Raw genomic sequence first — 55,010 nt, 5'->3', positions numbered from 1 at the left:
CCGCATCGTCAGCCACCAAGCCATGGCCGCGGGAAATCAGCTCCAGGCCCAGCTCGCTCTTGCCCAGACCTGATTCGCCGGTCAGCAGCACCCCCATGCCCAGGATGTCCATGAAGACGCCGTGGCGGGTGGTGCGGTCCGCCAGAGCCTGCCCCAGAAAAGACCGTACCAAGTCGATCACATGGCCCGCAGAGTACGTGGTGGCAAAAAGCGGGATTTCGGCACGATCACACATCGCCACCAGCTTGTCGGGGGCCTTCTCACCATCGGCCACGATGATCACGGGTGGCTCCAGCGTCACGATGCGCTGGATTCGGCTAGCTTGGATTTCTGACGGACAGTCCGCCAAGTACGCGACTTCGCGCCTACCGACGATTTGAACTCGATACGGATGAATGTAATTTAGGTAGCCCACTAAGTCAGCGGCTGAACGAGCTTCTCGAATCGCGGCATCGTCAAAGCGTCGCTCTGGGTGCGCATGCCCCGCAATCCACTCCCAGTGCAAGGTGGACTGGTGTTCTTCGAACAGCGCCTCAGCGCTGATGGAGATGGCCTTCACGCGCTATCGCCTTGGTGTGGGCGGTCAGGCCACAGACTTCAGCGGCTCCCAGCCGGCGATCAGGCTGTGAACCGTCGCCGCGTCGGGGGCGGTCTTGAGCTTCTCGCGCAGTTCGCGGTCAGACAGCAGCTCGGCGATCTCAGAGAGGATTTCCAGGTGCCGCTGCGTCGCCGCCTCCGGCACCAGCAAAAAGATCAACAGGCTCACGGCCTCGTCATCGGGCGCATCAAAAGGGATGGGTTGTTGCACACGCAGCACGGCGGCCAGCGGGTTCTTCAGCCCTTTGACGCGCCCGTGGGGCACGGCCACCCCGTGGCCCAGGCCCGTGGAGCCCAATCGTTCTCGGGCAAACAAGTTGTCGGTGACTGTCGCGCGGGCAATGGCGTGCTGGTTTTCAAACAGCATACCGGCGTGCTCGAACGCGCGCTTCTTGCTGGTGGCTTCCACACTGACCAACACATTGTCGGCAGGCAGGATGGCGGCGAGGCGGTTCATGGCGGGCTCTTTCGACGACGGGGTCACTGGGGTACTGCGGCAGGACGACCTTGATGCGTCACTTCTGATGCTGCATTATAAAAATCGGCAGTGGCGGGGTGAACTTGAATTTGCGAACATTTTGTTGCAACCCCGAACTTGCTGCATTGCAACAACAAGCGCTCATGAAAAAGGCGATCCGAAGATCGCCTTTGGCGGGCAGGCCGAGTGCATTGGCTGCCGACTGTGAGTTGTCGCTCACATCACGCTGACGCTCTGGCGCTTGACGCTTGCGTGGTGATGATCTTGCACCTTGTCCTTGTGGCGGACCACTTGACGGTCTAGTTTGTCCATCAATTGGTCAATGGCGGCGTACAGATCCTCGTGAGATTGCTCTACAAAAATGTCCTTGCCCTTGATATGCAAGTTGACTTCTGCTTTCTGGCGGCGCTCCTTTTCTTTGAGCTTTTCAACGGTCAAGAGGACATTGACATCAACCACCTGGTCAAAGTGCCGCGTGATGCGGTCCAGCTTGGTCAACACATACTCTCTGAGGGCTGGGGTCACTTCCAGGTGATGTCCGCTGATCTTCAGATTCATCGAGGCCTCCTTACGGGCGCGCAAACGTATGGAACGAGCTGCGAATCAGGCCTGCCGGTGAAGGCAAAAGCGCCGATCCGTCTGGTCAACTATGCGCGCTTTAAATCGCTTTGCCAAGCATGTTCAGGTGCAAAAAATCGGTGTAGATTCCGGGCTGAAGCAGGCTTTGCCAAGTTCTGCACTGAGTGGGCAAAAACTCAGACTTGGGGCCTTTAGTCGCCTTGTTTTTCGCCGAGAGGCCAGGGGTTTTCCCGGGCGCGCGCCGGAGAAGCGGGGCGGTCTTGCTGAAAGCCCTTGATCTTCATCTGGTCTTTCGTCGGGGTCGCCACCAAGGGCAAACGCAGGTTCACCCTGCAACCCTGGCCCAGGGCGCTCTTGACGCTCACGCTGCCGCCCAGCAAGGTCACGATTTCCTGCACCAAGCTCATGCCCAAACCAGTCCCAGGGATCGGGCCTGAAGGGTCTGCACGGTAGAAGCGCTCAAAGATGCGGGCTTGTTGCTCGTTGCTCATGCCAATGCCGTGGTCGAGCACCACGATGTCTGCCATCTCGCTTGAGCCTTTGATGCGGCGTGCGTCGATCTCCACCGGCGTGCTGGAAGGCGAGTACTTCAAGGCATTGGACAGCACGTTGATCAACACCCGCAGGGTCTTGCTGCGATCCACCCACAGCAGCTCTGCACTTGCTGCGATGCGCACATGAATCCGCTGGGGATGAAGGCCGCTAGGCAGCGACTCACGGGCTTCCTGGATCAAGGCGCTCAACGACACCGCTTCGCGCTTGAAGTCTTGTCCACGCTTGGCATCCACGCGCGCCAAGTCCAGCAACTCTTCGACCAAGTGCGACAGAGAGTCCGCCTGTCGGCACAGGATCTCCGTCACCTCGGCAAAGCCTTCGGGCTTGAGCTTTCTGCTGCGCAGCAGTTGTGCAAAGCCAAAGAGACTGGCGACGGGGTTGCGCAACTCATGCGCCGCGACCGACAGAAACTCACTACGGCGCCGCTCTTGAGCCTGCATGGGCGCGAGATCGCTCAAGTACACATTGAACGTGCCCTGCGGCTCTGTGAGCCCACGCAATAACTGCTCCGTGCCATTGACGAAACGCAGGGTGATCGGCCTGCCTGCGGCAGCCGCCTGAAGGCATTGCGACAAAGGGCCAGGTGACCCCATGCCCTCGGTCAACAGGGGCCTCAAGCGTGCATCGAGGTCGGCCAAGGGCTTTCCCAGCAACTCCTCCACGGTGCTGCTCAGGGCCTTGGCAAAGGCCGGGTTCGCCCACAGCAGGCACTGCGCGGCGTCAAAGCGGGCCATGCCGTCTGGTGCATGCGCCAGCAGAGGCAACAGAGCATCGCAAAGGTCGGGCTGAGGCGGCGGCATGGGAGGAGCCTGGTCACTCGATCAGTCAGGCCCTGGGTGGAGAAGATGATGGGCTTTCGGCGCAGGAGGTTATGGCTTGAATTTTCAAAAATAAATGATAAATTTGAACAATGACCCGCCAAGACGACGATGTGCTCACCACCCGGCAAGCCGCTGACCTGCTGGGCGTGGCCTTGCGCACGGTGCAGTTGTGGGTAGAGGCGGGCGCGTTGCCGGCTTGGAAGACGGCGGGCGGTCATCGGCGCATTGCGCGCGAGGCGGTGGAGCGCCTGAGGCAGCGCCAAGTGCAAGACATGCAGGCCCCAGCGCTCGGAGGGCCACTTGCGGCGGATGCCCGCGTGCGCCTGCTGGTGGTAGAGGATGACGCCGACTTGCTGCGGCTCTATGCCTTGACCGTCGACTCTTGGGACTTGCCCATCGACCTGGACCTGGCCCGCAATGGCTTTGAGGGCTTGGTGCGATTGGGGGAGCAGCCGCCCGACATGCTGATCACCGACCTGATGATGCCGGGCATGGATGGCTTTCGCATGATGCGCGCGCTGCAGGCCATGAAGCCCCTGGCTCAGAGCATGGACATCTTGGTGGTCACCGCGCTCAGCCCGGCCGACATTGCCGACCGCGGGGGCTTGCCCGCAGGCATCGAGTCCTTCACCAAGCCGGTGCCTTTTTCGCATCTGGAGCAGCGCGCACGCCGCCTGCTGGCGCAAAAGGTGGCGGCAGGCGCCTTCAGTCGTTCTCATTCCGCCTGAAGCAGGCGATTTCCGCTGCTTATTCGGCTTTCGTGACAAATGTCCTCGTGTTAAAAATGATAAAAATGAACACTACTCTGGACACTGATCTTCAAGGAGGTGCGCCACATGCACGCCACACTCGATGAACTGCTGGAACACTCTCAACACGGCTTGCTGTGGGTGGGCCAGGACGGCACGATCCGTCACATCAACTCGCAGGGCGGCTTACGCACGGGCCTGGCCCTGGGCCGTAAGCTCTTCGACCCGGACGTCAAGCGCGCATTGGTGGAGGTCATCACCAGTCGCACGCCTAAGGTCGTGAAAGCCATTGGTGCCGCGCCGCGCCCTGGCGCCGCGCCGGCCGAACTGACCTGCCGGGTGCTGCCGGGCCTGGCCAAGGATGATGCTTTTGTGGTGGTTCAGGCTGAAGGGGCTGACAGTGGCGGTGCGGCCTTTGACAACCTGATGCAAGTCATTCGCACCGATTTGCGCGACCCGCTGCGCCTCGCCCAGCAAGCCGTACAAGGGGCACTGAAGACGGGCGTGGCTAACGACATGAAAGTGGCCGGCGAGCAGGTCGATACCCTGATGAAGGTGGTCGAAAAGCTGGTCGATCTTGCAGCGGTGTGGCGCTCTGATTCCTTGATGGCCGCGGATCGCATTGAGCTGTGGCCACTGCTGCAGCAATGCTGGGCCGAGGTCGAGCCCCTGGCGCAGCAGCGCAGCGTTACCGCCCGCTTGCAGGTGGAGGGCGAGCTGAGCGACTTGGCCGTCTTGTACGGCAGTGAGCAATGGCTCACACGCGTGTTCAAAGAGTGCCTGGAAATGGCGGTGCGTGGTGTGCCTGCGGGCGGTGGCTTGGAGATTGAGCACCGGCAAATGGGCGGGCGCGCCATCATCATGCTGCGCGATGTGGGTGTCTTTAGCCAAGAAGAAGTCAAGGGCGTGGAATTGACCGGTGGCCCGGCTAAAGCGACTGGGCCGGCTGCGCCCAAGCGCCCCGTCGGCGAAGCCATTGGCCTGCAACTGGCGCAACACATCATCTCGCTGCACGGCGGGCAGCTGCGTGAAGAAGACGAAGGCGGTCTGCACACCTTTGTGATCGACCTGCCCACCGGCGCGCCGCACCAGTTTGATTCCAGCCAACTCGATATTGCCCAGGCCCAGCAGTACGCCAAAGACCTTGCCGCCTTGATGGCTCGCGCCCGCGACCGCAAAGCCCAAGCCCAGAAGCCCGATTGAGTCACCAAGCCCCCAGGGAGTCACACCATGAAGCGCATATTGATTGTTGAAGACCAAACCGACATCCGCAAACTCATCCGCATGACGCTGGAGTTTGAGAACTACGAAATCCACGAAGCGGCTGACGGCTCCTTCGGCCTGCGCATGGCCGCGGCCATTCAGCCGGACCTGATGCTGCTGGACGTGATGATGCCCGGCGAGTTTGACGGCCTGCAGGTCTGCCAACGCATCAAGGCCGACCCGGCGACCCAGCACATCAAAGTGGTGTTGTTGACTGCGCGCGGCCAGCAACGTGACCGCGAGGCTGGCGAGCACGTGGGCGCCGATGAGTACCTCATCAAGCCCTTCAGCCCGCTGCAACTCATAGACACCATCGAACGCCTGATGGCACCGACGGCCTGAGCGCCTGAGAACGACCTGGCGCCACGCGCCGTGCCGCGCTACCCGTTGCGCATGACGGGTAGTCGGCGACAGCCTGGAGAACGCGTTGAGCACTTACTCACTCCAACGCTCGCAACTGGAGCGAGCACTGCCCCACCACCTTTGGCTGGACGCGGGCTTGACCATTTGCAGTACCGGTGCGGGCTGGGCCGCACAGCGGGCAGACCTGCTCGGGCGTCCGCTGAGTGAGGCCTTCCATGTCGTGAAGCCTCAAGGCTTGAGCACGCTGGCGGATTGGCGAGCCCTGGCTCCTCAGCAGGTCTGCGTGCTCCAGCGGTGCGGCGCTCCAGCCGTGAGCTTGCAAGGCCATGTTGAGGACTTGGGAGACGATGGCGTGCTGCTGGTTCTGTGTCCCACAGGCTCCAGCGAGCGACAGGCGCAGATCGAAACCATGCTGGAGTTGAACGACGCTGGCGTGGCCTATTTCGATGCCGACGAGCGCCTGCGCCACCACAACCAAATGCTCAATGGACTGATGTCCTTCATGCCCGGCGAGGCTTTGGGTCTGAGCTTGGAGCAGTTTGAGGAAAGGCTGCTCAAGCTCTTGGCACCGTCCGAGACCCAGCGCAACCCCATCACCGAATTGTTGGTGGCAGAGAGTGCGGGGCAGGACGATGCCACCATGGTGCTGCGCCGAGAGCGCCCGTTCTATGCGCTGATTGAGGTCTCGATACGCCGCAGCGATGACGGCGGCCACGTGGTTTTCGTGCGCGACACCACCCGCGAAACTGAGACCGAGCGCATGAAGAGCGAGTTTCTCTCCAGCGCCGCACATGAGCTGCGCACGCCCATGGCCAGCATCCTGGGCTACACCGAGTTGTTGCTGCACCGCGACCTGCCCGAAGAGCGTCGCGTCGAGGCGCTGACGACGGTGCACCGCCAAAGTCAGTTGCTGATGCGCATCGTGAATGAGCTGCTGGACTTGACGCGGATTGAATCTCGCCAAGGCCGCGACATGGACCGCAAGCCCACGGCCTTGAGCCGCTTGCTAGAGCAGATTGCCCAGTCTCAGCTCGAAGCCGGGGTCAGCCACCCTTTGAGCCTGCCGGTGGACTGTCCCGACACACTGCTGCTGATCGACGAGATCAAGGCCGTGCAGGCGGTCTCCGAAGTGCTGGACAACGCGCGCCTGTACTCTGAGCCCGGTCAGCCCGTGGCGCTCAGCATCGTGGCCGCCGATGAGCAGTGGTTGACGCTGGAGATCCGCGACCGCGGCATTGGCATGACCCCCGAAGAAGTCAGCCGCGTGTGCGAGCGCTTCTGGCGCGCCGACGCCTCTCGCCATGAGCCTGGCACGGGCCTGGGCATGAGCTTGGTCAAAGAGATCATCGACCTGCAAGGCGGCTGGATGGAGATCGACAGCGAGCCAGGCCAGGGCACGGGCGTGCGTATATCTCTGCCGGTTGTCACGGTGGCCTCGATCAGCGGCGCCCCCATGGACCATAATTCGGCCATCGCCACTACGAAGGTGCCCCCCTTGGACGCCCCTCACCCGCGGTGACCGTCCCCTCCAGCCCGGTGCGCTGAGGCTCAGAGCCCCTGAGCTTTGTCTCCGGATGCGGGGTGAGACGGTTCCCACTCCCCCGCCCAGGTGCTTTGAGCACCTGTTGAAAGCCCCGAATTGCGCCGCAGCCGCTGAGCTGCGCGCCATGCCGATGCTGGAACTGGACCCATGCTGAACGTATTCACGCTGGACAAAGGCCGCCTCAGTGGCCGATTGCTGCAAGAAGAAATTGACTCGGCCGCCGACCTGGCCGACGTGCAACCCGTCTGGGTTGATTTAGAAGCGCCCACGGCCGAAGAGATCGGCTGGATTGCCGCCCGCTTTGGCCTGCACATCCCCAACAACATCGTTGATGACGACCTGGAAGAGTCCGCCCGCTTCTACGAAGAAGACAACGGCGAGCTGCACATCCGCTCCGACTTCTTGATCGACGACGACATCACCCCGCGCAACGTGCGGGTGGCCTTCATCCTCTTTCACAACGTGCTGTTTTCGGTCCACGCCGAAGACTTGCCGGTGTTTCGCCTGCTGCGCCTGCGCGCCCGCCGCATTCCGGCCTTGATTGAAGACGCCAAGGATGTGCTGCTCAAGCTTTACGACGCCGACGCCGAGTACTCCGCCGACGCGCTGGAGGGCATCTACGACTCCCTCGAGAAGGTCAGCGCCCGAGTCTTGAAGCAAGACGTGGACGACCGCGCCGCCGGTGAAGCCCTGGCCGCCATCGCCCGCGAAGAAGACTTGAACGGCCGCATCCGCCGCAATGTCATGGACACCCGCCGCGCCGTCAGCTTCATGATGCGCAGCCGCATGCTCAATGCCGAGCAGTTTGAAGAGGCGCGGCAGATCATGCGCGACATCGACTCTCTGGACAGCCACACAGCCTTCTTGTTCGACAAGATCAACTTCTTGATGGACGCCACCGTCGGCTTCATCAACATCAACCAGAACAAGATCATCAAGATCTTCTCGGTGGCCAGCGTGGCCCTGCTGCCGCCCACGCTGATCGCCAGCGTCTACGGCATGAACTTTCAGCACATGCCTGAGCTCAGCCAAACCTGGGGCTACCCCTTCGCGCTGGGGCTGATGGTCTGCTCGGTGGCCGCGCCGCTGATCTACTTCCGTCGCAAAGGCTGGATGCGTTGAGCGAAGTCTTCAAAGCCCTCACGCTGGACTTGGACGACACGCTCTGGCCGGTCTGGCCCACCATCGCGCGGGCAGAGCAGCAGGTCCACCAGTGGCTGCAGGCGCATGCCCCGCGCACAGCGGCCCACTTTGATGTGGCGGCATTGCGCCAGGTGCGCCATGTCGTGGGCCAAGCCCACCCCGAGCAAGCGCACGACTTGGCGTGGTTGCGCCAAACCAGCTTGGTGTGGGCGCTGCGCGAGGCCGGGGACGATGAAGCGCTGGCGCCCGCGGCCTTCGAGGTGTTCATGGCCGAGCGCCAGCGCGTGGTCTTGTACCCCGACGCCTTGGCTGCGCTGCAAGCCCTGAGCGCCCGTTGGCCCTTGTTCGCACTGACCAACGGCAATGCCGATTTGGCGCGCATCGGCCTGGCCGACTACTTCGTCGGCGGCCTCAGCGCCAAGGTCTTTGGCCAGGGCAAGCCTGCGCCCGCCATCTTCCATGCCGCCTGTGAGCTGTTGCAGCTTGCCCCACACCAGGTGCTCCACGTGGGCGACGACTGGGCCTTGGACATCGAAGGTGCTTGTGGTGCCGGCTTGGCTGCCGCTTGGGTCTGCCGCCCAGGGCACCCCACCAAACCCGCGGATGCCTCGGCCCGGCCTTGGTTTGAGGGTGCAGACCTTGCTGACTTGGTGAGAGCGCTAGGGGCGGGTTGAAGCGCGCAGTCTGCTTGCGTACGCAGCGCCACAGCTTATCGCCGTCGCATCATCAGGGGTCACAGCATCGCGATGCTGATCGAGGGTTTAGACCCGTGCCTCCAAAACCAGCCGCTGCTCGCCGCTAGCATCACCCGCTTTCGCTGAGGAAGACGCCCATGGTGCTGGCGGCCAATATCGTGGTGGGCTTGATTGCTGCCCTGCATGTTTACATCCTGGTGCTGGAGATGTTTCTCTGGACCACACCGCGTGCGCGGCGCGCCTTTGGCACCACGCCTGAGTTTGCTGAGGCGACCAAGGTGCTGGCGGCCAACCAAGGCCTCTATAACGGCTTCTTGGCCGCAGGCCTGATCTGGGGCTTGGTGCTGGGTGAAGCGGGCTTTGGGGTGAAGGTTTTCTTCCTGGCCTGCGTGGCCGTGGCGGGCTTGTACGGCGGCGCCACGGCCAGCAAGCGCATCGTGTTCATCCAGACCTTGCCCGCCGTCATCGGCCTGCTGCTCTTGATGGGCCACTGAGCCCAGCTCAGCCCACCATCGGCCCCTCAATGCCGGCCAGCAGGCCGCGCAGCCAGCGCTGGGCGGGAAGGGCGTCTTTGCGCAGGTGCCACATCATCTCCACATGCACGCGGCCCAAGGGCAGCGGCAGAGGTTTGACGACCAAGGCAGCAGCTGCGCCGGTGGCCTCCACAAAAGATTGCGGCAGCACCGTCAGCAGGTCGGAGCCCGCTACCACGCGCCCGGCGGTGTAGAACTGATTCACCGTCAACACAATACGGCGCTGCTGGCCCACGGCCGCCAGGGCTTGGTCCACAAAGCCATGGGCACGGCCTGAAAAGCTCACCAGCAAATGGTGGGCGGCGCAGTAGGCCTCCAGCGTCAAAGGCTGGTCGGCCAGCGGGTGGCCGCGGCGCATCACGCACACATAGTGGGTGTCGTAGAGTCGCTGGTGGCGCAGTGCGGCGTCATCGCCTTGCGCCAGCAGGGCGGCCATGGCGTCGGGGAAGTAGCCCACCGCCACATCCACTTCGCCGCGCTCCAACATGGCGCGCGGGTCGCGCGTGGCCAGCGGCACCACGCGCAGATTGGCCAGGGCTTGTTGCGCTTCAATGGCCTGCACCAAGGCCGGCATCAGCAAGGCGGCGGTGGCATCGGCCATGGCTAGGCGGAAGGCCACGCGATCGCGCGCCGGGTCAAAGGCGCTGGGCGCAAAGGCCTGTTGCAGCGTGCCCAGGGCCGCACGCACTTGCGGCCAAAGGGTTTGCGCCAAGGGCGTGGGCCGCATGCCGTGCGCGGTGCGCTCAAACAGCGGCTCCCCCACCGACTCGTTCAGGCGCTTGAGCGCATGGCTGACGGCCGGCTGCGTCATGGCCAAGACCACGGCACTGCGCGTCAGGCTGCCCTCGGCCATCACCACGTCAAACACACGCAGGAGGTTCAGGTCCAGGGTGCGGAAATTGAGCTTGCTCACGATATTCGATTTATCAATATCACTTCTGCCAATTATTCAATAGACACACATTGGTGCAAACCCTTATGCTTCAGTCCATCTCATCACACCTCTGTTGACTGCCATGACCGCCGCCACTTTTTCGTTTGCCCCCACTTACCGTCCTGCCCGTGCCATGCGCGCGGTGTCGCTGCGGCAAGCCCTGCAAGCGCAAGTGGACCAAGCTTGGCAAGACCTGAGCCGCGCCCTGGTGCGTGCCGCCGAGTTGCGTGCCGCCCCGCACCTGCGCCATCTGGCCCAGCAGTACGAAATCGATCATCCCGCCTTGGCTGCCGAATTGCGCCGCTTGGGCACCCCGCACACCCGCGCCTGATCGGCCCGAGTGTCTTTATCGCCCTGAACCGCAGGAGACTTCTCATGTCCGCTATCACCTCCCAAACTTTTGGCCTCAGCCCCCGCATCACCGCCCCGCGTGGCGCACGTGTCGCCGCCGAGGTGTTTCTGTCTGGCGCCCGCCTGCTGGCTCGCCTGAGCAGTGCCCCCAAGATCCGCGCGGCCCGCCTGGCCCGTTCGCGTGACGCCGAAGCGGTGCGCGGCCTGGCCCGCAGCGTCGAGCGTTCGGACCCCGGCTTTGCGGCCGACCTGTACGCCGCCGCCGCCCGCCACGACGGCCTGAACGACTGAGTTCGGCTCAACCGTGGCGCAATGCCACGGTCTTGGTGCGCGAGAACCCATACAGGGCTTCAAAGCCCTTTTCGCGCCCGTGGCCTGAGGCCTTGACCCCGCCGAAGGGCAGCTCTACGCCGCCGCCCGCGCCATAGTTGTTGATGAACACCTGGCCGCAATGCAGCCGGTGTACCAAGCGCATGGCGCGGCTGATGTCGCGCGTCCACACCCCCGCCACCAAGCCATACGGCGTGCCATTGGCGATGCGCAGCGCCTCGGCTTCATCCTCAAAGGGCAGCAAGAGCTGCACCGGCCCGAAGATCTCTTCCTGGGCCAGCACATGCTCGGGCGACAAGCCCGCCAGCAGAGTAGGCGCCACATAAAAGCCACCCGCTGGCAAATCATTGGGAAAGGGGCTTTGGGCCAACACATGGGCTGGCCCCGCCACCTCAATGCAGCGCAACACTGCGGCTTGTTGCTCGGCCGACACCAAGGGGCCGACATCCGGCCGGCTCAGCGCCGGGCCCACCCGCAGGGCGCGATAGCCCTCAGCCATGCGCCGTGCCACCTCGTCAAACACGCCTGCTTGCACCAAGATGCGTGAAGAGGCTGAACAGGTCTGCCCTGCGTTTTGCAAACCGGCCTGCAACAGCACCGGCAAGGCAGCGTCCAGGTCGGCATCAGCAAACACGATCTGCGGGCTCTTGCCACCCAGCTCTAAAGTGACGGGAATGGTGTGCTCGGCCGCCGCCCGCTGCACCGCGCGGCCCACCGCCACCGAGCCCGTGAAGGACAGATGCGCCACACCAGGGTGGGCAGTGAGCGCCGCACCGGCCTCTTCACCCAAGCCGGTGACCACATTCAATGCGCCGGGCGGCAAACCAGCCGCCTGCGCCAAGTGCGCAAAGGCCAATGCCGTCAGGCACGCTTGCTCGGCGGGCTTGAGCACGCAGGCATTGCCCATGGCCAGGGCCGCACCCACCGAGCGGCCGATGATTTGCATGGGGTAGTTCCAGGGCACGATGTGGCCCGTCACGCCGTGGGGCTCGCGCAGCGTGAAGGCTGTCAAGTCGCGCGCCACGGGCAAGGTCTCGCCGCTGATCTTGTCGGCCGCGCCACCATAAAACTCCAGGTAGCGTGCCAGGGCTAGCGCATCGGCCAAGCCTTGTTGCAGCGGCTTGCCCACATCCAGGGCCTCCAAGTGCGCCAAGGTGCTTGCATGTTCCGCCACCGCGCGGCCGATGGCTTGCAGCACACGCCCCCGCTCGGCAGCGCTCCAGCGGCCCCAGGCCTCGGGCCGCTCGTCCGCCAATGCCGCCTGCGCGGCCTGCACCGCAGCGTCGATCTCGGCTGCGCCGCCACGCGCCACGGGGGTCAGCACCTGGCCGCTGGAGGGGTCAAGCAAGGTCAGTGTTTGGGCCGCCTCGCGCCACTGCCCGCCGATCAACAGGCTCGCGCGGGCGTCCAAGGCCGCAGGCTGCAAGTTCGGGGGAAAGGGAACAGACATAGTGCACTCCCGCAAAGCGTCGAGGTTTTACGGGCATCATAAGCAGCCCGCCCGTTCACGCCATCCACGCCAACCCCCTCCTCAAATGGGTGCACTTGCCCTGCTGCTTCGCCGATTGGCCTCGCTGTGCCTGACCTTGCTGGTGGCGTCGGCCTTGGTGTTTGCGGCCCTGGAATGGCTGCCGGGCAATGCCGCTGAGGTGATGCTGGGCGAGTCCGCCACCCCCGAGGCGGTGGCGGCGCTGGCGCAAAAGCTAGGGCTGGATCAACCCGCGCTGACGCGCTATGCGCAGTGGGTGGGGGGCTTGCTGCAAGGCCAACCGGGCATCAGCCTGTCCTATGACGAACCGACATTCGCCCTGCTGGCCGAGCGCATGCAGGTCACAGGCCCCTTGGCGCTGATGGCCATGGTGATGACGGTGGCAGTGGCGCTGAGCCTCGGGGTGTATGCGGCGGCCCGACATGGCCGCCTGGGTGACGTGGCGGTGATGAGTGCCGGGCAAGTGGGCCTGGCCCTGCCCAATTTCTGGCTGGCGATTTTGCTGATCCTGCTGTTTGCGGTGAAGCTGCAGTGGGTGGGCGCGGGCGGGTTTCCGGGCTGGTCTGAGGACGACGGTGGCGGGCTCGTGGCAGGGCTGAAGGCACTGCTCTTGCCCGCCTTGGCGCTGGCCTGTGTGCAAGCGGCCATCTTGGCGCGCGTCACCCGCTCAGCCGTGCTGGAGGTGATGCGCGAAGACTTTGTGCGCACCGCCCGGGCCAAGGGCTTGAGCCGCCGCGCGGTGATGTGGCGCCATGTGCTGCGCAATGCCATGGTGCCGGTGCTGACCGTGATGGGGCTGCAAATGGCCAACCTGCTGACCGGCACCATCGTGGTGGAAAACGTGTTCGTCTTGCCCGGCGTCGGGCGCCTGGTGTTTCAGGCCATCAGCAACCGCGATCTGGTTTTGGTGCGCGATGTGGTGATGGCCTTGGTGGCCCTGGTGGTGCTGATCAACTTTGTGGTGGAGCTGCTCTACCTCTGGCTGGACCCTCGCTTGAAGCGAGGTCGCGCATGAGTCCCTTAAGCCAGACCCACATCGCGCCGTCTGACAAACCAGCACGGCCCGCCACGCTATGGCAGCGCGCCCTGCGGCACCGCAGCTTCATGCTGGGCGCCGTGCTGGTCGCACTGGTCTTGGGCGTGGCGCTGCTGTCCTTGGTGTGGCAGCCTTACCCACCGGCCGAGCTGGATATTCCCAACAAATTGCAAGGCCCCAGCACTCAACACTGGCTGGGCACCGACAGCCTGGGGCGCGATATCGCCTCACAGCTGATGGTGGGCGCGCAAAGCGCATTGATGGTGGGCCTGTTGGCCGTGGGCCTGGGCCTGGTGATGGGTTTGGCCTTAGGGCTGCTGGCTGCGGCTCGCCGCGGCTGGGTGGACGAAGTGCTGATGCGCGCCGTGGATTTCGGCTTTGCCTTTCCGGCCCTGCTGACCGCTATTCTGCTGGCCGCCGCCCAAGGCCCGGGCTTGGCCACCAGCATCATCGCGATTGGACTGTTCAACATCCCGGTCTTCATGCGGGTGACACGCGCGGCGGCCATGAATGTCTGGGCGCGAGACTACATCCTCGCAGCCCGACTCTCGGGCCTGAGCACCTGGACTATCACCCGCAGCCATGTGCTGCCCAATATCGCAGCCCCGCTGATTGTGCAGGCCACCATCCAGTGCGCCTTGGCCATCTTGGCCGAAGCGGCACTGGCCTTTCTGGGCCTGGGCACCCAAGCGCCGCAGCCCAGTTGGGGCCGCATGCTCGCCGACGCGCAGCTGCAGTTATTCAACGCCCCGCTGCTGGCGCTGTGGCCCGGCTTGGCCATTGCCATCACCGTGCTCGGGCTGAACTTGCTGGGTGACGGCTTGCGTGACCTGCTGGACCCCAAACTCCGCCATCGGCACTAGGAGCCCCTGATGCCCACCTTTATTGTTGGATTCGCGCGCTCAGGCACTACCTTGTGCCAACGCTTGGTGGCCGAGCGCTTTGCCCTGCCCACGGTGCCGGAGACGCATTACTTTGAGTGTCTGCCCGAACACTTGCCCGAGGGCGACCGACTGACCCGTCGCCAAGCCCAAGGCTTGCTGAGTTCGCTCTCGCCGTATCTGCCTTTAAAGCATGCCGAACGAGAGGCCTTGCTGCCCGCGCGCGGCACGCCGGTGCGCGCTTTGTTCATGAGTCTGCTGGAAGCCTTGCTGCCCGCCACGGCGGCTTCGGCCCAAGCCTTGCAAGACGGCCAATGGCTGGAGAAAACACCCGGCCATGTCTGGCACATGGAGCGCATCCTCAGGCTCTTTCCCAAGGCGCGTTTCATTGCCATGGTGCGCTCGCCCTTCACGGCCTTGGCCTCGCGGCGTGAGCTGGCCGAGCCCGGCAAGGGCTGGGGCGAAACTTGGCGGCCGATTGAAGACTATGCTCGAGATTGGGCTTGGACGCAGCAGCACATCTGGCAGTTTGCGCAGGCCCACCCAGAGGCCCTGCTGATGGTGCGCCTGGAAGACTTGAGCCTGCAGCCGGAGTTGGAGTTGGCCCGCATCGGCGCCTTCTTGCACTGCGCGCCCCGGCGTAGCCGCCGCCTGGGCCAAAGCCGTTTGCTCATGCCCTTTGAAACCTGGAAGCGCGGTGCCCTGGGCGAGGTGGACCCGGCCGTTGCGCAGCGCCAAGGCCGCTCCGGCCTGAGCCCCTTTGAGCGTTGGCGGCTCAGCCAAATCTTGGCCCCGCAACTGGCTGCACTGGGCTATACCGAAGAGGCACCCGAGCCGCCGCTCGATGAGCTGCACCGCCAGTTGTTGGCCAGTGTCGATTGGTTCCTGCCCCAACTGCCCGCCGCTCCCCAAGAGGGGGCCGCGCTGCCGCCTCCCGCGCCTGCGTCATGAGCACCACGCCCGCACCGACGCCGCACACCGGCCTGCAGGTGCAGCACCTGCGCGTCAGCCTGCCTGAAGGGGCGCAAGTGCTGCGCGATGTGTCCTTCCAACTCGACAAAGGCCAGACCTTGGGGCTGGTGGGTGAGTCGGGCTGCGGCAAGTCCATGACCGCCCTGGCCCTGATGGGCTTGCTGCCGGAGGGCGCCCAGCAGAGCGGCGAGATGTGCTGGGGCGGCCAGGCCCTGCACCGCCTGAGCGAGGCCGAATGGTGCACCTGGCGCGGTGCGCGGCTGGCCATGGTGTTCCAAGAGCCGATGACGGCCTTGAACCCGCTGCACACCATCGGCCACCAGATCGCCGAGGGCTTGAGGCTACACCACCGCCTCAGCCGCGCAGAGGCCGAAACCCACGCCTTGCAATGGCTGGAGCGCGTGCACATGCCGCAAGCGGCAGATCGGCTGCGGGCCTATCCGCACCAGCTCTCAGGCGGCCAGCGCCAGCGGGTGGTGCTGGCCATGGCGCTGGCCTGCGGGCCCGAGCTGCTGGTGGCCGACGAGCCCACCACGGCCCTCGACGCCCATGTGCAGCGCGAGGTGCTGGACCTGATGCGCGACTTGGTGGCCCAGCAGGGCATGAGCTTGCTGCTGATCAGCCATGACCTGGCGGTGATGGCTCAGCGCGTGCAGCAGGTGGCGGTGATGTATGCCGGTGAGGTGGTGGAGATGGGGCCTACCGAGGCCGTGTTCGCCCAGCCCCGTCACCCCTACACCCAAGCCCTGATGGCGGCCCGCCCGCGCTTGGGGCTCGCCCGTGGCACACGGCTGCCGGTGCTACCCGGGCGTGTGCCTGCCAGCACGGCCCAGATCCCAGGCTGCGCCTTTGCCCCGCGCTGCGGCCGGGCTCAAGCAGGCTGCCATCAGCAGGCCCCGGTCATGGACGACAGCCCGCACCGCGTGCGCTGTTGGCACCCCTTGGAGGCCGCATGAGCACGCCCTTGCTGCAGGTGGAGTCGCTCAGCCAACGCTATGCCTTGCCGCGCACGGCGGGCTGGCGGCAAGCCAGCGTTCAAGCGTTGGCGTCCGTCAGCTTCACGCTGCAAGCCGGGCGGAATCTGGGCGTGGTGGGGGAGTCGGGCTCGGGCAAGTCCACCTTGGCGCGTTTGGTCTGCGCACTGGAGGCGCCCCACAGCGGCGGCGTGCGGTTTGAGGGGCAAGACCTGCACCGCCTCTCGCCCGCAGCCTTGCGGGCCGCGAGGCGCGGCTTTCAGATGGTGTTTCAAGACCCGTTTGGCTCGCTAGACCCGCGCATGCGCATTGGCTACAGCATGGCCGAACCCTTGCGCGGTTTGCGCCTGGGGTCCAGCGCCGATCAGCAGGCCAGCGTCGCCGAGATGCTCGAAGCGGTGGGGCTAAGCGCCGCTGATGCCGAACGTTATCCGCATGAGTTTTCAGGCGGCCAGCGTCAGCGCATTGCTCTGGCCCGGGCCTTAATCACCCGCCCTCAGCTCATCGTGGCGGACGAGCCGGTCAGTGCGCTGGATGTTTCCGTGCAGGCCCAAGTGCTGAACCTGATGCAAGACCTGCAAGAGCGTTATGGCGTGACCTACCTCTTCATCAGCCACGACTTGGCGGTGGTGGACTTGATCTGCGATGAGGTGCTGGTGCTGCAAAACGGGCAGGTGGTGGAACATGGCCCCACGGATGAGGTGCTCCGCCGCCCACAGCACCCGTATACCCAAAGCCTGCTGGCTGCGGCGCTCTGAAAGGAACAGGGGCCTTGCGGCCCCTGTGTGTGTTGAGAGGAAAGCAGCGCAGGACGCGTTAACCGCCGCCGCTCTTCTTCAACCCACCCGTGCCCATGGCTGCGGCTTTGGCCCGCGCGGCGGCTTGGGCTTGAGCGCCGCTGTCAGCGTTGATCTGACGCAGGTACTCCACCAATTGCGCCATCTCGCCAGCAGGCGGTTGCGTGGTGTTCTTGGTGTGGGCGCGCACGGCCTCTTCCAGCGTGGCGGCGGAGCCGTCATGCAGATAAGGTGCGCTGGCCCACACGCCCGCCAGAGAAGGCACATCAATGCCCGTCAGCGCGCCGCCCAGGCGGTTGCCGCTGCTGCCCTTCAAGGTGCCCACATCGCGCAGCGGTGTCGCATTGCCAGGGAAGCCTGGGGTCGCATGGCAGCTGGCGCACTGCGCGTTGATATAGGTCTGGCGACCCAGTTGCGCTGTTGCAGTGAGCGTGCCATCGGCTTGGCGCCATGGGCTCTCGATGGACGTGGACAAGGACTTCACATAGGTGGCCAAGGCATCCAGGTCTGGGCTCAGGCCTGTTTTGCGATCCCCCAAGGGGGTGTTGCGCGTGCCACCGAAGAAGTCGTTGTAGCTCATCAGGCCAGAGCCCTGGGCGAAGTTGCGGATCTGACCTTCAAAGTCCTGGATCTCGTCAAAGTTGCCGCTCCAGTGCTGGAAGCCTTGGGCCCCGGCCTTGCCGCGCAGGTCCACGGTGTTGCGCAGGCCTTCACCAAAGCCAGTGAAGTCCCAGACGCGACCATCGTCAGCGCCGTCCGCGTGGCAGGCCGCACAGCTCAGGTAGCCATCACGCGCCAGACGGGTGTCCTTGGCGTCATAGAACAACTGCTTGCCCAGCAGCACGGCCGGTGACAAAGCCTCCGTCACCACCGTGGAAGCGGTGGTGATGGGCTTGCTCTCCAACAGGCCATTGCGCACCAGCGGACTCAGGTCCACCGCACTGACGCTGCGGTCCATGAAGTTCTGGACATAGAGCGTTCGTCCATCGGTTGACAGCGTCAGGCCTTGCGGAGCGCGGCCCACATTGATGCGGAACAGCTCGCGGCGACCCACTGGGTCCACCACCGCTACTTCGCGGGTGGTCTCCAGCGCCACAAACAGATAGGCGCCTGTGGGGTGGAAAGCCGCCGCAGAGGCCACGCCTGCGTTGTCGTGGTCCACGCGCGCTGCGTAGTCCTCTTGGTTGGCTGTCAGGTCAATGCGCGAGCTGATGGCGCGCACCGAGTTCTGGAAGTCCAACTGTTGGCGGCTGCGCAGCATGCCTCGGCCGATGTTGTCCTGCTTGGAAGGCACCCAAGCCGACTTGCCATCCGGCGCAATCACCGCAGCAGCCAAGTAGTTGGGTACACCGCTGCCCGTCACCGAGGTGTCGAGTTTGTCGCTGTGCTGCAGCACGATGCGGCGCTGGGTGGTGAAGGCGGCCGTGTTGACCTCGATGACCTCACCGCCGGTCTTTACACCGTTGAGGTCACCACGGACCGTGCCAGTGCCCTCGCCAGGCTGGCGTGCCGTGGTGAAGCGCGACACGAACAAGCGCGAGCCATCGGCCGAGATCGACAGATGACGTGGGTTGCCGCCCACTGTGACCGTACCCACCACAGCACCGGTCAGGTCGTACTTCACCACCTGGCCGGTGGCTTCAAGGCTGACGTAGGCGAAATCTCCCAGCGGCGAGAACACGATGCCATAAGGCCGCGAGCCGCGCGGTGTGGGCAGCGAGCCCGAGATGCCACCGCTGTTTTGGTCGATCACCGTCAGGTTGCCACTGGTCTGGTTGACCACGACGACCGGGCCGTTGGGCACCAAGCCCAGGCTGGCGGGGCCGGTGCCACCGGTCGAGACTTCGCCCAAGCGGTTCATGCTGGGCAGCTCGAACACGCTGACCGTGTTGTTGTCCGGCGAGAGTACCCACAAACGCGGGGCCACATCGGTACGTGGCTCGACCAGGATGTTGGTGCTGGCCAGTGGCGCCTTGGCGGTCACGGGCGTGGTCACGGCCTGGCGGAAGGTGATGGTCTTGCGGCTGCCATCCACGGTGCTGCGGATGATCAGGTTGACCACATACAGGCCTGGCGTGGTGTAAGTGTGGTCTGCGTTGGGCGAAGCGGCGGGTGCAGAGTCTGCGCTGCCGTCACCAAACTGCCAGATGTACTCGACACTGCCCGCACCCTTGACCACCGGCCGGTAGCTGGCCGTCTGGCCCGCCAGGATGGGCGGGGCTTCAATCGGATCAACTTCTGCCAAAGGCTCCTTGATGGTCCAAGTGAAGTTGGCTTCACCGGCCATGCGAGAGGGATCGGTCGCCGTGACCTGCACGGCGTAAACGCCACTGACCGTTGGTGTGCCACTGATGACACCGGCAGCGCTGATGGTCATGCCCGGCGGCAGACCGCTGGCCGTGTAGGTGAGGGCCGCGCCTTCGGGGTCGCGTGCGGTGACAGTCACCGAATCAGCGACGCCGCGCAGCCCTTCACGGTCGGTCAAGGCCGTCACAACAGGCGACGCATTGGCCAAGGTGGACAGTAGGTTGTTGGCTGGCACCGGCACAAAGCTGCTGGACCCAGGAGTCTTCCACAGCAGGCGCACCACAGCGGCCTTGTCTTGGTCGAAGTACTCCACGGTGATGGGTACCAATTGACCTGTGGCCAGGGCAATCGGGCCAACGCTGTCACCCACCACGGCCCCGGGGCTGGTCCAGCGGTTGATCACGGGGTCGACAATGCCGCCGCCCCACATGCGCACACCATCATCGGCCTCAGTACGGAACTCGTAGTCGCCGCTGGTGCTGATGACGATGCTGCCTTGCCAGCGCACAGAGAAGCCATCGGGCTGCACATTCGGGCCGGGGGAACCCAAGCCCCAATCGAAGTTAGGCGCCTCCGCGCGGCTCAACACGGGCACGCCCGACAGCGTGGTGTTGTTGAAGTAGGTCGCACGCAGGCCGGTGGCGATGCTGAGGTCACCAAACAGCACGGCGGCGGGCACCACTTCAAAGCCCGTTGAGCCGGGCTTCTTCCAAAGCAAGCGGACGGTGCCCGAAGCATTGCCATTGAAATACTTCAAGGAAATCGGCACGCGCTGGCCGGCCAGCAACTGCACCGAACCACTGGTGTTGGTGGTGGTGGCGTGGCTGACCCAGTTGTCGATCAACGAGGCGTTGTTCAAGGTGAGTCGAACGCCATCATCCGACACGGTCTGGAACTGATAGGTGCCGCTGGCCGGAGCCTGCAACTGGCCCGTCCACTCGACGGAGAAGTCATTCACGGCCACACCCGGTGCGGGGGCTGCGCTCCAGGCGAAGTCGATGTTTTCAGTGCGCAGGTAGACGGCCGTGCCCCCCAAGGCTTGGCCGGTGAAATAGCGCCCGATCAACCCGGTGCCTTGGCTATTGGCCCCCGTGACCACCCACTCAAAGGAGGTGGACGTCACGCCCGTGCTATTGGCCGCCCTGACGGTCACCGTGTAGGTACCACCAGCAGTGGGCGTACCGGACACTACACCCGTGGTGCGGTCGATGGTCACGCCGGGAGGCAGGCCGGTGGCGGTGTAGTTGAAGCCGGGCTGCGAGGCCGTGGCGTTGACATTGAAGCTGACCGGCGCATAGGCGTCGGTGCTGCGCGAGGGCACCGGCTGAATCAGCGGCACGCCATCGGCGCTGATGGTGACGATCTTTGCCACCGAGGGCACGCCGTTGGCATCCATCGCAAACAGCATCCACGGCCCTGGCAGCAACCACCCCGGGTTGCTGGGGATCTGCAGGCTGTAGATGTTGTTGCCAAGGCTGGCCGACACCAGCGGAACGCGCCGCTGGTCGTTGTTGACCGTATGGGTGGTTGCGCCCAAGCGCACCATTGCGAAGTCAGTGACCGCACCGCTCATGGCCACATTCACCACTGACCCATAGCGCACCGAGTTCGGTGCAGTCTGGATCACCGGACGCTGTGCGGGGCTGCCGTCAGCGTTGAACAAATACGGCGGCGAGAGCATTTGCAGGTCGGCGTGGTTGGCAGTACAGCCACCACACAGACCACCACCCGCCGACATCACTCGGCCGTCGGGCATCAGCATGGCAATGCTGTGATACGTCCGAGGCACAGACATCGCACTGGGCAGGGTGGTGAAAGTCTCTGTCGTCGGATCCCAAATTTCGGCCTGCATCACGGCATAGTTGTCCGTGAAACCCATGTCTTGGGTTTGCCCGCCGATCACCACGACCCGTCCATCGGGCAGCACCACGCTGTTTTGATAGACGCGCTGGTAGGCCATGTCTTGGACCTTGCGAACCTGAACGCCCTTATCAAACTCAATGACAAAGGCGTTCTTCCAAGCCTCACTGCCGCCACGGTGAATACCGCCGGTCTTCAAGGCACGGCCGATGTCGTACATGACCAAGTTACCGCCCACGCTGGGCGCGTCTGCTCCGCCTTGGACACTCGGGTCGGTACGATCACTGATATAGGTGGTAGCCCCCGTACCTGCCGTGTCCAACCAATGCATGCGCACCCCAGGGCCGGGGTGCAAGACTTTGCCGTTGCCCGCCGGCACCAACCAATAGTGGGAATCACCTCCCCAGGGGCCATCGGCGGTGAGGGTGGAGTCGATGCGCATGCCGCTCAGCGTGCGCCAGCCAGAGCCAGAGGACCAGACTTCACCGTGCTTGCCGCCGGTGCCACCGCTCCAGGAGCCACCAAAAGTCAGTACCGAGCCATCTTGCAGCAAAGTATTGGACTGATAGCCCCGGGGAATGTTCATCTCGCCGCCGCGTGTCCACGAGTTGGCGTTGAGGTCGTAGATGCTCGTGGCGGCCGAATCGCTGCCACCGTTGACCAGTAGGCGCCCGTCGGCCAGCAGAGTCGTGCCTGTGCAGAACATGGCATGGCCGGTTTCTTGCACCAAGCGGTCACTGGCTGTGTTGGTGACCGGGTCGTAGAGCGTGGTGTAGGTTTGACCGCCGCCACCGAATGACATGGGGTTGTTGGCCGACCACAGCAGCACTTTGCCGTTGGGCAGTACAGCGCCGGAGGAAGGCACTAGGCTCAAGTTCGTTGGCGCTGTCCACCGCGCGGTGGCAGCGGTTTGTGCGTTCAGGGGGGAGCGCGCTGCAGCGGGCGCGCGGCGCTCATCCGGGTCCACACTGGCCGCAGGCTCTTCGACTTCGCTGCCACTGCCTCCACCGCCGCAGGCGGACAAGACCAAGAGCGCGCCATAAACGGCGGCAACCAAAGGACCACGGGACCAGCGGTTCTTATTTGTATTCATTGCGTACAGCTCCAGTCCACAAAGACCCCAACATCGTGGCCCACGGGGTCATATCGACCGCCCGCGTACCCGGCTTGATCACGGCAAGCCCAGGGTCTACGTGAAAGATCTGAGAATTTAACGCTTTGTTGCGAATTGACCCAGACCCCGCACCAAACTTCGCCCGCGATAAGCAGCATCGCCCGTGGCAAAGTTGGCAGCAAATGCAAATCTCAGCGGCAAGAGCAAACAATCAGGGGGGCCGTTACACCGTGCCTGGGCCGATCCGCGCTGCCAGCGTTCGAGCGGGAAACCCTGAGCGCCAAACGCCGTCAAGCCGCTAAATTTCGGGCACCATCCGCCCGTCCTCATTCCAAGGAATCAACGCCATGCGGTCCTCTCTTCCACTTTGCGCCCAACGCCGACTGGCGCTGGCTTGTGCTCTGGGTGCCAGCACCTTGGCTTTAGTCCCAGTGACGGCCCAGGCCCAAAGCAGCAAAACCACGGCCGTCGTGGGCATGGTGCTGGAACCCCCAGGCCTGGATCCCACCGTCGCTCCGGCCGCCGCCATTGGCGAGATCGTGCACCTGAATGTGCTGGAAGGGCTGACCAAGATCAATGTCGACGGCCAGATCTCCCCCTTGCTGGCCGAACGCTGGAGCATGGAGCCGGATGGCAAGTCCTACACCTTCACCTTGCGCAAAGGCGTGAAGTTCCACGATGGTGAAGCGTTTGACGCCGCCGATGTGAAGTTCACGGTTGAGCGCGCCAAGGCTGAAGGTTCCACCAATAAGGCAAAGAAGGCGCTGTTTGACAACATTTCAAGCATCAGCACGCCCGATCCCCACACCGTCATCTTCACCCTCAACAACCCAGACGGCAATTTCCTCTTCCGCCTGGGTGAGAACCCCGCCGTGATGCTGGATGCCAAGTCAGCCGCAGGCACCGCACAGCGCCCCATTGGCACCGGACCCTTCAAGTTTGAGGACTGGAAGAAAGGCAACGCCGTTGTATTGGGCCGCTTTGACGGCTATCGCACGGCATCTGCCGTCAAACTTAAGAAAATCACATTCCGCTTCATCAGCGACCCTGCCGCCCAGGTGGCTGCGCTCTTGGCCGGTGATGTGGATGGCTTCCCCCGAGGTTTGGCCAACCAAAGCCTGAAGCAGTTTCAGGCGGACGCCCGCTTCAGCGTCACCATGGGCGCCACGGCAGGCAAGGGCATCATGGCCATCAACAACAAGCGCAAGCCGTTTGATGACGTGCGCGTGCGCCGCGCCCTGGCCCACGCCATTGACCGCAAGGCCTTCATCGACGGCGTGCTCGACGGCAAGGCCGTGGCCATTGGTAGCCACTTTGCCCCCACCGATGCAGGCTATGTGGATCTGACGGGCGTCACACCCTATGACCCGGACAAAGCCCGCGCCTTGCTGAAGGAGGCTGGCGTTCAAACCCCGCTGCAGGTGACCCTGACCCTGCCGCCGCCCCAGTACGCCCGCCAAGGCGGCGAGGTGCTGGCCGCGCAACTCGCCAAGGTCGGCATCCAGGCCAAGATCGAGAATGTGGAATGGGCACAGTGGCTCTCGGGGGCCTTCAAAGGCCAGTTTGATCTGACAGTGATCAACCATGTCGAGCCGCTGGACTACATGGTCTACACCGACCCCAAGTACTACTACGGCTACGACAGCAAGACCTTCCGCGACTTGGCGGCCAAACATGCCGCCAGCACCAATGCCAAGGAGCGCAGCAGCCTGTTTGCGCAGTTGCAAAAGCAGTTGGCGGCGGATGCGGTGAATGTCTATATCTTCAATCCGCAACAAGCCGCCGTGGCCAAGAAGGGCTTGAAGGGCCTGTGGCACAACTCGCCCATCTTTGCCAACGACATGGCTGCGGTGTCTTGGCAGTGAGCGACCTGCACGCCCTGACGGCCACCGCCTTAGGCCCGCTGTACGCGCGGGGCGAATGCTCGCCCGTGGAGGTGGCGCAGGCTGTGCTTGAGCAGATGCAGGCCTGCGAGCCCCTGCTGCACGCCACCTGGGCCACCGATGCTGAAGCCACTTTAGCGATGGCCCGGGCATCGGAGCAGCGCTGGCAGCGCGGCCAGGCCTTAGGCCCGCTGGACGGCGTGCCCGTCACCCTCAAAGAAAACATCGCCACCCAAGGCGTGGCGACCCCCTTGGGATGCGCCGCCACGGTCTTGAGCCCTGCCGCCGCCGACGCCCCACCCGCCGCCCGCCTGCGCGAGGCTGGCGCGGTCTTCATCACCAAGACCACCATGCCCGACTGGGGCATGTTGTCTTCGGGCTTGTCCAGCTTTCATGCGCTGGCGCGCAACCCTTGGGACACCCGGCTCAACCCGGGCGGCAGCAGTGCGGGGGCTGCCGCTGCGGCGGCCGCTGGCTATGGGCCGCTGCATCTGGGCACCGACATTGGTGGCTCCATCCGCCTGCCCGCGAGTTGGTGTGGTGTGGTGGGCTTCAAGCCCAGCTTGGGGCGCATTCCGATTCAGCCGCCTTATGCGGGGCGCGTGGCGGGGCCGATGACCCGCACCGTGGCCGACGCCGCCTTGGCCATGACGGCGCTGTCGCGACCGGATTGGCGCGACGCCATGAGCCTGCCGCCGCAAGACATCCCTTGGTTGCAGCTCGATGGCTTGGACCCACGCGCCTTGCGCATTGGCCTGTGGTTGGACCCTGGCTGGGGCACGTCACTGTCAGACACCGTGCGCGCCGTGGTGCTGGACGCTGCGGCACGCCTAGAGGCCGCCGGTGCCACCCTGGTGCCCCTGGCGCCCTTCATGACCCGGGCCATGATCGATGGCCTGGACAACTTTTGGCGCATGCGCTCTTGGCTGGATTTCGCGGCACTGCCGCCTGAGCGCCAAGCCCTGGTGCTGCCCTACATCAGCCAGTGGATACGCCGCGGCGAGCGGCTCAGCGCCGCCGAGGTCTTCACGGGCTACAGCCAGATGGGTGTGCTGCGCGACAGTGCCGTGGCCGCCTGCCAAGGGCTGGACTTTGTGCTCTCGCCGGTCAGCCCCGATGTCGCCTTTGCGGCCGAGTGGGCCAGCCCCTTGAACGACCCCGAGCGGCCTTTTGAGCACATTGCCTACACCTTACCGTGGAATATGAGTGAGCAGCCGGCCATCAGCGTCAACGCTGGCTATACCAAGGCGGGCTTGCCCGTGGGCGTCCAGTTCATCGGCCACCGCCATGATGACCTGGGTGTGCTGCGCATTGCCGCCCTGTGGGAGCGACTCAGGCCGCCCCAGAAGCCTTGGCCACTAGATGCCTGAAACGCGCCTGTCACGGAAGCGCTTTACAGACGCGATACAGTAGGCCGATGACCAGCCCACCGCCTGCCCCGCCTCTGCTCAGAGACTCGCGCAAGCTTTTGCTCGGCACCGCCGATGAGCAGGCGGCCGGGCATGTGGAAGAAGCGTTGCGGCGCATGATGGCGTTTGATGCCGACCCGCTCACAGAGTTGGGCAGCGCCCATGAAGCCGACCCGCAGTGGCTGCTGCCCTTGGTGATGCGAGCCGGGCACCTGCTGAGTTTGCGAGACCACGGCCATGACCATGAAGTGGCCGTGCTGTTGGAGCAAGCCCAAGCCTTGAGCCAAGACGCGGTGGACCGCGAGCGCATCCACCTGGCTGCGGTGTCGGCCTTGGCCGAAGGGCGCTGGCACCATGCCTGCCGCCTCTGGGACGAATTGCTGCTGGACCAACCCCGCGATGCCTTGGCCTTGCTGTGGGCCCATGAGTGGGACTTGGTGCGGGGCGACACGGTGCAGTTGCGGCAACGTCCGGCCCAGTCCTTGCCCGAGTGGGACGAGGCCGACCCGCTCTATCCCTATGCCTTAGGCCTCTACGCCTTCGGCCTGCAAGAGAACAATCTCTTCCCCTTGGCCGAAGACATGGGCCACCGCGCCACCACCACCCCCGGCCGCCCCGTGCCCTGGGCGGTGCATGCCGTGGCGCATGTGATGGAGATGCAAGGCCGCTGCGAAGATGGCGCCGCTTGGCTGCGCCACCACCAACCCGGCTGGGCTGAGGGCAGCCTGCTGGCCGGGCATTTGTGGTGGCACATGGGCTTGTTCCGCCTGGAGGCCATGGACATGGCCGGTGCGCAGCGCCTGGTGGATGCGCACTTCAGCCGCCCCGCGCTGAACAGCGCCCTGCGGCGCATGGATGCGGCGTCTCTGCTGTGGCGCATGCAATTGCTGGGCATGGACGTACAGGCCTGCTTTGCGCAGTTGGTCGACGCGTGGCCGCTGGGCAAAGAAGAAGCCGGCTGGCATGCCTTCCACGATGTGCATGGCGTGCTGGCCTTGCTGGGTGCGGGTGAGCCCGGTCGCGCCGAGCAATGGCTGGGCCGCTGCGCCGCCCGCGCTTTTGAGCCCGAAGACGTGCGCCGCAGCAACCACCTGCCGGCCCGCGAAGTAGGCCTGCCGCTGATGCGCGGCCTGCTGGCCTTTGCGCGCGGTGAGTTCGCCCAGGCCCTGGCCGCCTTGCATGCGCTGCGGCCCCAGGCTTGGCGCTTGGGCGGCAGCCAAGCCCAGCGCGATCTGATCGACCAAACCCTGCTGGCCGCAGCCGCGCGCTTGGGCGGCCACCCGGTGGGCCGCGCCTTGCTCAACGAGCGGCGCCTGGCCCGTGCCTTGACGCCCTTGACCCGCCACTGGGCCCAGCACCTGCACATAGAACTTTGATGACTCCACCTGAACTGCGCTGCGGCTGGTGTGCCGCCAGCCTGCACTACACCGCCTATCACGACCATGAGTGGGGCTTTCCCGTCACCGACGACCGACGCTTGTTCGAAAAGATCTGCCTTGAAGGCTTCCAGTCGGGCCTGTCTTGGCTGACCATCCTGAACAAGCGCGAGGGCTTCCGGGCCGCCTTCGCGCAGTTTGAGTCGGCCGCCATGGCCCACTTTGACGAGCAGGACGTGCAGCGCTTGCTGGCCGATGCCTGCATCGTGCGCCACCGCGGCAAGATTGAAGCTGCGATCAACAATGCCCGCCGTGCGCAAGCGCTGCTGCAAGAGTTCCCATCGCTGGCGGCCTACTTTTGGCGCTTTGAGCCCGCACCAGAGAGCCGCCCGGCCACGCTGACCCCTGAGGTGCTGCGCACCATGACCACCTCGCCAGAGGCCATTGCGCTGTCCACGGATCTGAAGAAACGCGGCTGGAAGTTTGTCGGCCCGACCACGGCCTATGCCTTCATGCAGGCCATGGGTTTGGTCAACGACCATGTCGAGGGCTGCATCGCCCGAGGCCCGGCGCTGGCTGCACGGGCTGCACTTAAAGTGCCCCGATGAAAACAGAGAACTCTGCTGCGGATACAGCGCCAGCCCCCGTCTCCTTTTGGGAAGCCCTGCGCTTTTGGTTGAAGCTGGGCTTCATCAGCTTTGGCGGCCCCGCCGGGCAGATCGCCATCATGCACAGCGAGTTGGTAGAGCGCCGCCGCTGGATCAGCGAAAAGCGCTTTTTGCATGCGCTCAATTACTGCATGCTGCTGCCCGGGCCAGAGGCCCAGCAACTCGCCACCTACCTCGGCTGGCTGATGCACCGCACTTGGGGCGGTGTGGTGGCCGGCGCCTTGTTTGTGCTGCCCTCGCTGCTGATCTTGATCGCCCTGAGCTGGCTCTACATGGCCTGGGGCCATGTGGCCTTGGTCGCGGGCATCTTCTACGGCATCAAGCCCGCCGTGGCCGCCATCGTGGTGCAAGCGGCCCACCGCATTGGCAGCCGAGCACTGAAGAGCCGCGCCTTGTGGGGCATTGCCGCAGCGTCTTTTGTCGCCATCTTTGCGGGCAATGTGCCCTTCCCGGCGATTGTGTTGGCGGCCGCCGTGATGGGGGCCGTGGGCGGACGGCTGCAGCCGGCCTCGTTCAGTTTGGGCGGCGGGCATGGCCCCGGCGCAGCCAGCTATGGGCCTGCCCTGATTGATGACGACACGCCCACGCCCGCCCATGCCCGCTTTGCACCGGGGCGCTTGGCTGCTGTGCTGGCCGCCGGCGCGCTGTTGTGGCTGCTGCCCTTTGGGCTGCTGTGGAGCCTCTATGGCAGCCAGGGCACCTTGACGCAGATGGCTTGGTTCTTCACCAAAGCCGCATTGCTGACCTTTGGCGGCGCCTATGCCGTGCTGCCTTATGTCTACCAAGGCGCGGTGGGGCATTTCGGCTGGCTCAGTGGCCGCCAGATGATGGACGGCTTGGCGCTGGGCGAAACCACGCCGGGGCCGCTGATCATGGTGGTGGCCTTTGTGGGCTTTGTGGGCGGCTGGCAAAGCAGCGAGCTGGCTGCGCTGTGGGGGGCAGACCAGCGCCTGCTGGCCGGCAGTGTGGCGGCCTGCTTGGTGACCTGGTTCACATTTTTGCCGTCCTTCATCTTCATCTTGGCGGGCGGGCCGCTGGTGGAATCCACTCACGGTAAGCTGCAGTTCACCGCACCCTTGAGCGCGATCACGGCCGCCGTGGTGGGCGTGGTGCTGAACCTGGCCCTGTTTTTTGCCTATCACGCGCTGTGGCCGCAGGGCTGGTCGGGCGGTATCGATGCGGCTGCAGCGGCCATCGCCGTGGTCGCGGCTCTGGCGCTGTTTCGCTTCAAGCGCAGCGTGATGGAGACACTGGCGCTGTGCGCGGGCTTGGGGCTGGCCTGGACGCTGGCCACCTGAGGCCTTCAGCGGCGCAGGTCCTTTGCCCCCTTCAGTGTCAGGTCTTTTGGCCGAAGAACCCGTCAGCGGTCTGCGTGGCAGGCCGCCCTCAAGACGGGAGTGAACGATGAGCGCAGCCCACGAGCTGGCCAGCCGCTGTGCGGTGCTATTGATTGAAGACCAGGCGCTGGTGCGTGACCTGGCCGCCCAGACCTTGCGCATGCGCCTGGGCTGCACCGTGGAAGCCGCCGGCACGCTGGCCGAGGCCAAGAAGCTGATTGAGGCTCGGGGCGCTGACTCGCCTTACTTTGTGGCTGTGGCCGACCTGCACCTGCCCGACGCCGACGCAGGCAAGATCCTCTCGACCCTGATCGCCGCCGACATTCCTGCCATTGGCGTGACCGCCAGCTTTGACAAAGACTTGCGCGAATCGATGTTGCTGCGCGGGGCCGTGGATTACGTCATCAAAGACAACACCCAGGTCTTTCGCTATGTGGCCGACCAGATCCGCCGCCTGTGGTGCAACCGCGGCCAAGCTGCGCTGGTGGTGGACGACTCCGCCGCAGCCCGCCAACTGGTGAAGAACTGGCTGGAGCGTCAGCAGCTCACCGTGTACTTGGCGGCGGATGGCCAGGAAGCCCTAGAGGTGTTCAAGGAGCACCCTGAGATTTGCTTGGTGGTGACTGATTGCCACATGCCACGCATGGATGGCTTCGGCCTGGTCGGGCAGTTGCGCCGCAAGCATGACCGCGAACATCTGGCCATCGTGGGCGTCTCCTCCAGCGATGACAGCTCGCTCTCGGCCCGCTTCTTGAAGCTCGGTGCCAACGACTACCTGGGCAAGCCCTTCACCTATGAAGAACTCTGCGCCCGCGTGAACCAAAACATTGCCATGCTGGACAGCGTGGCCACGCTGCGCGAGCAGGCCACGCGCGACGCCCTAACCGGCCTGTTCAACCGCCGTCACTTCTATGACCAAGCGCCCCTGCATGCCCGCAGTGCGGCCCTGAACGGCCAAGTGCATGCCACGCTGATGCTGGACATCGACTTCTTTAAAAAGGTCAACGACACCCACGGCCACCCGGCGGGCGACGCGGTGATCCGCCACATGGCGCAACTGCTGGCCCGACACTTCAATGACGGCTTGGTGGCGCGGCTGGGCGGCGAGGAGTTTTCGGTGATGCTGACCACCACGCCCGACGAGGCCAAAGCCCGGGCAGAGGCCTTCAGGCAGGCGCTGGAAGAGTCTCCGACTGCCCACGACGGCCGGGTGCTGAGCTGCACCTGCAGTGTGGGCCTGTGCCTGACGCCCGGCCTGCCCGCACACGAACTGCTACAACGCGCCGACCTGCTGCTCTATGAAGCCAAGACGAGCGGCCGCAACCGGGTGTGCGCCAGCGAGGACTGACGCGCCCAGGCTCGGCACCCGGGCCGCAAAACTCAGACCCAAGCCGCTTTGTAATCGGCGGCGTACTGGGCCACGCTGCGCGGCGCTTGGCCGGTGATCAGCTGCACTGCGTCGGTCCTGCGCTCGGCGTAGCCGGCCTTGAAGTAGCCCAGGATGAGGAGCAGGAACTCCGCATAGTCGGCGGGCAGTCCGGCAGCCAAGAGGCCTTCACGCATCTGCTCGGGCGAGATGTCGGTGTAGCCAATGTCTTTGCCACTGGCCTGCGTCAGCACAGCGGCCACCTGCTGGTGGTCCAGCGCTTCGGGGCCGGTGAGGTCAAAGTCTTGCCCGTTGAAGCGGTCACTGACCAGCAACGCTGCGGCCACGGCCGCAATGTCACGGGCGTCGATGAAGCTGCCCTTGGCCTGACCCACAGGCAAGAGAATCTGGCCTTGGCTCAGGATGCCATGCAGCCAAAAGGAATTGAAGTTCTGCATGAACCAGTTGGGCCGGATGATGTTGTAAGCCAAGCCTGAGGCCTCGAGATGGCGTTCAGCCAAGCGCAGCGGAGCGGCCTCGTCCGCGTTGGCCCCCATCGCGCTCATGAGCACTACCTTGTGCAGGCCGCGGGCAGCGGCCGCGTCCACCAGCGGGTTCAGCAACAAGTCTTGCCGAGAGTGGCCGGGAGGCGCCAGAAAGAAGGCGCGATCGACCCCTTTGAATGCGGCGTCAATGCCATCGCCGGTCAATAGGTTCAGGTGAACCTGATCGGGCTCAGTGGGTGCGCGGCTGGTGGCTTTGCGCACGGTATGGCCGGCGCTGGCCAGCAGGCGAGAGAGCTCAGATCCGACGGTGCCACTGGCGCCGACGACGAGAATGGTGCTCATGGAGTTGCTCCTGTAAACATGACGATGAGGCCATTTTTAGTCCAGACGCATGTACTTTGAATGGCTAAAAATACATAATTCATGTCATTGAGTTCAATCGCGGCACTGCAATGAAAACCGACGCATTCGACTTGCTGACCGACTTGCTGAGCCAGGCGGGTGTGCGTCGTCGCCTGCTGGGGCAATGCTGCGTACCCGCTGGCGTGGCGCTGCGCTTTCCTTGCGAGAAGAGCATTGGCCTGCACGTGGTGACGCAAGGACAGGTGCACCTCCACGCCCCGGGCTTGGAGGCGCCGCTGGGCCTACGCGCCGGTGACCTGGTCGTGATGGGACGCGGCTGCGAGCACTTCTTGAGCCTGACGCCTATGGTTGCAGGACTGCCGGTGCAGACGATCGCTGCAGACAAACCGTCCATCAGCAACGAGCCAGGCATGACCACCGTGGTCAGCGGGGCCTACCAGTTGTGGAATGCGCCGCTGCACCCCTTTCTCAAAGAGATGCCCGCCTGGTTTGTATTGCGTGCCGATGAGTTGCCCAAGCTCGGACCTTTGGCCCTGACGGTCGGTTTGTTGCTTGACGAGTTGAGGGCTGGGCAGTTGGGTGCTGAGACCGTGCTGAACGGCTTGATGGACGTGGTGTTCACCTACTTGCTGCGTGAGATGCTTGCCCGGCAAGGCCCCACCGAGCAAGGTTGGGCAAACGCCGTGCGTGACCGACCGGTACGACGCGCACTGACGCTGATGCAAGACGACTTGGCTCGCGCCTGGACACTGGAATCGCTCGCATCGGAGATCGGGGTGTCGCGCACAGCGCTGGCGGAGCGTTTTCGCGAGGTGATGGGTGACACGCCGCTGTCCCACCTTCGGACGCTGCGTCTGCAAGCTGCCATGCGCCTGCTGGGCGGCACCGACAAAACCCTGGAGCAGGTGGCACAGGCCGTGGGTTACCAAGACGCCTTCAGCTTTAGCAAGGCGTTCAAGCGAGAGCTCGGCTTGTCGCCCAGAGAATTCCGTCGACAAGACGAGGCCGACCAGGCGCTGGCATACCGGTTTTGAATCGCTTCGGGGAGCGTCTGCACGATAAAACCCGCCCCGAAAGCAAAAAAGCCAGGTCGTGAAACCTGGCTCTTTGCTTTTGCGTTTGGAGCGGGATAAGAGGCTCGAACTCTCGACCTATACCTTGGCAAGGTATCGCTCTACCAACTGAGCTAATCCCGCATTTCTTTGGTGGCCTGGGGCGGAATCGAACCACCGACACGCGGATTTTCAATCCGCTGCTCTACCAACTGAGCTACCAGGCCACGAAAGACAGCTATTCTAGCACGACTTTTTGCGCTGTCTTGTTTGATGTGGCCGCTTGTGCAAATTCAGGCGCCGCTCAGTGCGAGCTGCCCCGCTTGTTGCGAGAGAGATCGACGCCCAATTGCTTGAGCTTGCGATAGAGGTGGGTGCGCTCCAGCCCGGTTTTCTCAGCCACGCGGGTCATGGAGCCGTTTTCGCGGGCGAGGTGAAATTCGAAGTAAGCCTTCTCGAACGCGTCGCGGGCTTCGCGCAGCGGGCGGTCCAGGTCAAAGCTTTGCTCGCTCTGGGGGCCCAAATCGACCGGCATGCTGGGCAAGCCCATGCCGCCGGTCATTGCGGATTCCACCGTCAGGTCGGCCTCCAGGCGCTGCCCGGGCAGCACATTGGCGCTGATGGGGCTGGCGCTGCCCAAGCCCCCGGGGGCGCGAGGCGGTGCCTTAGCCAAGCCCTGCTCCACCGCACGCAGCAGCTTTTGCAAGGTGATGGGTTTTTCCAGGAAGGCGGTAGCACCGTACTTGGTGGCTTCGACGGCCGTGTCGATGGTGCCGTGGCCGCTCATCATGATCACGGGCATGTTCAGCTGGCCGGTGGCCCCCCACTCTTTGAGCAAGGTGATGCCATCGACATCGGGCATCCAGATGTCCAGCAAGACCAGGTCGGGGCGGCTGCGCTCACGCGCGGCTCTGGCCTGCGTGGCGTTTTCTGCGATCTCGATCGCGTGGCCTTCGTCGGTGAGGATTTCCGACAAGAGGGCCCGGATGCCCATTTCGTCGTCGACTACAAGAATGGTTGCCATGAAGTCCCTTGCCTGTGGGGGTTAGCTGGTGCCAGACCCCGGAAGGTGTCCCTGCTCTGCTGTAAAACTCGAAAATGATAACGAAACCTGCGCACCACCGGCCAAAGCCTCGCTCCCGTCTGTGGGGGGCAGGTTGCCGACGCGAACGCGCGCACCGTGTTCATCCGCAATCTTCTTCACCACCGCCAGCCCCAGGCCCGTGCCTTTGCTCTTGGTGGTCACGTAAGGCTCAAAGGCGCGCTTGAGCACCTTCTCGCTGAATCCGGGCCCATTGTCCGTCACTTTGAGGCGAACCATTCGCGGGCGTCCATCGTCGAAGCGCGCCAGCTCGGTGCTGACCTGCACACGCGCGTCGCTGCGGCCCGACACGGCGTCCAAACCGTTCTGCACCAGGTTGTGGATGACCTGGCGCAACTGGGTCGGGTCGCCTTGGATTTGCGGCAGTGCTGGGTCACAACGCGCCTGCAATTGCCCCAGGTCTTGCTCGTTGCCATAGAGGGCCAGCACCTCGGCCACCAGGGCGTTCAGGTCAATGGCTGCCAGCCGCGCGGCCGGCAGGCGCGCATAGTCGCGGAACTCGTTGACCAACTGCTTCATGGCCTGCACTTGGTTGACGATGGTCGCCACCGAGCGGTTGAGCATGGCGGCGTCGGTGGCCTCCAGCTTGGCTTCAAGTTTGTGCTGCAGGCGCTCGGCCGAAAGTTGAATGGGCGTGAGCGGGTTCTTGATCTCGTGGGCCAAGCGGCGGGCCACCTCGCTCCAGGCGGCCGAGCGCTGAGCGGAGACCACCTCGGTGATGTCATCAAACACCATCAGCCGCGCGCCGCGTGGCAGGTCGGCCCCACGCACTAGCAGTGTCAGCACATCGTCATCGGCCCCCACCCGCAGCTCAAACGCGTCTTGCCAATGGTCGCGCTCGCCGTCTTCGGGGCTGGTTTGGTGGGTGTCAAAGCGCTGCCAGACAGCCTGGGCGAAGGCTTCCAAGGCAGGCACATCGCCCAAGCCACGGCCCACATAGGCGGACAGCGGTGCGCGCAGGATGCGGGTCGAGCCGGGGTTGACGGTGTCGATGTGCTTGTTGCGGTCGAACACAATCACACCGGCAGTCAGGTTGTCCAAAATGGTTTGGAGCCGGGTGCGAGCACTCTCCAACTGGCGCAATGAGGCCTCGGCCTGCTCGCGCGCGCTGCCCAACTGGCCGGTCATGTCGGCAAAACTGCGGGTCAGGCCGCCCAACTCGTCGCGCGAGGCAAACACCGGCTTCACGCTCAGGTCGCCCGCCGCCACTTGGCGCATGCCCTCAGCCAGCAGCAGCAGCGGCTTGGCCAACTGGTTGCCCAGGACCACCGCCAATAGCACCGCGCCAAACACCGACAGCACGAGTGAAAGCGTCAGCGTGCCGATGTACATGCGCCGCAGGCCGTCACGCGCCAAGATGCGCTGCTGATAATCGCGGTAAGCGGCTTGCACGATCAAGGCATCGCGAGCCAAGGCTTCAGGCAGGACCCGAACGGCCATCAAGAAACGCTCACCTTCGGGCACCAGGCTCAGGCTGTTGCTGGGCAAAGGCACCAAGACGCGGACCCGAGACACCACCTTGGGGCTGCCGCCCACTTCGTCTTCTAGGCCCTCGACCACCGTGGCCACCCGGCTGCTGCGGGCCTGGCGCAGCAGCAAGGTGGAGGGTCGCTCGGGCTCTGCATCGGTCTGCGTGCTGACTGTCACCAAGATCTGGCCCGAGGCCCCGACGATGGCCATCTCCTGGGCACCGAGATCCTCGCGCAGCCGCTCCAGCACCGCCAACTCGGGCTCGCTGCGGCTCCGCTCGCTCAAGCGCAGCGCAGCGCCGCGCGCTTTTTCGCCCATGTCGTCGGCCATGGCGTTCAAAGTGCCTTTGCCCAAGGCCAGGCCGGCATCCAAGGCACGGGCCACGCGCACATCGAACCAGGCCTCCACACTGCGCGAGACAAACTGGTAGCTCACGGTGTAGATCAAGGCGCCGGGCAGCACGCCCACCAGGGCAAAAATGCCCGCCAGCTTGATGAGCAAGCGGCTGCCAAACTTGCCCTGGCGCAGGCGCACCACCAAGCGGACGGCCGCCACAAGGATGACCACCAAGAGCAGTGTGGCCACCACCGCGTTGACCACAAACAGCCAGCCAATGTGGCGCTCATAGCGCTCTGGCCCTTGAGCCAAGAGCGACAGCAAGGCCGCCAAGACCAAGCCCAGCCCAGACGCCGCCAGCAGGGCAATGCCCCAACCCCAGCGCTTGGACGAGACTCTCATGTCAATAGTCGATCTTCAGCTTGCGCCCAATGGCCAGCCGCCAATCCGCCTGGGCGGCCAGGTCGAGCTGCATGGGGCGGGGCAATTGATCGGCGTCGAGCCGGTAACTGAACTCCACCTCGTAGCGCTCACCCAAGTCCAACTGCTCGGGGTCGGCAATCTTCCAGTCGGTGGCCCGGGTCACGGTGGCCAGGGCCTCGGTCAGACTGGGGAAGTTTTGGCTCAAGGCACCAAAGCTGACCCGCCAGGAAGAGGTCAGCGGCTGATACGACAGGCGCCAGGTGCGCGAGGCCCGGGTGATGCGCTCATTGCGCCAATACCAGCGCACCCGGTTAACCTGCGCTTCGGCCACAAAATAAACCGGCACGCCGCGCTGCAGCGCTTCTTCCACTGCTTTGGACAGCGCCGGCTTGGCCACAAAACTCAGCACCAGCGCGCCTTCTTGGCGCTCCAGGCTTAAGGTTGGTAGCTCCATGCTTTGCGCCTGTGCAGCCGCGCTGGGCAGCAGCAGGAACAGCGCCAGGCACCACGCACCCATGGCCGCTGCCAGACCACGCGCAGGGCGGGTCGTCACAGCCAGCAGGGCAGCGAGTCGGTTCACGTCAATGGCAGCAAAAGGGCAGACCGGCGGGGGTCAGACGGCACTTCAGGGTGAACGCTTGTGCAGCACCGCGTAGAAGAAACCGTCGGCTGCGGCGACAGCCGTCGCAGCCGCGCCATTGTCCGGCAGCGGCAGGCAATGGCCGGGAGAGTCCGGGTCCAGCCGGGCTTGATCCTGGGGGATGCGTTGCAAAAATGCGTCGATCTGGTGCTGGCCTTCTGCCTTGAAGAGGGAGCAGGTGGCGTACACCAAGCGCCCGCCGGGCTTGAGCAGGGGCCACAGCGCGTCCAGCAGTTCGGCCTGGGTGCGGGCCAGGGCGGTCACGTCCTCAGGCCGCCGCAGCCAGGCGATGTCGGGGTGGCGCCGCACAATGCCCGAGGCCGTGCAGGGCGCATCCAGCAGAACGGCGTCAAAGAGCTGGCCGTCCCACCAGGTGGCGACTTGGCGGGCATCAGCAGCCTTCAGTTCGGCGCTAGCACCCACGCGGTCCAGGGTTTGCTTCACCCGGGCCAAGCGGCCGGCGTCAGCGTCCAAGGCCAGCAGCTTCAGGTCGGGCGCCCGCTCCAGCAGGTGGGCGGTTTTGCCACCGGGGGCCGCGCAGGCGTCCAGCACGCGAGCGCCAGGGGGCAGGCCCGCGCCCAGCATCAGGCCGGCCGCGCGCTGGGCAGAGAGGTCTTGCACCGAGACATCGCCCTGCGCAAAACCGGGCAGGCGCTCCACCGGCCAGCCGCGTTCCAGCACCACCGCATCATCGAAGCCCGGCACGGCATGCGCCGCGATGCCGGCCTCAGCCAAGCGCGCCAGGTAGCTCTGCGGCGTGCCACGGCCACGATGCACCCGCAAAGCCATGGGCGGATGCAAGTGCGCTTGCAGCAGCAGGGGTTGCCACTGCTCGGGCCAATCGCGGCGCACCCGCTCTATCCACCACAGCGGGTGGTTCCAGGCCGCCACTGGGTCTTGCTGGGCCTTGGACACCCAGGCTTCACGCTCGCGCAAAAACCGCCGCAGCACGGCATTCACAAAGCTGGCGGCAGCGGGCATGCGCTTGCGCGCGGCGGTCACGGCTTGGTCCACCAGCGTGTGGTCCGGGTAGGGTGGGTGCTCATCCGGCCACAACAGGGCCAGCGCCGTGATCAGCAGCGCCTCGACATTGGGTGGTGGCTGGCGCGGCGCCAAGCCTGCGCGCACGGCCTGGGCCGAGCCCATGCGCCGCAGCACGGCAAAGCTCAAGGCCTGGGTGCCACCGCGTGCCGCTGGCGGCGCTTTGGCCAGCACATCGGTCAGCGAGCGGCCCGCGCGCACCGCTTGCACGGCGTCGCTGGTCAGCTCCAAAAGCCGCGACAAGGGCGGCGTGGCATGAGAGAGAGGGGAAGTGTTTGACGCATTCACCCGGCGAGTCTAGCCCCGCGCCCGCAAGGCCTTTGGCTTCTGCCCCACAATCGACCCTCGATCACGCTCGTCAGGAGCCCGGCATGGCCGACACCTCTCACTCGCCTTCCCGCCCTTCGGGCCTCATTTTGGATGAGGCCGATCTGGCCCAATTGCCCGCCTCCGAGCGCATCCGCTACCGCTTGGTGGGCGCGGACAAGCGCTATCACGCCAACGACAACATCTCCGCCTTTGTGCGCGACGGTGAGCTCACCGAGATCAAGGCCGAGGTCCAAGCCAAGATGGCTGAGGTGCTCAAGGCCCTGGTGATCGACACCGAGAGCGACCACAACACCCAAGAGACCGCCAAACGCGTGGCCAAAATGTTTGTGGAAGAGGTGTTCCGGGGGCGCTATCAGCCCATGCCCGCCGTCACCGAGTTCCCCAATATCTCGCGCCTGAACGAGCTGATGATCGTCGGCCCCATCACCGTGCGCAGCGCCTGCTCGCACCACATGTGCCCCATCATCGGCAAGCTCTGGATCGGCGTGCTGCCCAACGAGCACTCCAACCTGATCGGCCTGTCCAAGTACGCCCGCATTGCCGACTGGATCATGAGCCGCCCGCAGATCCAAGAAGAGGCCGTCATCATGCTGGCCGACACCTTGCTGGAACGCGTCAAGCCCGACGGTTTGGCCATCGTCATGGAAGCCGATCACTTCTGCATGGCCTGGCGCGGGGTGAAAGACAATGACTCCGCCATGACCAATAGCGTGATGCGCGGCGCCTTCCTCAAAGACGCCAACCTGCGTCGCGAGTTCCTGTCGCTACTGCCCAAGAAGTCCTGAAGGAGCCTCTCCATGCTGGTGCGTTTGATGTATTGCAGCCGAGCCACCTCGGCGATTGACACTGAAGAGTTGGTCGGCATCCTGCGCCAGTCGCGCACACAAAACCCGGAGCGCGGCATCACCGGCGTGCTGTGCCTCTCACGCGGCATCTTCATCCAGGTGCTCGAAGGCGGCCGGGCCTCGGTCAACGCGCTCTACAACAAGATCGCTTCCGACCCGCGCCATGCCGAGGTCACCTTGCTGGCCTACGAAGAAATCGCCGAGCGCCGCTTTGCCGGCTGGTCCATGGGCCAGGTGCAAACCAACCGGCTCAACCCCGCCATGCTGCTCAAGTACTCTGAAACCGCCACCCTCGACCCCTACGCCGTCTCGGGTGAGGCCACCGCCGCGCTCTTCGAAGAAATGATGGCCTCGGCGGCGATCATGGGGCAGAGCTAAGGCGTTTTGCCCTCTGTCGAGCCCGATTGGATCAGTCGCTCCATGCGCTGTTCTTTGAGTTGCCGCGCTTCCTCAGCCATGCGGGCGCGGTCTTGTTGCAAGGCTTCAGACGGGTTGACGGCAGGCAATTTGGGCGGCGCTACAGGCACTGGCGGCATCACCGTCAAAGGGGGCAGCTCAGCCGCTGTGGCACCACTGGCAGGCGCCCGGTCGCTGTAGATCACGCGGCCTTCCGCATCGGTGTGCCGAAACACCGGCGTGGGCTCGCTGCCCGTCCAGCCCCGCCACTGTGCAGCCACCCAAGCTTGGGCGTGGCCGAACTCCGTCGGGGCCCACCACCAAGCTGCGGCCAGCGCCAGCGTCAGGGCGAAAAGGGCTTTCCAGAGGCGGTTGGATCGCATGGCGTCACAGCGAGGCCGTGGGCCTGAAGCCAAAGGGGCGTTGCAGCAGCCGCGTCGGGAACTCCTGCACGGCGGCGTTATAGGCCGCTGCCGCATCGTTAAAGCTTTGGCGGGCATAGCTCATGCGCGGCACCAGCTCCACCAATTGGCGGATCAAGGGGCGCACGGCTTCGGCGCCTTCGAAGTCTCGGCGGTGCTCCAGCAGGGCTTGCAAGCGGGCCAGGGGCGAGGCCAATTCGCTCTCGGCCAACTGCCAGGCTTGCAGGGCGGCGGCCAAGTGCGGCTTGGCCCGCACCGCCCGCGCGGCCTGCTGTTGGCGCTCTTGCGCAGCGGCCAAGGCCGACAGCGTGGTGACCTCGTCCGCCAGGGGCTCGCGCACCAGCTCCAGCAATGAATCGAGGGCCGCCGCACGGCGCGCCAATTGCTCGTCGATCTGGCCCCAGGCCGCGCCAATGGCGCTGCGCAGCCGCGTCAGCCGGTTGTAGGCGCCGACCACCCAAAACAGCAGCACGGCCAACAGCACGGCCCGCACCAGCCAGGCCCAATTGGCAAAACCGCTGGCCGCCTCCAGGCCGTCGCCGCTCATGCGCCCGCCCCCCCGTGCTGCAGCCAATGGGCGTGGCCTGCGGCCCGCAACTGGCAGGCCGGGCATTCGCCGCAGCCATAGCCCCAGGCGTGGCGCGTGCCGCGCTCACCCAGGTAGCAGGTGTGGGTGTGCTCGGCGATCAGGGCGTTCAAGGCCTCGCCGCCCAGCTCATGCGCCAAGGCCCAGGTCTGGCCTTTGGTCAGGAACATCAGCGGGGTTTCCAGCGTCATGGGTGTGTCCAGCCCCAGGCTCAGGGCCACTTGCAAGGCCTTGAGTGTGTTGTCGCGGCAGTCGGGGTAGCCGGAGTAATCCGTCTCGCACATGCCGCCCACCAGCACGCTGGCGCCGCGCCGGTAAGCCAGCGTGGCAGCAAAGCTCAAGAACAGCAGGTTGCGGCCGGGCACAAAGGTGTTGGGCAGGCCGTTGGCTTCCAGCTCGATGGCGCGGTGTTCCGTCAGGGCGCAGGCGGAGATCTGGCCCAGCAGGCTCAAGTCCAGCACATGGTCTTCGCCCAGCTTGGGCGCCCACTGCGGAAACTGGCGCACCAGCTCTTGGCGCACGGTCAGGCGGCAGTCCAGCTCAATGCGGTGGCGCTGGCCGTAGTCAAAACCCAGGGTCTCAACCCGCGCAAAGCGCTGCAGGGCCCAAGCTAGGCAGACGGTGGAGTCTTGCCCGCCAGAGAACAGCACGAGCGCTGTGCGGTCTTTGGCGGCGCTCATTGCCGCACCTCGCCTTGGCCCAGAACCACCCACTTCATCGAGGTTAAACCCTCCAGACCGACCGGGCCGCGCGCGTGGAATTTGTCGGTGGAGATGCCGATCTCGGCGCCCAGGCCATATTCAAAACCATCGGCAAAGCGGGTCGAGGCGTTCACCATTACGCTGGCCGAATCGACCTCGCGCAAAAAGCGCATGGCGCTGGGGTGGTGGGTGGTCAAAATGGCATCGGTGTGGTGTGAGCCATAACGATTGATGTGAGCCATGGCTTCATCCAGGCTCTCCACCACCTTGATGCTGATGATGGGGGCCAAGTATTCCTCGCTCCAGTCGCTTTCTTGGGCGTCGGTGAGGTGCGCTCCCGGCACGCTGGCCAGCAGCGCACGCGCGGCGGGGCAGCAGCGCATCTCCACGCCCTTGGCCGCCAACACCGCGCCCATGCGCGGCAAAAACGCCGCCGCGCTGGCCGCATGCACCAGCAGCGACTCGGTGGCATTGCAAGGGCTGTACTTCTGGGTCTTGGCGTTCTCGGTCACCACCAAGGCTTGCTCCAGGTCCACTTGCGCGTCGATGTAGGTGTGGCAGTTGCCATCCAAGTGCTTGATGACCGGCACGCGCGCCTCCTTGGCAATACGCTCGATCAAGCCCTTGCCGCCGCGCGGGATGATCACATCCACAAATTCGGGCATGGCAATCAGTTGGCCCACGGCCGCGCGGTCGGTGGTCTGCACCAGTTGAACGGCGGCCTCGGGCAGCTCAGCCTCGCGCAAGGCTTGCTGCACCAACTGCCACAAGGCGACATTGCTGTGAAAGGCCTCGGAGCCGCCGCGCAAAATGCAGGCGTTGCCGCTCTTGATGGCCAAGGAGGCCGCCTCAATCGTCACGTTAGGGCGGCTTTCATAAATCATGCCGAATACGCCCAGCGGCACCCGCATCTGCCCCACGCTGATGCCGGTAGGGCGGCGCTTGACGCCGGTGATCTCGCCCACCGGGTCGGGCATGGCGGCCAGTTGCTCGCAGCCCTCGGCCACGGTGGCGATCACACTGGGGCTGAGCTTGAGGCGGTCCACCAGCGGCTCGGCCAAGCCGGCGGCATGGGCTGCGGTCAGGTCTTGGGCATTGGCCTGGGCCAGCGGGGTGCCTGCCTCACGCAGCAAGCGCGCCAGGTTCAGCAAGGCTTGGTTCTTGGCGCGCGTGGGCGCGGCGGCCATGGTGCGTGACGCCTCCCGGGCAGACGCCCCCAAATGGGCCATGTGGGCAGAGACATCCATCGCAGTCATGTTCGTCGCGCAAAAAAGTCAATTGAGGGGGCATTGTCCCAAATCGCGCACATCCTCGCGCCGCGGGTGCTCGCGACACCCTGCGGCACATGACATGCTGCACGTCGTCCCTTCTGCTTCTGCAGGCGTTAAGCCCGCACCTTCATCTTCGAGTGCCCCCTCCATGATCCTTGATGCCCGCCCCTTTCTCCTCGCCCTGTTCGCCGCCTTGGCGCTGAGCGCCTGCGACCAAGAGCGCGTCGCCAAGCTCGAAGAAGGTGTGGCCAGCGAGTCCGATGTGCGCCAGCAGTTTGGCGAGCCCACCCGCACCATTGAGCGGGCCGACGGCTCCAAAGTGTTGGAGTACCCGCGCCAGCCCGAGGGCACCACCAACTACGTCATCGAGATCGGCCCCGACGGCAAGATGAGCTCGCTGCGCCAACTGCTGCACCCGGCCAACTTTGCCAAGGTCCAGCCCGGCATGACAGACCTGGAGGTGCGCCAACTCTTAGGCCAGCCCGCCAAGACCCACCGCTTTGACCTCAAGCCCGACGAAACCATCTGGGACTGGCGCTTTCAAGACGGCCAAGAGCGCAAGGTCTTCAGCGTGACCTTTGGCAAGGATAAAACCGTGATCGCCACAGCCACCCAGGATGACCCGCGCGAGCGGGATGGTGGGCGCTGAAGCGGGGGGCTCAAGAGCGTAAGGGCTTAGGGCCCCAAAACCCATAACCACAGCGGCACCGCCACCACCAAGCTCAGCGTCGAGAGCACGATGGCCGCCGTGGTCTCCGCCTCCTGCGCGCGGTAGCGCTGGGCAAACAGCAGGGCGTTGGAGCCCACGGGCAAGGCAGCCATCATCACGCACACATTCAGCGGCAGGCCGCTCAAGCCAAACACATAGCGGCCCGCCAGCCACACCAGCAAGGGCTGGGCGATCATCTTCAGCAGCGTCAGGCCCACGGCATGGTGCAAGGGCCTGGGCAGGCCCAGATAGGCCAGGCTCATGCCGATCAGGGTCAGGCACAGCGGCACCACGGCCGCGCCCAAGAGCTTGAGCACTTCATCCATGGCCTCGGGGATGGGCCAGCCCGTCAGGTTCCAGGCCAGGCCCAGCAGCACGGGCAAGACGACCGGATGAATGAGGGTGTTGCGCAGCGTGCCGCGCAGCAGGCGCCACACGCTGGCGCGGCCTTGGGTGGCCGAGCCTTCGCGGGCGCGCTCCAGGGCCAGGTCGGCCTCGACCAACAAGGTGAGCATGGACAGCAGTACCAAGGCATGCAGGCTGACCAGGGTCAGGTGCAGCCCCAAGCCCGCCTCGCCAAACAAGGCGGCAGCCAAGGGGATGCCGATCTGCACCGAGTTGCCAAAGCTGACCGTGATGGCCCGCGTGGCCGGGGCGGCGACGGGCAAGCCGAAGCGCTCACGCCGCCAGCGCTGCCAGCCCCACACGGCCAGCATGATGGCCACGACCGGGATGAAATAGGCCGCGAGCATGTGCCAGGGCAAAGCCCCCAGGTCAATGCGCGCGGTGGTGCGGAACAGCAGCGCCGGGGCAAAGATGAAGAAGGCCGCATTGGCCAACACACGGGCCGGGTCGGCCTGCTCATCGCCCAGCCAACGCAGCCGCCCCACGGCCCAGCCCAGGCCCACCACGGCCACCATGGCCAGCAGCTTGTAGAACAGCGCCAGCGTCATGCGCTGGCGCCCTGCTTCTTCAGCCCACCCTCAAGCCTCACGCCTTGGCGGCCTTCTTCGCAGCTGCCTTCTTGGCGGGCACCTTGGCGGCGCGCGGCTCAAACTCAAAGCTGACCTTGCCTTCCTTCTTGTCAAAGGCCAGGAAGGCCTTGAACTTGCGGCGGGTCTTGTTGGAGACAAAGTTCTCCAGCAAATCGGTCTTGCCGGTCTCGAGCAGCTTGGCCAGTTGGGTGTGGTCCACCGGCTGGGTCAGGATGACCTTGCCCGTCTTGAAGTCGCAGCTCGGGCCGGGGCCTACGCTCTTTTCGCAGACGTAGTTGCTGCCGTGCTCGAACACGCTGTTGCCGCATTTGGGGCAGGCGCCCAAGGTGGTTTGGGCCGAGAAATCAACCGCTTCGCCTTCCTCGGCTTGCTTGGCGTCTTCGCCAAAATCAAACTCCAACTTCCACTGGCTTTCGACCTCGTCATGGGCCAGCTTCAGCTCGGCGGTGAAGGGCCAACCTGCTTTAGAGCGGAAGCCTTCCAGCGGGCCGATCTTTTTGTCGACCAAGAACTGCTCCACCTCATGCAGCTCAAAGCTGCGGCCCGCCGGGATCTTGGTGATGGAGAAGCCGCAGCCTTCTTCGGCGCCTGCGCTTCCGGTACACGTGAAGCGGCGATAGTTCTCTTTGACCACGCCGCCGCAGTTGGGGCACGGTGCCTTGAGCGTGGCGTAGTCTCCGGGAATGGTGTCGCGGTCGTATTCCTTGGCCTTTTTGACGATGCGCTCGGCCAAATCCCCAATCGCCTTCATGAACTGGTCGCGCGAGAGGCGGCCATGTTCCATCTCGGCCAACTGGTGCTCCCAGTTGCCGGTCAGCTCAGGCTTGGTCAGGTCTTCAATGTCCAGGCCGCGCAGCAGGGTCATGAGCTGGAAGGCCTTGGCCGTGGGCACCAGCTCGCGGCCTTCGCGCAGCATGTACTTTTCCAGGATCAGGCCTTCAATGGTGGCCGCGCGGGTGGCTGGCGTACCTAGGCCCTTCTCTTGCATCGCTGCCTTGAAGTCCTCATCGTCGATCAGCTTGCCCGCCCCTTCCATGGCCGACAGCAGCGTGGCTTCGGTGTAGCGCGCGGGCGGCTTGGTGGCCAGGGCGTTCAGGCTCACGCCTTCGTTACTCACGCTCTCGCCGGGCTGCACGGCTACCAGGTTGGCGTCTTCGTCTTGCGCCTCTTTGCCATACACCGCCAGCCAGCCGGGGTTGACCAGCACCTTGCCGTTGGTCTGAAAGTGGTGCTGGGTGCCGCTGGCCGCCACCTTGGTGATGCGGGTGGTGACCATGAACTCGGCCGAGGGGTAGAACACCGCAATGAAGCGCTTGACCACCAGGTCATAGAGCTTGGCCTCGATCTCGCTCAAGGCCTTGGGCGCTTGCAGCGTGGGGATGATGGCAAAGTGGTCCGAGACCTTGGCGTTATCGAACACCCGTTTGCTGGGCTTCACATAACCCGCCTTGAGCGCCTTGCTGGCATGTTGCGACAGGTCTTTGAGCGGCCCGGGCATGTCCTCGTGCGCCAGCATCTCGAAGGTCTGCTTGACGGTGCCCAGATAGTCCTCGGGCAGAGCGCGCGAGTCGGTTCTGGGGTAGGTCAGCACCTTGTGCTTTTCATACAGGGCCTGGGCCAGGCTCAGCGTGGTCTTGGCCGAGAAGCCAAAGCGCGAGTTGGCCTCGCGCTGCAGCGTGGTCAGGTCATAGAGCAAGGGGCTGGCCTGGGTGCTGGGCTTGGCTTCTTCGGTGACGACACCGGGCTGGCCCTTCACGGCCGCCGCAATGCCCTGGGCCTCGGCTTCGTTCCAGAGCCGGTCGGCACGGCGATCAGCGTCGTCGTTCTTCTTGAAGCTGGGGTCGAACCACTTGCCTTCGTACTCGCCAGCGGCGGCACCAAAGTCGGCCTTGATTTCCCAGTAGTTGCGGGCGACGTGCTTGCGGATTTTTTCTTCGCGCTCGACCACGATGGACAGCGTGGGGGTCTGGACCCGGCCCACGGTGGTCAAGAAGAAGCCGCCGTCGCGCGAGTTGAAAGCCGTCATGGCACGGGTGCCATTGATGCCCACCAGCCAGTCGGCCTCCGAGCGGCTGCGCGCGGCGTCAGCCAAGCCGCGCATTTGCTCGTCGCTGCGCAGCTTGTCAAAGCCATCGCGAATGGCCTGCGGCGTCATGCTCTGCAGCCACAGGCGGCGCACCGGCTTGCTCAAGGGGGTTTTGAGGTTGTCGGCGTATTGCACGATCAAGCGGAAGATCAGCTCCCCTTCGCGGCCCGCGTCGCAGGCGTTGATGAGTTCGGTCACGTCTTTGCGCTTGACCAGCTTGACCACCGCCGCCAGCCGGGTTTTGGCTTTGTCGATGGGGGCCAGGTCAAAGTGCGGCGGCACCACGGGCAGGTGGGCAAAGCTCCACTTGCCGCGCTTGACGTCATATTCCTCGGGCGCCTTGATCTCCACCAGGTGGCCAACCGCTGAAGTCACCACATAGCGGTCGTTCTCAAAATAGTCAGCGGCCTTCTCGAACTTACCCGCAACCGGGGTCAGCGCTCGCACGATGTCCTGCGCCACGCTGGGCTTCTCGGCAATGATCAGTGACTTGCTCATTCTTGTTCAATCGTTCTTCAGGTTGACCTTCGGGGGCACAAACAAAACGCCATGCCTACAATCGCGACTCTCGCGCGCTTACGCGCACGCGCTCGCAGGGGTGCACACGCACACGCACACGCACACGCGCGCGCCCATGCTTTCAATGTACCTAATGAAATCGTCCACGCAAGCCAAGACGCCCAAGGCCCCCGCCGCCCACTCCAACCCGCCCGTGCGGGCCAAGGGCGGCCGACGCATCCAGGTGCGCCGCAGTGGCGTGCATGGCAAGGGTGTGTTTGCCGCCACTACGCTGGAGCCCGGCGAGCGGCTGATTGAATACACAGGCCAGCGCATCTCCTGGCAAGAGGCCCTGGACCGTCACCCCCACGACCCCCTGCAGCCCGACCACACCTTCTACTTCCAGATCGAAGGCGGGCAGGTCATTGACGCCCTGTACGGTGGCAATGCCTCGCGCTGGATCAACCATGCCTGCGAGCCCAACTGCAAGGCGGAAGAAACCGAGGACGGCCGCGTCTTCATCCACGCCCTGCGGCCCATTGGCCCGGGCGAAGAGCTGTTTTACGACTACGGCTTGGTCATCGACGAGCGCTACACCCCGGCCCTGAAAAAGCGCTATGAATGCCGCTGCGGCTCGCCCGACTGCCGCCGCACCATGCTGGCGCCCAAGCGGGCCCCCAGAAAAGCCAAAGGCGGATGATGCGTGCTACCTCTCCTTCCTTGGCCAAATGGGGCACATTGGCCCTCTGGGACACCCTGTCCCCACTCCTGCCTGGGTTGAGCATAGAGGTGGTGGAGAGCATCGCGTCCACCAATGCCGAGTTGGTCGAGCGCCTGCGCGTGGTGGCCAGCAGTGGCCGCAACCGCCATGTGCGAGCCGATGATCTGAACCCTTGCTTGCTGGTGGCTGAGCAGCAAACCGAAGGCCGTGGCCGCCTGGGGCGCGCTTGGCAGTCTGCCGCTGGCGCTTCGCTGACCTTTTCTCTCTGCCTGCCGCTGCAGCGGGCCGATTGGTCTGGGCTGTCGCTGGTGGTGGGCTTGAGTGTGGCCGAAGCCTTGGACCCGGAGGCACAACACCTGGGCCTGAAGTGGCCCAATGACCTCTGGGTCAGTGACGGCAGCCACCGCAAGCTGGGCGGCATCCTGATCGAGGCCATCAGCGTGGGCACCAGCCGCGTGGCCGTGATCGGTGTGGGTTTGAACATCCAGCCCTTGGGGCAGAGCGTGGCCTCGCTGAGCGAGTTTCACCCCGGTGCTACCGCGCCCTGGGCCTTGAGCAAGCTCCTGCCCGTGTTGGTGCAACGCCTGCTGCGCTTTGAGCAGCATGGTTTTGCCGAGGCGGCTGAGGCCTTTGCGCAGCGCGATATTCTGCGCGGTCGCACCCTCACCACCACCGACCCGGCCTGCCCGCTGGGCCTGGCCGAGGGGGTGGACGTGGATGGTGCGCTGGTCTTGCGCGGCGATGCCGGAACACACCGCATCGTCAGCGGCGAAGTCAGCGTGCGCCCCGCGCAAGTGGCTTACTGAAGGGCGCCCAAGCATGCTGCGTGGCCTGGTCATTGCCTTGCTGATTGCCAACCTGGTGTTTTGGGCCTGGAAGCAGCCGTCTATCGCGCAGGCTTTGGGCCTGCCCCAACCCCAAGACCGAGAGCCTGAACGGCTGCTGCGCCAGATTCGTCCTGACACCATCCGGCTCGTGCCCCTGCCCCCGGCAGAGACTGCTTCCAGCGCAGCAGCGGCATCGGCCCCGGCCAGCGCCGTGGCTGCTAGCGCCACGCCTGAGAACGCCCCATTCGATGGTCAAGCTTGTTTAGAGGCCGGCCCACTCAGCCCGGCTCAGATTCCCCCTGCGACCAAAGCCTTGCAACAAGCCGGCGTGGCGCCTGGGGGCTGGGCAGAAATCCGGCGCGACATCCCGGGCCGTTGGGCGATTGCCATGGGGCGCTTTGAAACCCGCGAGCAACTTCAGCGCAAGCTCAGCGAGTTACAGCGCTTGCAGCTCAAAACCACCGAGGCCACAGGCGAACTGGCGCCTGGGCTGATCCTGGGAGAGTTCAGCAGCTCACAAGCCGCCCAAGAGCGCCTTGGCCAGCTCAAAGATCGGGGCGTGCGCACGGCCCGTGTGGTGAGCTTGGCCGAAGGTCGGGTGGAGGTGCGGTTGCGGGCCGATCAACTCAGCCCCACCGCCTTGAGCAAGCTACGTGCGACGGCGGCAGCTGACGCAGCGCTGCGTTGGCGCGCTTGCGAAGAGTAGGGCCAGCAGCCCCGCCGCCAGCGCGGGCCATGCCAAGGCCCCACCGCCCCCACTGATGGGCGTGGCCCCACCGGGTGGTGGCGCAGTGCCAGCGCTGGGCTCGCGGTCTGGACCCAAGGCCACGGCCTGCTGCAGCTCCGGCGTGTCCAACTCTACCCAAGACCATTGCGGCGCTTGGTAGGCCAAGCCGTTGGCCTTGGCGCGGGCGTAGCGCAGCGCCTGCTCGGTGTCCAATATGCCGGCGCCGCAGGTTTGGCTGCTGCACAAGCACCGGCCCGGGTTGGCGGCGCTACAGGCTTTCATGAGCCGCGAGCCCACATGCGGCCGGGCACTGAGCTGCACGCCCTCTATCAGCTCTTGGGCGGTGAGCTCAGGGTTCACCGCCAACATCAAAGCCAGCGTGCCGCTGACCATGGGCGCCGCAAAGCTGGTGCCCACCAAGCGGCCATAGCTGCCGGCTGCGGGGGCTTGCGCGCCCTCGTTGTGTAAGGTCAAGAGGCCGCCATCGGCCAAGAGCCGACCCCAGGTGCCTGCGGAGTCGTCCCCCCCCACTGTGGCTAAGCGTACCGATGCCCCGAAATTTGCATAGCTGGCCTTGAAGCCATCGCGGTTGAGGGCGGTTACTCCCATGACCTTGTCGCAGTTGGCTGGTCGGGCCGGCTCGCCATGCTGGTTGCCGGCCGCTGCCACCACCACCACGCCGCGTTGCCACAGCTCGTTCACCGCCGCCTGGTACTCGGCATGGCAGGCCGACGGGCCGCCAAAGCTGATGTTCACCACCCGGGCCGGGCTAGGGTTTGCTGGCGCCCAGGCCGCGCAGCCGGAGCCAGGGTCTTGGGCTTGCTGCCAGCGCTGGCAGACGGGCAGGCCAGCGGCCCAGCGCATACCGTCGATGATGTCGCGCACCGAAGCTCCGCACTTGCCTGCCACCCGCACCGGCAAGACTTTTCCTTGCCAGGTGAGTGCTGCCACCCCTTGGCCGTTCTGGGTGGCCGCAGCCACCACGCCCACTACACCCGTACCGTGCCAGGTGCTGGCGCTGAGGGCGCAACTGGCGTAGCGCGCCGGGTCTTGGGCCTGGTCGTCGGCGCTGACCCAATCACCCGGGTCGCTGGGGTCGGCGTCGCGGCCATCGCCATCGTTGGCAAAGCCTCGGCCCAAGCGAGCATCCCAGTCTGAGACAAAGTCGTAGCCGGGCAGCAGGCGCTGCGCGGCCAAATCCGGGTGGGTGGTGATGCCGGTGTCCAACACCGCCACCACGTCTTGGCTGCGGCCTGTGGAGAGGGACCAGGCCGTTTGCACCCCCGGCACGCCCCGGCGGCGGTCGGCCATCGGAACGCTGTTGCTGCCAGAGACGGCCTGCAGCCACCACTGGCCATTGGCGCCCAGAAACCACGGGTCATTCGGCACCACGGCTTGCTGCAAGGGCTCACGCACCTCTTCCTCGACCCAGGCCACCTCGGGGCGGGCTGCCAACTGGGCCTTCCAGTGGGCGGCCTGGGCTTGGGTGAGCGGGTTAGGGGGCACCAAGAGCTGCGACGCCGCGCCGACAGGCTCCAGGCGCCAGTCGCCCAGGCCCTGCAAGCCTGTGCCTTGCACCACAGCCTGCCAACGCTGGCTCAGGCGCTGACGCTTAGCCATCTCTGCTGCCCGTGCGGTTACGCGCAGTGGCGCCACCTGCTGAGTGGGGGCCTCATGCAGGCGAATGATCAGGCCGTGAACCACAGCAGGCGCGGCGGGGCGCTCAGCCGCCATCACGCTGGCGGTCAAGCCGGCCGTCAAAAGGCCGCGCAGGGCGGCGGACAACACAGTCATGCGTTCGGGTCCAGCAAAGGCCAGCACCCGACGCTGCGGATGCCGTGAAGAAGAGTCTTCACGACTTATCGACCAGTGGCCTCCAAACCAAAGGCCTAGGTGCCCCTGATGCTGTGCTCAACGCAAGACCGTCACGCGCTGCGGCGGCGGCCGAGCAGGGCGGCGCAACACGCCAACAGCAAGAGCCACAGCGGGCTGGTGGACCCACCGCCACTCGACTCCAGCACAGGCTGAGGTCCGGGCGCTGCGGCAATGTTCAAGGTTTGGCTGCTGACATGGGTGGTGCCCAAATCGTCCGTCACCGTCAGTTGCACCGTCACCGCGCCAGACGCGACCGGACTGAGCGTGGCCGTCACCGCATTGGTGGCGCCACTGAAGTTGGCCAGGGTGCCCCCTGCGGTGATGGCCCACTGGTACGCCGTGAGCGTGCGCCCAGCTGCGGCTGTGCTGGACTGGCCGTTCAAAGCCACATTCACCCCGACGGTGAGGCTGGCTGGTGAGTAACTGAACGAAGAGGTGGGGGCGGCACCCGACATGGCGGCTACAGCAGCAGCGGCATTCAACATGCCTGCACCGCAAGTGGTGGAGGTGCAATAGCACTCGCTCTCTTGGGCCACGCCGCTGGGCGCTTGGCAGGCCGACACGCCTGCCCCTGCGCCACTGCTGGGGAAAGCACGTGCGCTGGACCGCAGTGCGGCGATGATCTGGGCGGGGGTGGCATCAGGCTTGATGGCCTGCATCAGCGACACGGTGGCCGACACCAAAGGCGCGGCAAAACTGGTGCCCACCGAATAGTTGCTGCCATTGGAGTAACTCGGTACAGACGGCGAGGTGGCACCGGTGTCGGTGGTGGTGATCAAGGAATACAAGCAGGGGCCTGTATCTTGGCCGCAATTGCCCGCCGGGGCGCCCAAGGTCACCTCGGGGCCCAAGTTGGAGTAACCCACTTTGGTGCCTGCATGGCGCACGCCCGCCACGCTCACCACGCCCGCGCAGTTGGCTGGAGCGCCGACGGCCAAGCCCTCATTGCCCGCGGCCACCACCACGGTCGCCTTCGCCGCTGTGAGCTGTGCAATCGCCTCGGTATAGGCTGCGCCGCAAGCGCCTGTGCTGCCCAGGCTGAGGTTGACCACCTTGGCCGGATAGCTGTTGCTGGGTGTGCCGGGCACGGCCAAGCCAGCAGCCCACTTCATGCCCGCGATGATTTCGGAGTCATAGCCGCCGCACTTGCCCAGCACCCGCACCGGCAGAATCTTGGCATCCCAACCGGCACCAGCCATCCCGATGCCATTGTTGGTAGACGCGCCAATCAGACCCGCCACTTGGGTGCCGTGCCAGGAGCTGTCCGAGGCCTCACAGCCGTCAAACCGGGTGGTGGCGGCCTCGGCCGCCGTGATCCAGTCACCTGGGTCCGCCGGGTCGGCGTCTGCCAAATCGCCGTCATTGGCGAAGGCCAGCGCGTCGGCGGTGCTGTACCCCGCCGCTGGTGCGCTGAACCCCACGAAGTCATAGCCCGGCAGGATCTTGCCCTGCAAGTCTGGGTGATTCGGGCGTATGCCCGTGTCCAGCACCGCCACGACCAAATTGCCACCGCCCTTGGTGCGGTCCCAAGCGGCCTGTGCATTGATGGCCGACACAAACGTGCTGTCAGGAGCGCGCAAGTACCACTGACCCACCACGGGCGTGGTGGTGGTCAGGCCATTGGGGAAAAACTGGTCATTGGGCACAGCGCGCACAAAGCGGCGGCGGTCTTCCACCACCCATTCCACGTCCGGGTGTTTCGCCAAGGCCTGCACCAGGGCGGTGCTGCTCAAGCCTTGAGCCATCAGGACCTGGGACCGTTCACTCAAGGCGCGGCCGTCTTGCAGGCTGAGCCCTAAGCGCAGGCCCAGGGCCCGCGCCTGTTGTGGGCCGACCTTGGCGGAGTAAGCCGAGGCTCTCAGGGCGGCACCAGCGCGGTATTTGACGATGACGCGACCTTCGGCCTCAGCCACTCGTTTGGGCGCCGGCAAGGGGCCAGGCTCGCCAGCGTGCAAAGGGCTGGACAGCAAGCCCAAGCTGAGGACGGACAGCGCCCCCAGAACAGCCAAAAATCGACGTTGTGCCCGTTTGGCGTGCGTTGTCGCAGGTGCGTGCATCCCGGTCTCGCTCGAAAATCTAAAAGATGAAGTCTAGGCTGAGCCTAAAGACCACGTCACGAGGCTTCGTGACGCATTGCAAGATTCTGCCCAGCGCAAACTCATCGAAAGCAAGAAAAAGGGCGCCCCGTTCGCACCGGGCGCCCCTTTCTGGCTCTCACCCTCAGTTTCGAGGGTGGTCAGCGATCACTTGGCGATGACGCGTGCCATCTCCAGGCACTTGTTCGAGTAACCCCACTCGTTGTCGTACCAGGACACGACCTTCACAAAGGTTTTGTCCAGCGCGATACCGGCTTCGGCGTCGAACACCGAGGTGCAGCTCTCGCCACGGAAGTCGGTGGCCACCACCTTGTCTTCGGTGTAACCCAGCACGCCCTTCATGGCGCCTTCAGAGGCCGCCTTCATGGCCGCGCAGATCTCTGCGTAGGACGCATCCTTCTCCAGCTCGACCGTCAGGTCCACCACCGACACGTCGGAGGTGGGCACGCGGAAGGCCATGCCGGTCAGCTTCTTGTTCAGCTCAGGGATCACCACGCCCACGGCCTTGGCTGCGCCAGTGCTGCTGGGGATGATGTTTTCCAGGATGCCACGGCCGCCGCGCCAGTCCTTGTTGCTCGGGCCGTCCACGGTCTTTTGCGTGGCGGTGGCCGCGTGCACGGTGGTCATCAGGCCGCGCTTGATGCCCCAGGTGTCGTTCAACACCTTGGCCACCGGGGCCAAGCAGTTGGTGGTGCACGAAGCGTTGGAGATGATGGCCTGACCGGCGTAGCTGGCATGGTTCACGCCATAGACGAACATCGGGGTGTCGTCCTTGGAAGGCGCCGACAGAATGACCTTCTTGGCGCCCGCCTTCAGGTGGGCTTCGGCGGTTTCCTTGGTCAGGAACAGGCCGGTGGACTCGATCACGATGTCCGCGCCCACGTCGCCCCAGGCCAGTTCGGCCGGGTTCTTCACGGCGGTCAAGCGGATCTTCTTGCCGTTGACGATCAGGTTGCTGCCGTCGACCGAGACTTCACCCTTGAAGCGGCCATGCACGCTGTCGTACTTGAGCATGTAAGCCAGGTAATCCGGCTCCAGCAGGTCGTTGATGCCGACGACTTCGATGTCATTGGCGAAGTTCTGCACCGCAGCGCGAAACACCATGCGGCCGATGCGGCCAAAACCGTTGATACCAATCTTGATGGTCATGTCAAAGCTCCTCGTTGAATTGAACGTAAACACTGAAAACCAAAAGGGCAGACCACTCGGCCTGCCCTTGAAACATCACTTGCCCAAGACCTTGCGCACGGTGAGCGCCAGGTTGTCGACGGTGAAGCCGAACAGCTTGAACAGCACACCGGCGGGGGCGGATTCGCCGTAGCGGTCCAGGCCGATGACGGCGGCGCAGCCGTACTTCCACCAGCCGTCGGTCACACCGGCTTCGATGGCGATGCGGGGCAGCGCCTTGGGCAGCACTTCCAGCTTGTAGGCCAGGTCTTGGCGGTCAAACACCGTGGTGCTGGGCATGGAGACCACGCGCACGGCGATCTTGGCCTTGGCCAACTCGGCTTGGGCTTGCAGGGCCAGTTGCACTTCAGAGCCGGTGGCGATGATGACGGCTTGCGCCTTCTTCTTCAGGCCCACGTTGACCGGCTCAGACAGCACATAGCCGCCCTTGGTGATGACGTCGGCGTCTTCCTTGGGCGCGTAAGGCAGGTTCTGGCGCGACAGCAGCAAGGCGGTGGGGCGATGCTTGTTGGCCAGGGCCATGGTCCAGGCGACGGCCGTCTCGGTGGTGTCGGCGGGGCGCCAGACATCCAAGCCAGGGATCAGGCGCAGGCTGGCCGCATGCTCCACCGACTGGTGGGTGGGGCCGTCTTCGCCCAGGCCGATGGAGTCGTGGGTGAAGACATGGATGACGCGGCGCTTCATCAGCGCGGCCATGCGGATGGCGTTGCGGCTGTAGTCGGAGAAGGTCAGGAAGGTGCCGCCGTAGGGGATGAAACCGCCGTGCAGGGCCACGCCGTTCATGATGGCGGCCATGCCGAATTCGCGCACGCCGTAGTTGATGTGGCGGCCGCCCACGCCCGCTTCGTTCTTGACCACATCACCGGCCAAGTCAAAGCGCAGGTTGGGCGTGGACTTGGTGTTGGTGAGGTTGGAGCCGGTCAGGTCGGCCGAGCCGCCCAGCAGCTCGGGCAGGGCGTCGGTGAAGACTTCCAGGGCAATCTGGCTGGCCTTGCGGCTGGCTACGGTCTCGGCCTTGTCGTGGGCGCTGCCCACAGCTTCGACGGCCACTTCGGCAAAGTTGGCAGGCAACTCACCGGCCATACGGCGGGTGAACTCAGCGGCCAGCTCGGGGAACGCAGTGGTGTAGGCGGCAAAGCGGGCATCCCACTCGGCTTGGTCGGCCGCGCCTTGGGCGGTGCAGTCCCAGGCAGCGCGGATGTCTTCGGGGATCACAAAGGGCTCGGCCGACCAGCCCAGGGCTTCGCGGGTCAGCTTGATCTCTTCAGCGCCCAGCGGCTCGCCGTGGGCCTTGGCTGTGCCCGCACGGTTGGGCGAGCCCTTGCCGATGCTGGTCTTGCAGACGATCAGCGTGGGCTTTTCGGTGCTGAGCTTGGCTTGGGCGATGGCCGCGTCCACCGC

The 55,010-nt window shown here is 64.9% G+C and carries 50 protein-coding genes and 2 tRNA genes (2 of these 52 only partly in view); 28 read left to right on the top strand and 24 right to left on the bottom strand.

The features are described 5' to 3' along the window. On the bottom strand, positions 1–559 hold the 5' portion of the coding sequence (gene hprK, locus ACIQ3Q_RS02085) for an HPr(Ser) kinase/phosphatase (protein ID WP_396267308.1). The gene continues 398 nt to the left of window position 1, outside the view; the window shows 559 of its 957 coding nt (coding positions 1–559); its start codon is at positions 557–559; its stop codon lies beyond the left edge, outside the window. A gap of 24 nt (positions 560–583) precedes the next feature. Beyond that, entirely contained in the window at positions 584–1,054 is a 471-nt protein-coding gene (locus ACIQ3Q_RS02080; RefSeq protein WP_396267307.1) for a PTS sugar transporter subunit IIA, read from the bottom strand. On the opposite strand from ACIQ3Q_RS02080, the gene ACIQ3Q_RS02075 reads away from it, so the two are divergent. After that, the gene (locus ACIQ3Q_RS02075) at positions 1,053–1,283 is read left to right on the top strand and encodes a hypothetical protein (protein WP_396267306.1); all 231 of its coding nucleotides are present in this window, start codon (positions 1,053–1,055) and stop codon (positions 1,281–1,283) included. The genes ACIQ3Q_RS02080 and ACIQ3Q_RS02075 overlap by 2 nt on opposite strands. Positions 1,284–1,291: 8 nt before the next feature. On the opposite strand, the gene hpf is transcribed toward ACIQ3Q_RS02075, so the two are convergent. Together hpf and ACIQ3Q_RS02065 are read right to left on the bottom strand one after the other, a co-directional pair. Next, positions 1,292–1,633 carry a ribosome hibernation-promoting factor, HPF/YfiA family gene (hpf, locus tag ACIQ3Q_RS02070; protein ID WP_396267305.1) on the bottom strand — a complete coding sequence of 114 codons (342 nt, stop codon included), beginning with the start codon at positions 1,631–1,633 and terminating at the stop codon, positions 1,292–1,294. A gap of 212 nt (positions 1,634–1,845) precedes the next feature. Then, entirely contained in the window at positions 1,846–3,009 is a 1,164-nt protein-coding gene (locus ACIQ3Q_RS02065; RefSeq protein WP_396267304.1) for an ATP-binding protein, read from the bottom strand. Positions 3,010–3,119: 110 nt separating this feature from the next. Between ACIQ3Q_RS02065 and ACIQ3Q_RS02060 the strand changes: the two genes are divergently transcribed. The 7 genes from ACIQ3Q_RS02060 (at position 3,120) to ACIQ3Q_RS02030 (ending at position 9,280) form a co-directional block, all read left to right on the top strand. Further along, entirely contained in the window at positions 3,120–3,758 is a 639-nt protein-coding gene (locus ACIQ3Q_RS02060; protein ID WP_396267303.1) for a response regulator, read from the top strand. 108 nt (positions 3,759–3,866) lie between these two features. After that, the gene (locus ACIQ3Q_RS02055) at positions 3,867–4,982 is read left to right on the top strand and encodes a sensor histidine kinase (protein ID WP_396267302.1); all 1,116 of its coding nucleotides are present in this window, start codon (positions 3,867–3,869) and stop codon (positions 4,980–4,982) included. A gap of 27 nt (positions 4,983–5,009) precedes the next feature. Further along, positions 5,010–5,384, top strand: coding sequence for a response regulator transcription factor (locus tag ACIQ3Q_RS02050; protein WP_396267301.1), 375 nt, complete (start codon positions 5,010–5,012; stop codon positions 5,382–5,384). A gap of 85 nt (positions 5,385–5,469) precedes the next feature. Beyond that, positions 5,470–6,924 (top strand): sensor histidine kinase, encoded by a 1,455-nt coding sequence (locus ACIQ3Q_RS02045; protein ID WP_396267300.1) that lies wholly within the window; start codon positions 5,470–5,472, stop codon positions 6,922–6,924. A 171-nt stretch (positions 6,925–7,095) separates the two neighbouring features. Then, a complete protein-coding gene (gene corA / locus ACIQ3Q_RS02040; protein WP_396267299.1) occupies positions 7,096–8,070 on the top strand; it encodes a magnesium/cobalt transporter CorA in 975 nt (324 codons plus the stop codon). Continuing rightward, complete coding sequence (locus ACIQ3Q_RS02035; RefSeq protein ID WP_396267298.1) at positions 8,067–8,765, top strand: HAD-IA family hydrolase; 699 nt, start codon at positions 8,067–8,069, stop codon at positions 8,763–8,765. Before corA ends, ACIQ3Q_RS02035 begins: the two co-directional genes overlap by 4 nt. 158 nt (positions 8,766–8,923) lie before the next feature. Further along, complete coding sequence (locus ACIQ3Q_RS02030) at positions 8,924–9,280, top strand: DUF1304 domain-containing protein (RefSeq protein ID WP_396267297.1); 357 nt, start codon at positions 8,924–8,926, stop codon at positions 9,278–9,280. Between the two features lie 7 nt (positions 9,281–9,287). Here the strand turns inward: ACIQ3Q_RS02030 and ACIQ3Q_RS02025 are convergent, their stop codons facing one another. Then, positions 9,288–10,232, bottom strand: a complete 945-nt coding sequence (locus tag ACIQ3Q_RS02025) for a LysR family transcriptional regulator (protein WP_396267296.1) — start codon at positions 10,230–10,232, stop codon at positions 9,288–9,290. Positions 10,233–10,335: 103 nt separating this feature from the next. Between ACIQ3Q_RS02025 and ACIQ3Q_RS02020 the strand changes: the two genes are divergently transcribed. Next, entirely contained in the window at positions 10,336–10,584 is a 249-nt protein-coding gene (locus ACIQ3Q_RS02020; protein ID WP_396267295.1) for a hypothetical protein, read from the top strand. A gap of 44 nt (positions 10,585–10,628) precedes the next feature. Continuing rightward, entirely contained in the window at positions 10,629–10,895 is a 267-nt protein-coding gene (locus ACIQ3Q_RS02015) for a hypothetical protein (protein ID WP_396267294.1), read from the top strand. A 7-nt stretch (positions 10,896–10,902) separates the two neighbouring features. Here ACIQ3Q_RS02015 and ACIQ3Q_RS02010 read toward each other — a convergent pair whose 3' ends face one another. Then, positions 10,903–12,384 carry an aldehyde dehydrogenase family protein gene (locus ACIQ3Q_RS02010; protein ID WP_396267293.1) on the bottom strand — a complete coding sequence of 494 codons (1,482 nt, stop codon included), beginning with the start codon at positions 12,382–12,384 and terminating at the stop codon, positions 10,903–10,905. Between the two features lie 85 nt (positions 12,385–12,469). Here ACIQ3Q_RS02010 and ACIQ3Q_RS02005 point away from each other — a divergent pair, with 85 nt between their 5' ends. The 5 genes from ACIQ3Q_RS02005 to ACIQ3Q_RS01985 are packed head-to-tail and all read left to right on the top strand — an operon-like array spanning position 12,470 to position 17,044. After that, positions 12,470–13,438, top strand: a complete 969-nt coding sequence (locus ACIQ3Q_RS02005) for an ABC transporter permease (RefSeq protein ID WP_396267292.1) — start codon at positions 12,470–12,472, stop codon at positions 13,436–13,438. Beyond that, positions 13,435–14,322: an ABC transporter permease gene (locus ACIQ3Q_RS02000; RefSeq protein WP_396267291.1), complete on the top strand. Its 888-nt coding sequence runs from the start codon at positions 13,435–13,437 to the stop codon at positions 14,320–14,322. Before ACIQ3Q_RS02005 ends, ACIQ3Q_RS02000 begins: the two co-directional genes overlap by 4 nt. Before the next feature lie 9 nt (positions 14,323–14,331). Continuing rightward, a complete protein-coding gene (locus ACIQ3Q_RS01995) occupies positions 14,332–15,291 on the top strand; it encodes a sulfotransferase family protein (RefSeq protein WP_396267290.1) in 960 nt (319 codons plus the stop codon). Then, on the top strand, positions 15,288–16,268 hold the full coding sequence (locus ACIQ3Q_RS01990; RefSeq protein WP_396267289.1) for an ABC transporter ATP-binding protein: 981 nt from the start codon (positions 15,288–15,290) through the stop codon (positions 16,266–16,268). Before ACIQ3Q_RS01995 ends, ACIQ3Q_RS01990 begins: the two co-directional genes overlap by 4 nt. Next, positions 16,265–17,044, top strand: a complete 780-nt coding sequence (locus tag ACIQ3Q_RS01985; RefSeq protein ID WP_396267288.1) for an ATP-binding cassette domain-containing protein — start codon at positions 16,265–16,267, stop codon at positions 17,042–17,044. Before ACIQ3Q_RS01990 ends, ACIQ3Q_RS01985 begins: the two co-directional genes overlap by 4 nt. 58 nt (positions 17,045–17,102) lie before the next feature. On the opposite strand, the gene ACIQ3Q_RS01980 is transcribed toward ACIQ3Q_RS01985, so the two are convergent. After that, entirely contained in the window at positions 17,103–22,343 is a 5,241-nt protein-coding gene (locus ACIQ3Q_RS01980; protein ID WP_396267287.1) for a PA14 domain-containing protein, read from the bottom strand. Between the two features lie 368 nt (positions 22,344–22,711). Between ACIQ3Q_RS01980 and ACIQ3Q_RS01975 the strand changes: the two genes are divergently transcribed. The 6 genes from ACIQ3Q_RS01975 to ACIQ3Q_RS01950 all read left to right on the top strand — a co-directional run bounded on the left by ACIQ3Q_RS01975 (position 22,712) and on the right by ACIQ3Q_RS01950 (position 30,385). Then, positions 22,712–24,229 (top strand): ABC transporter substrate-binding protein, encoded by a 1,518-nt coding sequence (locus ACIQ3Q_RS01975; RefSeq protein WP_396267286.1) that lies wholly within the window; start codon positions 22,712–22,714, stop codon positions 24,227–24,229. Continuing rightward, positions 24,226–25,617 carry an amidase gene (locus ACIQ3Q_RS01970; protein ID WP_396267342.1) on the top strand — a complete coding sequence of 464 codons (1,392 nt, stop codon included), beginning with the start codon at positions 24,226–24,228 and terminating at the stop codon, positions 25,615–25,617. The genes ACIQ3Q_RS01975 and ACIQ3Q_RS01970 overlap by 4 nt, the downstream gene beginning before the upstream one ends. A gap of 47 nt (positions 25,618–25,664) precedes the next feature. Beyond that, complete coding sequence (locus ACIQ3Q_RS01965) at positions 25,665–27,032, top strand: tetratricopeptide repeat protein (protein WP_396267285.1); 1,368 nt, start codon at positions 25,665–25,667, stop codon at positions 27,030–27,032. After that, positions 27,032–27,640, top strand: a complete 609-nt coding sequence (locus tag ACIQ3Q_RS01960) for a DNA-3-methyladenine glycosylase I (RefSeq protein ID WP_396267284.1) — start codon at positions 27,032–27,034, stop codon at positions 27,638–27,640. The genes ACIQ3Q_RS01965 and ACIQ3Q_RS01960 overlap by 1 nt, the downstream gene beginning before the upstream one ends. Then, complete coding sequence (gene chrA / locus ACIQ3Q_RS01955; protein WP_396267283.1) at positions 27,637–28,998, top strand: chromate efflux transporter; 1,362 nt, start codon at positions 27,637–27,639, stop codon at positions 28,996–28,998. Before ACIQ3Q_RS01960 ends, chrA begins: the two co-directional genes overlap by 4 nt. Positions 28,999–29,104: 106 nt before the next feature. Next, the gene (locus ACIQ3Q_RS01950; RefSeq protein WP_396267282.1) at positions 29,105–30,385 is read left to right on the top strand and encodes a diguanylate cyclase; all 1,281 of its coding nucleotides are present in this window, start codon (positions 29,105–29,107) and stop codon (positions 30,383–30,385) included. A 32-nt stretch (positions 30,386–30,417) separates the two neighbouring features. Here the strand turns inward: ACIQ3Q_RS01950 and ACIQ3Q_RS01945 are convergent, their stop codons facing one another. Then, positions 30,418–31,251, bottom strand: a complete 834-nt coding sequence (locus ACIQ3Q_RS01945) for an NAD(P)H-binding protein (RefSeq protein ID WP_396267281.1) — start codon at positions 31,249–31,251, stop codon at positions 30,418–30,420. A gap of 110 nt (positions 31,252–31,361) precedes the next feature. Between ACIQ3Q_RS01945 and ACIQ3Q_RS01940 the strand changes: the two genes are divergently transcribed. Continuing rightward, on the top strand, positions 31,362–32,306 hold the full coding sequence (locus tag ACIQ3Q_RS01940; RefSeq protein WP_396267280.1) for a cupin domain-containing protein: 945 nt from the start codon (positions 31,362–31,364) through the stop codon (positions 32,304–32,306). 86 nt (positions 32,307–32,392) lie between these two features. On the opposite strand, the gene ACIQ3Q_RS01935 is transcribed toward ACIQ3Q_RS01940, so the two are convergent. The 6 genes from ACIQ3Q_RS01935 to rsmB all read right to left on the bottom strand — a co-directional run bounded on the left by ACIQ3Q_RS01935 (position 32,393) and on the right by rsmB (position 37,579). Next, positions 32,393–32,468 (bottom strand) — tRNA-Gly (locus tag ACIQ3Q_RS01935). 7 nt (positions 32,469–32,475) lie between these two features. Continuing rightward, positions 32,476–32,551 (bottom strand) — tRNA-Phe (locus ACIQ3Q_RS01930). Positions 32,552–32,628: 77 nt separating this feature from the next. Beyond that, positions 32,629–33,348, bottom strand: coding sequence for a response regulator (locus ACIQ3Q_RS01925; RefSeq protein ID WP_396267279.1), 720 nt, complete (start codon positions 33,346–33,348; stop codon positions 32,629–32,631). A 21-nt stretch (positions 33,349–33,369) separates the two neighbouring features. After that, a complete protein-coding gene (locus ACIQ3Q_RS01920; RefSeq protein ID WP_396267278.1) occupies positions 33,370–35,634 on the bottom strand; it encodes an ATP-binding protein in 2,265 nt (754 codons plus the stop codon). A 1-nt stretch (position 35,635) separates the two neighbouring features. Next, positions 35,636–36,235 (bottom strand): DUF4390 domain-containing protein, encoded by a 600-nt coding sequence (locus tag ACIQ3Q_RS01915; RefSeq protein WP_396267277.1) that lies wholly within the window; start codon positions 36,233–36,235, stop codon positions 35,636–35,638. A 45-nt stretch (positions 36,236–36,280) separates the two neighbouring features. Then, positions 36,281–37,579 carry a 16S rRNA (cytosine(967)-C(5))-methyltransferase RsmB gene (rsmB, locus tag ACIQ3Q_RS01910; protein ID WP_396267276.1) on the bottom strand — a complete coding sequence of 433 codons (1,299 nt, stop codon included), beginning with the start codon at positions 37,577–37,579 and terminating at the stop codon, positions 36,281–36,283. A 128-nt stretch (positions 37,580–37,707) separates the two neighbouring features. Between rsmB and folE the strand changes: the two genes are divergently transcribed. Together folE and ACIQ3Q_RS01900 are read left to right on the top strand one after the other, a co-directional pair. Next, entirely contained in the window at positions 37,708–38,451 is a 744-nt protein-coding gene (folE, locus tag ACIQ3Q_RS01905) for a GTP cyclohydrolase I (protein ID WP_396267275.1), read from the top strand. 12 nt (positions 38,452–38,463) lie between these two features. After that, entirely contained in the window at positions 38,464–38,889 is a 426-nt protein-coding gene (locus ACIQ3Q_RS01900; RefSeq protein ID WP_396267273.1) for a BLUF domain-containing protein, read from the top strand. On the opposite strand, the gene ACIQ3Q_RS01895 is transcribed toward ACIQ3Q_RS01900, so the two are convergent. The 4 genes from ACIQ3Q_RS01895 to ACIQ3Q_RS01880 are packed head-to-tail and all read right to left on the bottom strand — an operon-like array spanning position 38,886 to position 41,872. Continuing rightward, positions 38,886–39,290, bottom strand: coding sequence for a hypothetical protein (locus tag ACIQ3Q_RS01895; RefSeq protein WP_396267271.1), 405 nt, complete (start codon positions 39,288–39,290; stop codon positions 38,886–38,888). The genes ACIQ3Q_RS01900 and ACIQ3Q_RS01895 overlap by 4 nt on opposite strands. Positions 39,291–39,294: 4 nt before the next feature. After that, positions 39,295–39,876, bottom strand: a complete 582-nt coding sequence (locus tag ACIQ3Q_RS01890) for a LemA family protein (RefSeq protein WP_396267270.1) — start codon at positions 39,874–39,876, stop codon at positions 39,295–39,297. Next, positions 39,873–40,595: a 7-cyano-7-deazaguanine synthase QueC gene (queC, locus tag ACIQ3Q_RS01885; RefSeq protein WP_396267269.1), complete on the bottom strand. Its 723-nt coding sequence runs from the start codon at positions 40,593–40,595 to the stop codon at positions 39,873–39,875. Before queC ends, ACIQ3Q_RS01890 begins: the two co-directional genes overlap by 4 nt. Next, complete coding sequence (locus ACIQ3Q_RS01880; protein ID WP_396267268.1) at positions 40,592–41,872, bottom strand: glutamate-5-semialdehyde dehydrogenase; 1,281 nt, start codon at positions 41,870–41,872, stop codon at positions 40,592–40,594. The genes queC and ACIQ3Q_RS01880 overlap by 4 nt, the downstream gene beginning before the upstream one ends. A gap of 163 nt (positions 41,873–42,035) precedes the next feature. Here ACIQ3Q_RS01880 and bamE point away from each other — a divergent pair, with 163 nt between their 5' ends. Then, complete coding sequence (bamE, locus tag ACIQ3Q_RS01875; RefSeq protein WP_396267267.1) at positions 42,036–42,536, top strand: outer membrane protein assembly factor BamE; 501 nt, start codon at positions 42,036–42,038, stop codon at positions 42,534–42,536. Between the two features lie 26 nt (positions 42,537–42,562). On the opposite strand, the gene ACIQ3Q_RS01870 is transcribed toward bamE, so the two are convergent. Further along, complete coding sequence (locus ACIQ3Q_RS01870; RefSeq protein ID WP_396267266.1) at positions 42,563–43,549, bottom strand: AEC family transporter; 987 nt, start codon at positions 43,547–43,549, stop codon at positions 42,563–42,565. A 37-nt stretch (positions 43,550–43,586) separates the two neighbouring features. Then, a complete protein-coding gene (locus tag ACIQ3Q_RS01865; protein ID WP_396267265.1) occupies positions 43,587–46,175 on the bottom strand; it encodes a DNA topoisomerase III in 2,589 nt (862 codons plus the stop codon). A 154-nt stretch (positions 46,176–46,329) separates the two neighbouring features. Here ACIQ3Q_RS01865 and ACIQ3Q_RS01860 point away from each other — a divergent pair, with 154 nt between their 5' ends. Genes ACIQ3Q_RS01860 through ACIQ3Q_RS01850 form a run of 3 tightly spaced genes read left to right on the top strand, consistent with a single transcriptional unit; the run spans position 46,330 to position 48,429 of the window. Next, positions 46,330–46,875, top strand: a complete 546-nt coding sequence (locus ACIQ3Q_RS01860) for an SET domain-containing protein (protein ID WP_396267264.1) — start codon at positions 46,330–46,332, stop codon at positions 46,873–46,875. Beyond that, positions 46,875–47,702: a biotin--[acetyl-CoA-carboxylase] ligase gene (locus ACIQ3Q_RS01855; protein WP_396267263.1), complete on the top strand. Its 828-nt coding sequence runs from the start codon at positions 46,875–46,877 to the stop codon at positions 47,700–47,702. Before ACIQ3Q_RS01860 ends, ACIQ3Q_RS01855 begins: the two co-directional genes overlap by 1 nt. Positions 47,703–47,715: 13 nt before the next feature. Then, a complete protein-coding gene (locus tag ACIQ3Q_RS01850; RefSeq protein WP_396267260.1) occupies positions 47,716–48,429 on the top strand; it encodes an SPOR domain-containing protein in 714 nt (237 codons plus the stop codon). Here the strand turns inward: ACIQ3Q_RS01850 and ACIQ3Q_RS01845 are convergent. The 4 genes from ACIQ3Q_RS01845 to tkt form a co-directional block, all read right to left on the bottom strand. Next, the gene (locus tag ACIQ3Q_RS01845) at positions 48,373–50,244 is read right to left on the bottom strand and encodes a S8 family peptidase (RefSeq protein ID WP_396267259.1); all 1,872 of its coding nucleotides are present in this window, start codon (positions 50,242–50,244) and stop codon (positions 48,373–48,375) included. The two genes, ACIQ3Q_RS01850 and ACIQ3Q_RS01845, sit on opposite strands and share 57 nt — an antisense overlap. Before the next feature lie 131 nt (positions 50,245–50,375). Further along, positions 50,376–52,382: a S8 family serine peptidase gene (locus ACIQ3Q_RS01840; RefSeq protein WP_396267258.1), complete on the bottom strand. Its 2,007-nt coding sequence runs from the start codon at positions 52,380–52,382 to the stop codon at positions 50,376–50,378. A 186-nt stretch (positions 52,383–52,568) separates the two neighbouring features. Continuing rightward, positions 52,569–53,570 carry a type I glyceraldehyde-3-phosphate dehydrogenase gene (gene gap, locus ACIQ3Q_RS01835; RefSeq protein ID WP_396267257.1) on the bottom strand — a complete coding sequence of 334 codons (1,002 nt, stop codon included), beginning with the start codon at positions 53,568–53,570 and terminating at the stop codon, positions 52,569–52,571. A gap of 75 nt (positions 53,571–53,645) precedes the next feature. Then, positions 53,646–55,010, bottom strand: partial view of a transketolase gene (gene tkt, locus ACIQ3Q_RS01830; RefSeq protein WP_396267256.1) — the 3' portion only. 681 nt of this gene lie beyond the right edge of the window; the window shows 1,365 of its 2,046 coding nt (coding positions 682–2,046); its start codon lies off the right edge, out of view — the gene reads right to left on this strand; the stop codon is at positions 53,646–53,648.

Source organism: Ideonella sp. (assembly GCF_044358605.1).
Lineage (GTDB): Bacteria > Pseudomonadota > Gammaproteobacteria > Burkholderiales > Burkholderiaceae_C > Ideonella.
Note: the sequence above shows the minus strand (reverse complement) of the source record. Positions and strands in the feature narration are given on the sequence as shown.

Excerpts from the sequence above, each read along its gene's own strand:
- ACIQ3Q_RS01845 (WP_396267259.1), bottom strand. The coding sequence starts at position 50,244 with ATGACTGTGTTGTCCGCCGCCCTGCGCGGCCTTTTGACGGCCGGCTTG.
- ACIQ3Q_RS01870 (WP_396267266.1), bottom strand. The coding sequence starts at position 43,549 with ATGACGCTGGCGCTGTTCTACAAGCTGCTGGCCATGGTGGCCGTGGTG.
- ACIQ3Q_RS01865 (WP_396267265.1), bottom strand. The coding sequence starts at position 46,175 with ATGAGCAAGTCACTGATCATTGCCGAGAAGCCCAGCGTGGCGCAGGAC.
- ACIQ3Q_RS01920 (WP_396267278.1), bottom strand. The coding sequence starts at position 35,634 with ATGAGAGTCTCGTCCAAGCGCTGGGGTTGGGGCATTGCCCTGCTGGCG.
- ACIQ3Q_RS01960 (WP_396267284.1), top strand. The coding sequence starts at position 27,032 with ATGACTCCACCTGAACTGCGCTGCGGCTGGTGTGCCGCCAGCCTGCAC.
- ACIQ3Q_RS02060 (WP_396267303.1), top strand. The coding sequence starts at position 3,120 with ATGACCCGCCAAGACGACGATGTGCTCACCACCCGGCAAGCCGCTGAC.
- ACIQ3Q_RS01950 (WP_396267282.1), top strand. The coding sequence starts at position 29,105 with ATGAGCGCAGCCCACGAGCTGGCCAGCCGCTGTGCGGTGCTATTGATT.
- ACIQ3Q_RS02030 (WP_396267297.1), top strand. The coding sequence starts at position 8,924 with ATGGTGCTGGCGGCCAATATCGTGGTGGGCTTGATTGCTGCCCTGCAT.
- ACIQ3Q_RS02075 (WP_396267306.1), top strand. The coding sequence starts at position 1,053 with ATGGCGGGCTCTTTCGACGACGGGGTCACTGGGGTACTGCGGCAGGAC.
- ACIQ3Q_RS01940 (WP_396267280.1), top strand. The coding sequence starts at position 31,362 with ATGAAAACCGACGCATTCGACTTGCTGACCGACTTGCTGAGCCAGGCG.
- ACIQ3Q_RS01975 (WP_396267286.1), top strand. The coding sequence starts at position 22,712 with ATGCGGTCCTCTCTTCCACTTTGCGCCCAACGCCGACTGGCGCTGGCT.
- ACIQ3Q_RS01860 (WP_396267264.1), top strand. The coding sequence starts at position 46,330 with ATGAAATCGTCCACGCAAGCCAAGACGCCCAAGGCCCCCGCCGCCCAC.
- ACIQ3Q_RS02065 (WP_396267304.1), bottom strand. The coding sequence starts at position 3,009 with ATGCCGCCGCCTCAGCCCGACCTTTGCGATGCTCTGTTGCCTCTGCTG.
- ACIQ3Q_RS02080 (WP_396267307.1), bottom strand. The coding sequence starts at position 1,054 with ATGAACCGCCTCGCCGCCATCCTGCCTGCCGACAATGTGTTGGTCAGT.
- gap (WP_396267257.1), bottom strand. The coding sequence starts at position 53,570 with ATGACCATCAAGATTGGTATCAACGGTTTTGGCCGCATCGGCCGCATG.
- ACIQ3Q_RS01855 (WP_396267263.1), top strand. The coding sequence starts at position 46,875 with ATGCGTGCTACCTCTCCTTCCTTGGCCAAATGGGGCACATTGGCCCTC.
- hpf (WP_396267305.1), bottom strand. The coding sequence starts at position 1,633 with ATGAATCTGAAGATCAGCGGACATCACCTGGAAGTGACCCCAGCCCTC.
- ACIQ3Q_RS01990 (WP_396267289.1), top strand. The coding sequence starts at position 15,288 with ATGAGCACCACGCCCGCACCGACGCCGCACACCGGCCTGCAGGTGCAG.
- ACIQ3Q_RS02015 (WP_396267294.1), top strand. The coding sequence starts at position 10,629 with ATGTCCGCTATCACCTCCCAAACTTTTGGCCTCAGCCCCCGCATCACC.
- ACIQ3Q_RS01985 (WP_396267288.1), top strand. The coding sequence starts at position 16,265 with ATGAGCACGCCCTTGCTGCAGGTGGAGTCGCTCAGCCAACGCTATGCC.
- ACIQ3Q_RS02020 (WP_396267295.1), top strand. The coding sequence starts at position 10,336 with ATGACCGCCGCCACTTTTTCGTTTGCCCCCACTTACCGTCCTGCCCGT.
- ACIQ3Q_RS02005 (WP_396267292.1), top strand. The coding sequence starts at position 12,470 with ATGGGTGCACTTGCCCTGCTGCTTCGCCGATTGGCCTCGCTGTGCCTG.
- corA (WP_396267299.1), top strand. The coding sequence starts at position 7,096 with ATGCTGAACGTATTCACGCTGGACAAAGGCCGCCTCAGTGGCCGATTG.
- ACIQ3Q_RS01880 (WP_396267268.1), bottom strand. The coding sequence starts at position 41,872 with ATGACTGCGATGGATGTCTCTGCCCACATGGCCCATTTGGGGGCGTCT.
- bamE (WP_396267267.1), top strand. The coding sequence starts at position 42,036 with ATGATCCTTGATGCCCGCCCCTTTCTCCTCGCCCTGTTCGCCGCCTTG.
- ACIQ3Q_RS01890 (WP_396267270.1), bottom strand. The coding sequence starts at position 39,876 with ATGAGCGGCGACGGCCTGGAGGCGGCCAGCGGTTTTGCCAATTGGGCC.
- ACIQ3Q_RS01980 (WP_396267287.1), bottom strand. The coding sequence starts at position 22,343 with ATGAATACAAATAAGAACCGCTGGTCCCGTGGTCCTTTGGTTGCCGCC.
- queC (WP_396267269.1), bottom strand. The coding sequence starts at position 40,595 with ATGAGCGCCGCCAAAGACCGCACAGCGCTCGTGCTGTTCTCTGGCGGG.
- ACIQ3Q_RS02055 (WP_396267302.1), top strand. The coding sequence starts at position 3,867 with ATGCACGCCACACTCGATGAACTGCTGGAACACTCTCAACACGGCTTG.
- ACIQ3Q_RS01850 (WP_396267260.1), top strand. The coding sequence starts at position 47,716 with ATGCTGCGTGGCCTGGTCATTGCCTTGCTGATTGCCAACCTGGTGTTT.
- ACIQ3Q_RS01900 (WP_396267273.1), top strand. The coding sequence starts at position 38,464 with ATGCTGGTGCGTTTGATGTATTGCAGCCGAGCCACCTCGGCGATTGAC.
- ACIQ3Q_RS01840 (WP_396267258.1), bottom strand. The coding sequence starts at position 52,382 with ATGCACGCACCTGCGACAACGCACGCCAAACGGGCACAACGTCGATTT.
- ACIQ3Q_RS02010 (WP_396267293.1), bottom strand. The coding sequence starts at position 12,384 with ATGTCTGTTCCCTTTCCCCCGAACTTGCAGCCTGCGGCCTTGGACGCC.
- chrA (WP_396267283.1), top strand. The coding sequence starts at position 27,637 with ATGAAAACAGAGAACTCTGCTGCGGATACAGCGCCAGCCCCCGTCTCC.
- ACIQ3Q_RS02050 (WP_396267301.1), top strand. The coding sequence starts at position 5,010 with ATGAAGCGCATATTGATTGTTGAAGACCAAACCGACATCCGCAAACTC.
- ACIQ3Q_RS02000 (WP_396267291.1), top strand. The coding sequence starts at position 13,435 with ATGAGTCCCTTAAGCCAGACCCACATCGCGCCGTCTGACAAACCAGCA.
- ACIQ3Q_RS01945 (WP_396267281.1), bottom strand. The coding sequence starts at position 31,251 with ATGAGCACCATTCTCGTCGTCGGCGCCAGTGGCACCGTCGGATCTGAG.
- ACIQ3Q_RS01925 (WP_396267279.1), bottom strand. The coding sequence starts at position 33,348 with ATGGCAACCATTCTTGTAGTCGACGACGAAATGGGCATCCGGGCCCTC.
- ACIQ3Q_RS01965 (WP_396267285.1), top strand. The coding sequence starts at position 25,665 with ATGACCAGCCCACCGCCTGCCCCGCCTCTGCTCAGAGACTCGCGCAAG.
- ACIQ3Q_RS01995 (WP_396267290.1), top strand. The coding sequence starts at position 14,332 with ATGCCCACCTTTATTGTTGGATTCGCGCGCTCAGGCACTACCTTGTGC.
- folE (WP_396267275.1), top strand. The coding sequence starts at position 37,708 with ATGGCCGACACCTCTCACTCGCCTTCCCGCCCTTCGGGCCTCATTTTG.
- ACIQ3Q_RS01895 (WP_396267271.1), bottom strand. The coding sequence starts at position 39,290 with ATGCGATCCAACCGCCTCTGGAAAGCCCTTTTCGCCCTGACGCTGGCG.